Genomic DNA, 57,671 nt, shown 5'->3' on the forward strand with positions numbered 1-57,671 from the left:
CGCTGTATGGAGCGATCTCGGCGCGTATTAATGTGATCTGATAGCTATAATTTTGCGCAAGCTTCCCCGGCGGATGGATCGCCGGGGTTTTTTGCATGTTTAATCGCGGATAGGTATTGGATCGGAAAAAGCGAGTTTTTGTTGCTATATAATCTACTTTTAACGAATCATCGTGGCGGTTACTATGGTTTTATCGATGTATTAACGGAAAAGAGAGAATAAAAGTGAAACATCTACAGCGTTTTTTTAGCAATGAGGCTTCCGGGGGCATCATCTTGATCATCGCCGCCGCGCTGGCGATGCTGTTGGCGAACATGGGTTCGACCAGCGGTCTGTATCATTCTTTTCTGGAAACCCCTGTACAGCTCAAGGTGGGCGCGCTCGAAATTAATAAGAACATGCTGCTGTGGATCAACGATGCGTTGATGGCGGTGTTCTTCCTGTTGATTGGTCTTGAGGTCAAACGTGAGCTCATTGTGGGGTCGCTGGCCAGCCGTCGGCAGGCAATTTTCCCGGTAATCGCCGCTCTGGGTGGGATGGTGGTGCCCGCGCTGGTCTATCTGGCGTTTAACTTCCATGATCCCATTACTCGTGAAGGCTGGGCGATTCCGGCGGCCACCGACATTGCGTTTGCACTGGGCGTGCTGGCGCTGCTCGGCAGCCGTGTCCCGGCCTCTCTGAAAATTTTCCTGATGGCGCTGGCGATTATTGATGATCTCGGTGCCATCGTTATTATCGCACTGTTCTACACCAGTGATTTGTCGATACTGTCTCTCGGCGTAGCGGCAGCGGCGATTGCGGTGCTGGCTTTCCTGAACCTGACCGGAGTCCGTCGGACCGGGATTTATATTCTGGTGGGGGTGATTCTGTGGACCGCGGTGCTGAAATCAGGTGTGCATGCCACGCTTGCCGGAGTGGTTGTCGGTTTCTTCATTCCGCTGAAAGAGCAGAAGGGCAAATCACCGGCGGTTCAGCTCGAGCACGTGCTGCATCCGTGGGTGGCGTATCTGATCCTGCCGCTGTTCGCCTTCGCGAATGCCGGCGTGTCACTGCAAGGCGTCACCCTGGAAGGGCTGACTTCATTGCTGCCGCTGGGCATCATGGCGGGTTTGTTCATCGGTAAACCGCTGGGTATTAGCTTGTTCTGCTGGCTCGCGCTGAAAATGAAATGGGCTACGCTGCCAGCGGGCACCACCTGGAAGCAGATAATGGCGGTCGGGGTGCTGTGCGGGATTGGCTTTACGATGTCGATTTTCATCGCCTCACTGGCCTTCGGTAATGTGGATCCAGCCCTCATCAACTGGGCTAAGCTGGGCATCCTGATTGGCTCGGTGCTGTCGGCGGTGGTCGGCTACACCCTGCTGCGGATGCGCACCTCCAGCGAGCAAGTGCAAACGGTCTAAACCTTCACAGAGAGCCCTGAGTGGCTCTCTTTTGACATTCATCAGGGAGCGAAAAACTATGTCGCATATTAACTACAACCATCTTTACTACTTCTGGCATGTCTATAAAGAAGGCTCAGTGGTGGGCGCTGCAGAAGCGCTGTACCTGACGCCGCAGACCATAACCGGGCAAATTAAAGCACTGGAAGAACGGTTGCAGGGCAAACTGTTTAAGCGCAAGGGCAGGGGGCTGGAACCGAGTGAACTGGGCGAGCTGGTTTTTCGCTATGCCGATAAAATGTTTACCCTGAGCCAGGAGATGCTCGACATCATTAACTATCGCAAAGAGTCGAACCTGCTGTTCGACGTCGGCGTGGCGGATGCATTGTCGAAACGGCTGGTCAGCGGAGTGCTCGATGCGGCGGTGGTAGAAGATGAACAAATCCATCTGCGCTGCTACGAATCGACCCATGAAATGCTGCTGGAACAGCTCAGCCAGCACAAGCTCGACATGATAATCTCTGATTGCCCGATTGATTCTACCCAGCAGGAGGGGCTGTTCTCGGTCAAGATTGGTGAATGCAGCGTCAGCTTCTGGTGCATGAACCCGTTACCGGAAAAACCGTTCCCGGCCTGTCTGGAAGAGCGTCGATTGTTGATCCCTGGACGACGTTCCATGCTCGGGCGCAAACTGCTGAACTGGATTAATACCCAAGGGCTGAAGGTGGAAGTGCTGGGTGAGTTTGATGATGCGGCGCTAATGAAGGCCTTTGGCGCGGCGCATAACGCGATTTTTGTCGCGCCAACGCTCTATGCGCACGACCTGTATGCGGACGATAACATCGTTGAGATTGGGCGAGTGGAGAACGTGATGGAGGAGTATCACGCCATTTTTGCCGAGCGCATGATCCAGCATCCGGCGGTGCAGCGTATCTGTAATCGCGATTATTCCGCGCTGTTCGCCCTGCCGCGTTGATCTGACGCTAAACGCCAGACATAAAAAAACCCGCCGAGGCGGGTTTTTCTCTACAAAGACTCAGCGAGCAGGCGATTAAGCCAGTTTGCTGATCTGCGCAGCCAGGTTGGCTTTATGACGCGCAGCTTTGTTTTTGTGGATCAGACCTTTAGCAGCCTGACGGTCCACGATCGGTTGCATTTCGTTAAATGCTTTCTGTGCAGCAGCTTTGTCGCCTGCTTCTACAGCTGCGTATACTTTCTTGATGAAAGTACGCATCATAGAACGACGGCTAGCGTTGTGCTTGCGTGCCTTTTCAGACTGAACGGCGCGCTTCTTAGCTGATTTGATATTAGCCAAGGTCCAACTCCCAAATATGATCTATATGGACAATTCAAAGGCCGAGGAATATGCCCTCTTAGCCTTCTTTTGTCAATGGATTTGTGCAAATAAGCGCCGTTAGTAGGACAACGCTTGGTTACGTATTGATGGCGCAGGATTCTACCAGCTTGCGCCCTACGAATACAGCCTTTCTACGACAAAAATCACCGTGGAGGTGAGTTTCTGTTGGCATTTCTGTCAAGGTGGATGAAATCGTTGCATCTTTCGTAAGCCAGGTGCAATCGGCGGTTAACGTTACCTGCTGTACAAGGTATACTTTCACGATTTTCACTGTTTTGAGCCAGACATGAAGCTGATACGCGGCATACATAATCCAGGTCAGGCACCACACGGGTGCGTCCTGACTATTGGCAATTTCGACGGCGTGCATCGTGGGCATCAGGCATTGCTACAGCGTCTGTGTGCTGAAGGACGCGAACGTGGCCTGCCTGTGGTGGTAATGATTTTCGAACCGCAGCCGCTTGAGCTTTTCGCGTCGGACAAAGCCCCGGCCCGCCTGACGCGGCTGCGCGATAAAGTACGTTATCTGGCCGAAAGCGGCGTTGATTACCTGCTGTGTGTTCGTTTCGATCGCCGTTTTGCGGCGCTGACGGCACAAGAGTTTATCAGCGAGCTGCTGGTGAAACGCCTTGGCGTGCAGTATCTGGCCGTCGGGGATGATTTCCGCTTCGGCGCTGGTCGCGAAGGGGATTTCTTGTTATTACAGAAGGCCGGTGCCGAGTTTGGTTTTGACGTCACCAGCACCCAGACCTTTTGTGAAGGCGGTCTGCGCATCAGCAGCACCGCGGTGCGCCGGGCGCTGGCCGAGGATGACCTCGAACTGGCGCAAACGCTATTGGGGCATCCGTTCAGTATTTCCGGTCGCGTGGTTCATGGTGATGAACTGGGACGCACCATTGGTTTCCCGACGGCGAATCTGCCGCTGCGTCGTCAGGTTTCCCCGGTTAAAGGGGTGTATGCGGTAGAAGTGGCGGGCCTGGGCGATAAGCTGTTACCCGGCGTTGCCAATATCGGCACCCGTCCCACGGTGGCTGGCGTGCGCCAGCAGCTGGAAGTACATCTGTTAGACGTTGTAATGGACCTCTATGGTCGCCATATCGATGTCATACTGCGTAAAAAAATACGCAACGAGCAGCGATTCGCATCGCTGGACGAATTAAAAGCGCAAATCGCGCGTGATGAATTAACGGCTCGCGAGTTGTTCGGGCTATCAAACCCGGCGTAATGCCAACGTAAAAATACGGAAACGAGAATCTGATGAGTGACTATAAATCAACCCTGAATTTGCCGGAAACAGGGTTCCCGATGCGTGGCGACCTCGCCAAACGCGAACCGGGAATGCTGGCCCGTTGGACCGATGATGACCTTTACGGCGTCATCCGTGCAGCGAAAAAAGGCAAGAAGACGTTCATTCTGCATGATGGCCCTCCTTATGCGAATGGCAGCATTCATATTGGTCACTCCGTCAACAAGATTCTGAAAGACATTATCGTTAAGTCCAAAGGCCTGACGGGCTTTGATTCGCCGTATGTACCGGGTTGGGACTGCCACGGTCTGCCTATCGAACTCAAAGTTGAGCAGGAATTTGGCAAGCCGGGTGAGAAATTCACCGCAGCAGAATTCCGCGCCAAATGCCGCGAGTACGCCGCCACTCAGGTGAATGGGCAACGTGAAGACTTTATCCGCCTGGGCGTACTGGGCGACTGGTCTCGTCCGTACCTGACCATGGACTTCAACACCGAAGCCAACATCATCCGTGCGCTGGGCAAAATCATCGGCAATGGTCACCTGCATAAAGGGGCTAAGCCAGTACACTGGTGTGTGGACTGCCGTTCTGCTCTGGCAGAAGCGGAAGTTGAGTACTACGACAAAACCTCCCCGTCCATTGACGTGGCGTTCCACGCCGTAGACCAGGACGCAGTGAAAGCGAAGTTTGGCGTGACTCAGGTCAATGGCCCTGTCTCTCTGGTTATCTGGACCACCACCCCGTGGACCCTGCCAGCGAACCGCGCTATCTCTCTGTCGCCAGAGTTTGAATATGCGCTGGTGCAGGTTGACGGCCAGGCGCTGATCCTCGCCAAAGATTTGGTGGAAAGCGTCATCCAACGCGCGGGCATCACCGATTACACCGTGCTGGGCACCGTGAAAGGTGACGAGCTGGAGCTGATGCGCTTTAAGCATCCATTCCTCGATTTCGACGTTCCGGCAATCCTTGGCGATCACGTTACCCTGGATGCGGGTACCGGTGCGGTGCATACCGCCGGTGGCCACGGCCCGGACGACTACACTATCAGCCAGAAATACGGTCTGGAAATCGCTAACCCGGTTGGTCCGGACGGCGCGTATCTGCCAGGCACTTACCCTGCGCTAGACGGCGTGAACGTCTTCAAAGCCAACGATGTTATCGTCAATATCCTGCGTGACAGCGGCGCGCTGCTGCACGTTGAGAAACTGGTTCACAGCTATCCGTGCTGCTGGCGTCACAAAACGCCGATCATCTTCCGCGCCACGCCACAATGGTTCATCAGCATGGATCAGAAAGGCCTGCGTGAGCAGTCGCTGAAAGAGATCAAAGGCGTGCAGTGGATCCCGGACTGGGGCCAGGCGCGTATCGAATCGATGGTCGCTAACCGTCCTGACTGGTGTATTTCCCGTCAGCGTACGTGGGGTGTACCGATGTCACTGTTCGTCCATAAAGAAACGCAGGAGCTGCATCCGCGCACGCTTGAGCTGATGGAAGAAGTGGCAAAACGCGTTGAGCAGGACGGCATTCAGGCGTGGTGGGATCTCGATCCGCGCGACATCATGGGTGACGATGCTGACACCTATGAGAAAGTGCCGGATACTCTCGACGTCTGGTTCGATTCCGGTTCGACGCACTCGTCCGTGGTTGACGTGCGCCCTGAATTCAGCGGTCACGCGGCAGATATGTATCTGGAAGGGTCTGACCAGCATCGCGGCTGGTTCATGTCTTCCCTGATGATCTCCACGGCGATGAAAGGCAAAGCGCCTTACCGTCAGGTACTGACTCACGGCTTCACCGTGGATGGTCAGGGCCGCAAAATGTCCAAGTCGATCGGTAACACCGTATCGCCGCAGGACGTCATGAACAAACTGGGCGCTGACATTCTGCGTCTGTGGGTCGCCTCTACCGATTACACCGGCGAAATGGCGGTCTCCGACGAGATCCTCAAACGAGCAGCCGACAGCTACCGTCGTATCCGTAACACCGCGCGCTTCCTGCTGGCGAACCTAAACGGTTTCGATCCGGTAAAAGACATGGTGAAACCGGAAGAAATGGTGACCCTGGATCGCTGGGCGGTGGGCTGTGCGCAAGCCGCACAGGAAGATATCCTGAAAGCCTATGAGTCTTATGATTTCCACGAAGTGGTGCAGCGCCTGATGCGTTTCTGCTCCATCGAAATGGGCTCGTTCTATCTCGATATCATCAAAGATCGTCAGTACACCGCCAAAGCGGACAGCGTGGCGCGTCGCAGCTGTCAGACCGCGCTGTATCACATCGCGGAAGCGCTGGTTCGCTGGATGGCACCAATCATGTCCTTCACCGCGGACGAAATTTGGGGCTACCTGCCAGGCGACCGCGAGAAGTATGTCTTTACCGGCGAGTGGTACACCGGCCTGTTTGGTCTGGATAACACCGAAGCGATGAACGATGCCTTCTGGGATGAGCTGCTGAAAGTGCGTAGCGAAGTGAACAAAGTCATCGAGCAGGCGCGTGCCGATAAGAAAGTGGGTGGTTCTCTGGAAGCGGCGGTCACGCTGTATGCCGAGCCTGAACTGGCGGCCAAACTGACGGCGCTGGGCGATGAATTGCGATTTGTCCTGTTGACCTCCGGGGCCTCTGTTGCGGATTATGCCGCAGCAACCGCCGAGGCACAGCAGAGCGAACTGCTCAAAGGCCTGAAAGTGGCGTTGCAGAAAGCCGAAGGTGATAAGTGCCCGCGCTGCTGGCATTACACCAAAGATGTCGGTCAGGTGGCGGAACACGCAGAAATCTGCGGCCGCTGTGTCAGCAACGTCGCCGGTGTCGGCGAAAAACGTAAGTTTGCCTGATGAGCCAATCAATCTGTAAAAGTGGCCTGCGCTGGCTGTGGCTGGTCGTGGTGGTGCTGATTATCGATCTCGGCAGCAAATTCCTGATCCTCCAGCATTTTGAACTGGGGGAGACGGTATCGCTGTTCCCGTCGCTGAATCTGCACTATGCGCGTAACTATGGCGCAGCGTTCAGCTTCCTCGCCGACAGCGGTGGCTGGCAGCGCTGGTTCTTCGCCGGGATTGCGATCGGCATTTGTGTCATTTTGGCGGTGCTGATGTATCGCTCAAAAGCGACGCAAAAGCTGAATAACATCGCCTATGCGCTGATCATCGGTGGCGCACTGGGTAACCTGTTTGATCGCTTGTGGCACGGTTTCGTGGTCGACATGATCGACTTCTACGTCGGTAACTGGCACTTTGCGACCTTCAATCTCGCCGACTCCGCTATCTGTATCGGTGCGGCGTTGGTGGTGCTGGAAGGCTTCTTGCCGAACGCCGCTGCGAAGAAACAGGCGTAATAAAATCGCCGGGTGGCGCTACGCGTGCCCGGGCCTACTTATCGCGTAGGCTCGGTCAACGCAGCGCCACCGGGCAACATTAGCGAGCAATCCTGCATGTCTAAATCTGTTCAGAGCAATAGCGCGGTGCTGGTTCATTTCACCTTGAAACTTGACGATGGTTCCACCGCTGAATCCACCCGCAATAACGGCAAACCTGCGCTGTTCCGCCTTGGCGATGCATCGCTGTCCGAAGGTCTGGAACAACATCTGCTAGGCTTGAAAGAGGGCGATAAAACCACGTTCTCGCTGGAGCCGGATGCCGCGTTTGGCGTACCGAGCCCGGATCTCATCCAATATTTTTCACGCCGTGAGTTTATGGATGCTGGCGAGCCGGATATTGGCGCGATCATGCTCTTTACCGCAATGGATGGCAGCGAAATGCCGGGGGTTATTCGTGAGGTTAACGGCGATTCCATCACCGTCGATTTCAATCACCCGCTGGCGGGGCGTACCGTTCATTTTGATATTGAAGTGCTGGAGATAGACCCGGCACTGGAGGCATAAAATGCAGATCCTGTTGGCCAACCCGCGCGGTTTCTGCGCCGGTGTAGACCGCGCTATCAGCATTGTTGAAAACGCGCTGCAGATTTTCGGCGCGCCGATTTACGTCCGCCATGAAGTGGTACACAACCGCTACGTGGTCGATAGCCTGCGTCAGCGCGGCGCGATTTTCATTGAGCAAATCAGCGAAGTGCCAGACGGCACGATCCTGATTTTCTCCGCGCATGGTGTTTCGCAGGCCGTGCGTAACGAAGCTAAAAACCGTGACCTGACCGTCTTTGATGCCACCTGTCCGTTGGTGACCAAAGTGCATATGGAAGTGGCCCGCGCCAGCCGTCGAGGTGAAGAGTCGATTCTTATCGGCCACGCGGGACACCCGGAAGTGGAAGGCACAATGGGCCAGTACAGCAACCCGGAAGGGGGGATGTATCTGGTCGAGTCGCCGGAAGACGTCTGGAAGCTGAATGTCAAAAACGAAGCGCGCCTCTCGTTCATGACCCAGACTACGCTCTCGGTGGACGATACGTCGGACGTTATTGATGCTCTGCGTAGTCGTTTCCCGAAAATTGTCGGGCCGCGCAAGGACGACATCTGCTATGCCACTACCAACCGTCAGGAAGCGGTGCGTGATTTAGCACAGCGTGCCGATGTGGTGCTGGTTGTCGGGTCGAAAAACTCCTCCAACTCCAACCGACTGGCGGAACTGGCTCAGCGTATGGGCAAAGCAGCGTTCCTGATTGATGATTCAACCGACATCCAGGAAGAGTGGGTCAAAACGGCGGCCTGCGTCGGCGTCACCGCTGGCGCTTCCGCCCCGGATATTCTGGTGCAGAACGTGATTGTGCGCTTGCAGGAGCTGGGCGGTGGGGAGGCTATCCCACTTGAAGGCCGTGAAGAGAACATCGTCTTCGAAGTGCCGAAAGAGCTGAGACTCGATATCCGCGAAGTGGAATAAGTTTTTTATCCGCAACGTATGTAAAAATGCCAGGCTAATCACCTGGCTTTTTTTATGGAGGAATCATGCCGTTACCCTTTATTCTCGACACCGATCCCGGTATCGATGATGCCGCCGCCCTTGCCGCGGCGCTGTTTGCGCCTGAGCTAGACCTCCAGCTGGTAACCACCGTGGCGGGAAACGTATCGGTGGAGAAAACAACGCGTAACGCCCTGCAATTACTGCATTTCTGGCAGGCTGATATCCCGGTCGCGCAAGGTGCCGCCACCCCGCTGCTGCGTCCGCTGCGTGATGCTGCTTATGTGCATGGTGAATCCGGCATGGAAGGCTATGATTTCGTCGATCATCAGCGTCAGCCCTTAGCGAAACCGGCGTTTATGGCTATTCGCGATAAGCTGATGAGCGCCCCGGAGCCCATGACGCTGGTGGCGATCGGCCCGCTGACTAACATCGCGCTGCTGCTGACGCAGTATCCGGAATGCACGTTCAATATCCGTCGGCTGGTTATCATGGGCGGTTCTGCCGGGCGCGGTAACTTCACGCCTAACGCCGAATTTAACATTGCTATCGATCCGGAAGCCGCCGAGCGCGTGTTCCAGAGCGGGATTGAAATCGTGATGTGCGGTCTGGATGTCACCAATCAGGCGCTGCTCACGCCGGAGTATCTGGCCCAACTCCCGGGACTGAATAATACCGGCAAAATGCTGCATTCGCTGTTCAGCCACTATCGCAGCGGCAGCATGAGCAGCGGCCTGCGGATGCATGACCTGTGTGCGATTGCCTGGCTGGTGCGCCCGGAACTGTTCACCCTGAAATCATGCTTCGTGGCGGTGGAAACGCAGGGCAAATATACGGCGGGCACCACGGTGGTGGACATCGAAAATCGGTTTGAACATCCGGCGAACGCACAGGTGGCGTTGGATCTGGACGTCGACGGTTTCCGCCAGTGGGTAGCCGAGGTGCTGGCGCTGGCACCCTGAGCCGGATTAAATCTTGTCGCTGAGATAGTCAATCATCGCCCGCATCCTGGCGGGCAGATGTTTGTTACCTGACCACAGCAGCCACAGCTGCCCGGAATAGCGGCTGATAAATTCCCATTCTGGCAAGACCTGCACAATCTCGCCGCTCTCCAGTGCCTCTCGGGCGGTAAACAGCGGCAGGCTGCCGATCCCCAGATGCTGTTTGACCGCATCGAGGCGCACCGCCGTGTGGTTGGCGGCATAGCGTCCCTGGGTTTGAACGGTTTCCATTTTCCCCTCGCGACGGAATTTCCAGCGTGCGTCGGCGGGCATTTCGCCCAGGCTGATGCAGCTATGTGCCATCAACTCCTGCGGCGTTTGCGGCGTGCCGTGCTGCTGCAAATAGTCAGGGGTGGCGCAAATGACATGTGTCACTGGCATCAGCGGTTTGCCATGCAGACCAGGTGAGGGCGAGTGGGTAATGCGCAGCGCCAGATCGATCCCGTCATCAATGAAATCCAGCACCCTGTCCTCCAGCCGCAAACAAACATCCACCTGCGGGAAACGTGCCAGAAATTCGATCATCAGCGGATGCACCACAAAGCGCCCGATGGCTTTCGGTACGCTGATCGTCAGCTTTCCCTGGGCAATCGCCTGCTCACGGTTGCCGCCGTCCATCGCCAGACGCGCAGCCTCCAACATTTCTTGCGCATGACGATAGACCGTTTTGCCGCTGTCGCTCAGGCGCAGTTTGCGGGTGGTTCGGTGCAGCAGTTTGCTGCCCATTTCCTGCTCCAGACGGGACACGCTGCGGCTGATGGCGGAGGGCGTCGCCCCGGATTTACGGGCCACGGCGGAAAAACTACCCTGGTCGACGACCTGGACAAACAGGGCCAGATCGGGAAGTACGTTTAGATTCATTTGTGCCTGTCACGCAAAGGTGCATTGAAGGTGGAGGGGATTATCGCCATTGACGATATCAATATACTGTCGAGAACAAGAGGAGAACAAGCATGACAGAACGCCTTTATTACACCAGTGACGCTACCGAAGGGCAGGCGCAAGTCTTACGCTGTGAAACCGAGGCGGACGGAGGCTACGCCGTGGTACTCGACCGCACGCTGTTTCATCCGCAAGGCGGCGGTCAACCGGCTGACCGCGGCTGGATTGCTGGTATTGCGGTAGAAAACGTACTCACGCGTGATGACCAGGTGGTACATCTGCTGGCACAACCGCTCCCGGCTGGTGAAGTGTCGATGCAGGTGGATGCTGTGGCCAGACTGCTGCATACCCGATTACACTCTGCTGGACATTTGATTGGCCTGGCGGGCGAACAGCTTGGCTGGCAGCCCGTCAAAGCTCACCACTGGCCGGGAGAAGGGCGCATCACGTTTGTGGCGGTCGATAACGCCGAGTTGCCAGATGTCAGCGCGTTTCAGACAAAAATCAACGGCTGGATAGATGAGAATCTGCCCCGCAATCTTTTGATGGAACAGGGTATCCGCCAGGTGGGATATGGCACACAGCGGACTTATCCGTGCGGCGGAACGCATGTCGCCAGCTTGTCTGGGTTAGGCAAGGTCGACATTAGCCATCTGAAATTCAAAAAGGGCCAACTGGTGGTCAGTTATTCCCTGGCGTGAAGGGGCGGTAAAGTGAAGCAACGCACAGACGGTTAATCGATTAATCGGCTATGCTGAGTCTGTTGTTCTCCTCGGGCCGGAGAAACAGATGAATCCTTCAATAAAGATGCCGCCGCAGGTGGCATGGGACAGCGGTTCCCTGTCTGGCGCACCGCTGATGCAAAAAACCACTCACCTCGGTGATTTAAACGGCATTTTTGCTGACGATGAGGCATGGCGTGGCGGTGACCCCGCACTCGCCGTCTATCGTGTTGAAATGCTTGATACCCCATCAGGAGACGGCGAGCTGTATACCGGCGTGACCCATCTCAACCCGGGCCGCGTCGGTAACGAGTTCTTCATGACCCGGGGTCATTTCCATGCTCGCCGTGAGCAGGGGGAAGTTTATTTTGGCCTGCGCGGCGAAGGGTTATTGTTGTTGCAGGCTGAGAATGGACAAACCCGACTGGAGCGGGTCCAGCCAGGCTCGATACATATTATTCCCGGCCTGACGGCACACCGGCTGATAAACACCGGGCACGATATCCTGTCGGCACTGGCCGTCTGGCCGAGTATTGCCGGGCATGATTATGCTGCGCTCAGCGGGGGTTTTGCCCTGCGGGTCACCACTGACATCCTGAAGCTGATGGCAAAAGAGGTGCAGAATGGCTGACAATGCGGCACGTTTTGGCCTCGATATGACCATTCAGCGCCAGCCGATGGGCTTTGGCTACGGGGAGGATGTAACCGGGCCGATGCCGGAGATCCGCACTCTCGATCAAATCCGTTCCTCCCTACGCGATCCGCTGTGCGACGGGCCGGAAGAGGTGTATGCGATCGCTATGGACGTCGCCCGGCTTCAGGACAGAGAAGAACTGAAAAAGCGGATGTTGCTGTTTGGCGTTGTCACCTATGCTGCCGGAACGCTGGGAGCGGAACCGGTCCGCAGCCAGGGGCATATTCATCGCATCAGCCAGCACAGCGGCTGGTCACCGCCGGAGCTGTACGAAATCTGGCAGGGCAAAGCGATTATTTATATGCAGGAATACGTGGCCGATGATCCGGGGCGCTGCTTTGCGGTCATTGCCGGACCGGGTGAGAAAGTGCTGGTCCCGCCGGGCTGGGGACATGCCACGATTTCGGCGGATGCCGAGCAGCCGCTGACCTTCGGGGCGTGGTGTGACAGGGAATATGGCTTTGAGTACGACGCTGTGCGGGCGCACAAGGGGCTGGCATGGTATCCGCTAGTGCAGGACCGACAGATTATCTGGCAGCATAATACGCACTATTCACCCGCGCGATTGCAGGTGATCACCCCTCGTCCGTATCGGGAGTTCGGCATTACCGATGCACCTATCTATCAACAGTTCATCGACGACCCCGCGCGTTTCCAGTTCATTTCACGCCCGGACAAAACCGCCACCCTGTGGCTGAATTTTCATCCATAAGTGTTGCCCGGCGGCGCTGTATTTCCGGTCATGTAGCCACGGAAAATGCAGTGCCGCCGGGCGTGTCAGGCAAACAGTCCGCTAGCGACACCGACCGCAGCCAGCACCAGGAGCAGAAGCATGGCTTTCACCGGTGAAACGCCGCGCTTGGCCATCAGATACCAGGTGCCGAGCACCACAATCAGCGGCAGCAACTGTGGGAAAATCCCGTCGAGCATTTGCTGCAGGTGAATGTTGACCCCATCTTTGGTCACGAATTCCAGACCTGAGCCGAGCTTCACATAGCTTGCCGCCACGCCGCCCATCACAAACACCCCGAGCAGCGACAGGGCTTCACGCAGGCGCGTCGATTTGCTGCTGACCAGCATTTCCACCGAGCCGGACCCCATCCGATAGCCCTTCAAAAACAGGAACCATGAGCCGGGTAAGATGATGGCCAGCCAGGCGATGGTATAGAACAGCGGGCCGAGAATATTGCCCCCGGCGGCAAGTGCCATGCCGATACTCAGCAGAATCGGGATCAGCATGCCGGGGATCATCGAATCGCCGATCCCGGCGATCGGCCCCATCAGCCCGACCTTGAGGGTATTAATGGTTTCCCCGTCAATCGGCTCGCCGTTGGCTTTTTTCTCCTCAAGCCCCAGCGCCATGCCGTTGACGATCGCGCCTATCTGCGGCTCGGTATTGTAGAACGAGGCATGACGACGCAGCATTTCCTTCCGCTGCGTTGCGTCGGGATACAGTTTCTTCGCCACCGGCAACATACTCAGGCAGAAGCCGAACGATTCCAGACGTTCGAAGCTCATCGACGACAAATTGTGCATCATCCACGCGCGCCAACAGCGTCGCAGATCGGTCCGGGTCAGTTTACGTTCTTCCATCAGAATTCATCCTCATCATCGACAGTCGGCTTCGCGCCCGCGGTCTGCGGTGCTTCCGGCTTGTAGTTGTAATGGATAAGCGCCAGCAGCGCGCCAACGATAACCAGCGCCACCATGTTCAGTTTCAGGAATACGATGCAGATAAAGCCGACGAGGAAATAAATCAGCATGGTGTAATTTTTAATGATTTGTTTCAGCAGGATGGCGATCCCGACCGCCGGTAAAATACCGCCCAGCACGCTCATCGTGGAAATCACGATGGCGGGCAGGCTGTCCATAAAGCCGCTGATATACTGTGCGCCAAAATAAACGGCGATAAAGGTCGGCACGAAGCGCAGTACAAAATTGGTCGCCTGCGGCCAGATGGCGCTGTTGAGATAAATGCCGCGTTCGTCGCCGCGTTCAAGGGCGGTATCGGCCCGGTGGTTCCAGAAGGAGTTCAGCACCATCATGGTGTTAAAGAGAATGGTTCCCGCAATGCCGATGGTCGCGGCTAATGCGACGGCGACCTCTGGGCCTTTGCCGGAAAGGATCCCCAGCGCAATGGCGGGATAGGCGACAAAGTTGAGATCTGCAGGCATCGAACCGCCCGGGGTGACCATCGCGATATACACCGCCTGTACCGCGACGCCTATCATGATCCCGGTTTTTACATCGCCGAGGATCAGGCCGACCAGCATCCCGGACACTAAGGGGCGGGACAGGAGATACCAGCCGCCGGTCAGGCCGAACAGCCAGGGGCTGCTGAGCGCACCGAGGTAACAGAGCAGGCCAATCAGTGTGGCTTCGAAAATCATTTTCAGCTCCTTATTTCAGTTTTTGGCGTGCGTCCTGCCAGCTGTAGCAACTGGCATCCGGCACCAGACGAAACTCGACCAGATGTCCCTGGGCGGTGAGCCATTCAAAGGCGGCAATTTCTTCCGCTGTCACCGATTGGTTCGGGCCGATGGTGGTACTGCTGGCGCGGGCGCTCATCGGCCCGACGTTGATTTTGCCGTTGCTATTTTTCAGGCTGATCCCCGCCTGCTCAATGCGTTGCAGGGTGACCGGGGATTTGCCAATCACGAAATACCGCTTCTCACTGGCGATAACTTTGGGCAGCTTTTCGATGGCGGTGGCAGTATCAAACAGCCAGACCTTAGTGTCTGAAACCGCGCCTTTCATGACCGACGAGAGCAGCGGATCGGCCGCAACGGCATCGTCGATGGCGATGATGCCATCACAGGGCAGCTCTTTGGCCCAGCGTGTGACGAGCTGCCCATGAATGACGCGGTCATCGATACGAACAAAAGAAAGACTCATAAACACCTCGTTAAAAATCATCAGATTGCGTGAGCGAGACCGGGGCAGCGATGACCAGTGTGGGCTGCGTTAATGCCAGCAGCTGCGCCGCTGCGGCGTGGACATCGGTCAGGGCATGGATATCGTCGGTTTGCAGCAGCATTGGCAAATTCACCCCCGCCAGGACCGCCATCGGCGGCATCGTCGCGGGAGAAAACGCGTGATGGCTGGCGACGTTCCACGGGGTGCCGCTTTGCATGTCGCACAGCACCAGTACGCCATCCGCATTGCGCTGAGCCTTCGCCAGCGTGCTGGCGAAATCGTTTCGGAAGCCATCAATCCCGGCGGTTTCGCTGAGCGTAACGGGGAAGACAAACGGCAGCTCGCCATACACCAGCGTGGCGCTCTCCAGCAAAGCGCTCGCTAGCGGACCATGAGAAGCGACAATCACGTTGATCATTTTTACCCCCTGACCCAGGCTTTGACGGTGGCCAACTGCTGGCCAACGCCTTTGCCCCACGGTGTGATGCGGTATTCCCCCACGCCAGCGGGCACAATAAAGGTCTCGGCGTAGTGGACCACGAAAGGTGCAAAGGCCCCGGTTGGGCTCTCCACGCGGGCTTCGTCCCCGGCGACCAGGTTCAGGACGTTCACGCCGCCCCCGGTATGGTGGGTGACGGGTTTTGTGAACCAGTGCCGACGGGTTTCAATAAATTCTCGTTCGTGCAGTCCGGTGCGCTCCTCGCGCCAGCCGTCGCCTTCACCGATTGGTTCGATGTGGTTGACCAGATGTTCATGTACCCAGGAAGTCTCGCGCTGCCAGTCGATCACCCTGGCCCCGTGTTCGAGGTGTACCGGGCGCGGCAAGCCGTCCATTCCTAGGCGTCCCCAATCCCAAAGCTTGAAGGTGAAAATGTACGGCGTGGCGCTGATTTCCAGCACCATCGTGCCCGAACCGGAACAGTGAACGGTGCCTGCGGGGATCAGGAAATGATCGTGCTTGTGGGCAGGGATCTGATTGACGAAGCGGGCGTCATCAAAGGCGCATTGGCCCAACGCGGCCTGATGCAGATTGTCCAGCATCGCCTGCGGCTCAGTGCCGGTCTGGGTGCCGAGATACACCACCGCGCCCGGCTCGGCCTCCAGAATGTAGTAACTCTCATCCTGGGTGTAGTGCATCCCAAACTGCTGCTGGATGTATTCGGTTAGCGGATGCACCTGGAAACTGAGGTTTTGCCCCCCAATGGTGTCGAGAAAATCGAAGCGAATCGGAAACTCTGCCCCAAAGCGCGCATGCACTTTTTCGCCCAGCAGTTCGCGCGGGTGGAGCAGGACCGCATTTAAAGAAGGGATCTCGATCCGCACGTCGCCAAACCTTAGCAACAGGCTGTTTTCCTCGGGCACGCAGTCAAAACACCAGGCGTAGTTAGGCTTTGAGGGATCGAGATCGAACTGGTTTTTCATCCACTGGCCGCCCCACACGCCGGGATCGAAAAACGGTACTACCCGAAATGGACGCTGGACCGTTTGCGCCAGACCGGCACGCAGCGCATCGCCGCTGACCATTTTTGGATTATCCGCAACGGTGGTATCCAGCAGGAAATCGGCGCGGCGTAATAACGGGGTTTTGTGACGGTCAAACACCCGCCATTCGATAAAAAATGCCCGCTTGTAGCGACGCAGAATATCTTCATCGTGATTGTCCACGCCCCAGTTACCCAGCTCGCCGCTGCGCATCCGCTGTTGAATTTCCCAGCGCGGCAAATCGGCATACACCAGCACGTCACCGTCGTGGACCAGCGCAGCTCCTGGACCATACACAATCACCAGGCCACTGGCATCCTTGACCTGCTGGCGCAACGCGACCAGCGTCTGCGGGTCAAAAAATTCAGCGAGTTGATGGCAAGAAAGCACACCAAATACCCGATCGTCAGTCAGGTTCCGGGCCAGCAGCCTGTGCAGCGCTTCCTCGTTTTTACGTGCCGCTTCGCTGTTAATCAAGCAGCTGTCAGCGAACTGCGTGCGCAATGCCTGCTCAAGTTCATTGAGACGCACGCCGGGGTAGCAGTCGATCACCAGCACGGTTTTTCTGGCGTCAGAGAGGCGGGTATTCAGCACGGGCAAAAGCATTTTCCAGCCCTGCCAGGCCTGTTTGTCGTAACCCTTAATCGGGACTTCAGGGTGTTTATCGTAGTTCGTCGATTTCATTTTTCTCTCCTAACGTTCATGGCCTAAGATTAATCGATTAACCGATCGAGGGAAGGCTGGTTAATGGGATTAACCCGGCAAAAATAAGCGATAGGGGATTTTTATCTGTCAGGTTGTGAAGCGTCTCACAGGGAGTAATGCAAAATTGAGGTTATTCGATTAATCTGTGGCAAACACGAGGAGGAATCATGACCACTGTTACGCTGGCGCAGGTCGCTGCGAAGGCCGGAGTGTCGACCGCCACGGTCTCAATGGTGCTGCGCAATCGGGGGCGGATCTCGCAGGCCACCCGCGAAAGGGTGCTTCTGGCGTTGGATGAATCCGGGTATGTCTATAACCAGACCGCGGCAAATCTGCGCAATCGCAGCAGCAACCAGGTGGGGCTGCTGTTGCACGATATTACCAATCCGTTTTACGGTGAGATGACCGCCGGATTGAGCCATGAAATGGAGCGTCACGAGATGCTGTTGTTTCTGGCAAACAGCGAAGAGTCGGAAGAGCGACAGCAGAAGTTTGTTGATTCGCTGATGCGCAACAGTGCCTGCGGTATGGTGCTGTGCGCGGCCAGGGGCACGCCGCAGGCCTTTTTCGACGGTTTGAAGCGGCGCAATATCCCGGCCATTATGGTGGTGCGCCCGCTGGACGACCCGGATTTTGATTTTGTCGGCACCGACAACTTTCTCGGCTCGCAGATGGCGACAGCGCATTTACTGAAGCTGGGTCATCGGAACATTGCCTTTATTGGCGGCAGCCTCAATTCGGGGACCCGCGCCCAGCGTATCGGCGGGTTTACCAGCAAGCTGCTGGAACATGGTGTTGCACCCAAGCCGGAATGGATTGTCGCCTCGCAGGCCAGCCAAAGCGACGGGGCGCGGGTAGCGGAAGCACTGTTTAAACACTATCCGCAGATCACCGCCGCCGTCTGCTATCAGGATATTGTGGCCCTGGGGGTAATGCAGACGCTGCGCAAGGCAGGCCGAGAGCCGGGGCGTGATTTCGCGCTGGTCGGCTTTGACGATATCACCGAAGCGGCACTGGTCCAGCCTGCTCTGACCACGGTTTCGGTTGCCGCGAAAGAGATAGGGCGTAAGGCCGGAGAGCTGTTATTCAGCCGAATTCAGGGCAACAGTGAACCGCCAAAACGGATAATTCTTCCCCCTGCGCTGGTGGTCAGGGAATCCTGTGGTTTTGCTAATCATGCCTTTTACTGATATTTGCGGAAGTTTCACGTTAAATTCTAATTATGGCCGTTTTTAGTGGCAGCCTTTACTGGCGCTGGTTACTCTGAAAACGATTTACATTGTATTAACGAAGAGAATAGATATGCATGATGGAGACATCCGCGTCGCGATTGCGGGCGCGGGCGGCCGTATGGGACGGCAACTGATTCAGGCGGCAACACAGCTGGCGGGCGTGAAGCTCGGTGCCGCGCTTGAGCGCGAAGGCTCTTCCTTACTCGGCGCAGATGCCGGGGAACTGGCGGGCATTGGCGCGACGGGCGTGAAAGTTCAGAGCTGCCTCGATGCGGTGAAAGATGATTTCGATGTCTTTATCGATTTCACTCGCCCGGAAGGCACGCTGACGCACCTGGCTTTTTGCCGTGAGCACGGCAAAGGCATGGTTATCGGCACCACCGGTTTTGACGACGCGGGCAAGCAGGCCATTCGTGACGCAGCTGACAGCATCGCGATTGTCTTCGCGGCTAACTTTAGCGTCGGGGTGAACGTGATGCTAAAGCTGCTGGAAAAGGCGGCGAAAGTGATGGGCGATTACACCGACATCGAAATCATCGAAGCGCATCATCGGCATAAAGTGGATGCCCCCTCCGGCACCGCGCTGGCGATGGGTGAAGCGATTGCTCATGCCATGGACAAAGATTTGAAAGCGTGCGCGGTGTACAGCCGGGAAGGCTACACCGGCGAGCGCGTACCAGGCACCATCGGTTTTGCCACCGTACGTGCTGGCGACATCGTCGGGGAACATACGGCGATGTTCGCCGATATCGGCGAACGTGTCGAAATTACGCATAAAGCCTCCAGCCGTATGACCTTCGCCAATGGCGCAGTGCGCTCCGCTTTATGGCTTAAAGAGAAGCGTAACGGTCTTTTTGATATGCGTGACGTGCTTGATCTCAACAGTTTGTAACGATTTTACCCCCATCGTGATGTGGTTGTGGCAATCGTAATGTGTTGATTGCAGAGGGCAATAATTTATTGCCCTTTAATTTTACCCCTGTTTTATGTGTTTGATGAGTGTGAGCTTTAAAAACACCTATCTTCTGCTCGATTCCTGTTGAGGAATTGTAAATTTTGACCATCTGGTCCACTTTTTCACTTCCCGGCGGGGGGTTTCACATTTATCCTGCTGCGCAAGCGTTTCCAGAAACCTTGTTTGCTGATCTTTTTGCCTGTTTTACAGCTCCATATCCACCAGTGGCGTAAAATGATATAAAAAATACCGCCTTTACGTTGACTTTCTCTGCGTAAATATCCAGAATGCCGCCGTTTGCACGAATTTCGCGGGCAGCAGATTTGCATTGATTCGTCATATTGAGTGAATTAATATGCAGATAAACTGAGTGAATATTCTCTGGAGGATGTTTTGATTAAGTCAGCGCTTTTGGTTCTGGAAGACGGAACCCAGTTTCACGGTCGGGCCATAGGGGCAACGGGCACGGCGGTTGGGGAAGTCGTTTTCAATACTTCAATGACCGGTTATCAAGAAATCCTCACTGATCCTTCCTATTCTCGCCAAATCGTCACTCTCACTTATCCCCATATCGGTAATGTCGGCACCAATGCCGCTGACGAAGAATCTTCCCAGGTACACGCCCAAGGCCTCATCATTCGCGACCTGCCACTGATTGCCAGCAACTACCGCAACACCGAAGACCTCTCTTCTTACCTGAAACGTCACAACATCGTGGCGATTGCCGATATTGATACCCGCAAGCTGACCCGCCTGCTGCGTGAGAAAGGTGCTCAGAACGGCTGTATCATCGCCGGTGATAACCTGGATGCGGCGCTGGCGCTGGAAAAAGCCAAAGCCTTCCCGGGCCTGAACGGCATGGATTTAGCGAAAGAAGTGACCACCGCAGAGCGCTACAGCTGGACCCAGGGCAGCTGGACGCTGGCAGGTGAGCTGCCAGAAGCGAAGAAAGAAGAAGAGCTGCCGTTCCACGTGGTGGCGTACGACTACGGCGCGAAGCGCAACATCCTGCGCATGCTGGTGGATCGCGGCTGCCGCCTGACGGTGGTTCCGGCGCAAACCTCTGCCGAAGACGTGTTGAAAATGAATCCGGACGGGATTTTCCTTTCAAACGGTCCTGGCGACCCGGCCCCGTGTGACTATGCGATTACCGCGATTGAGAAATTCCTCGAAACCGAGATCCCGGTGTTCGGCATTTGTCTCGGCCATCAGTTACTGGCGCTGGCGAGCGGCGCGAAAACCACCAAGATGAAGTTCGGCCACCACGGCGGCAACCATCCGGTGAAAGATATCGACAACAATACGGTGATGATCACCGCGCAGAACCACGGTTTTGCGGTTGATGAAACCTCAATGCCTGCCAACCTGCGCGTGACCCACAAGTCGCTGTTCGACGGCACCCTACAGGGCATTCATCGCACTGACAAACCGGCGTTCAGTTTCCAGGGACACCCGGAAGCGAGCCCAGGCCCGCACGATGCCGCGCCGCTGTTCGATCACTTCATCGAACTTATCGAGCACTACCGTTCTACCGCCACTCTTAATAGCAAGTAAGTATCAGGAGCTAAGAAAACCATGCCAAAACGTACAGACATAAAAAGCATCCTGATCCTTGGCGCTGGTCCGATTGTTATCGGTCAGGCCTGCGAGTTCGACTACTCCGGTGCCCAGGCGTGTAAGGCGCTACGCGAAGAGGGCTACCGTGTCATTCTGGTGAACTCCAACCCGGCAACCATCATGACCGACCCGGAAATGGCTGATGCGACCTACATTGAGCCGATTCACTGGGAAGTGGTACGCAAGATCATTGAAAAAGAGCGTCCGGATGCGGTGCTGCCGACCATGGGCGGCCAGACGGCGCTGAACTGTGCGCTGGAGCTGGAACGTCAGGGCGTGCTGGCTGAGTTCGGTGTGACCATGATTGGTGCCACTGCTGACGCCATCGATAAAGCCGAAGACCGTCGCCGTTTCGACGTGGCGATGAAGAAAATTGGCCTCGATACCGCGCGTTCCGGTATCGCGCACAATATGGAAGAAGCCCTGGCGGTTGCCGCGGACGTTGGTTATCCGTGCATCATTCGTCCGTCCTTCACCATGGGCGGCACTGGCGGCGGGATCGCTTACAACCGTGAAGAGTTCGAAGAGATTTGCGAACGGGGTCTGGATCTTTCCCCCACGAAAGAGCTGCTGATTGATGAGTCGCTGATCGGCTGGAAAGAGTACGAGATGGAAGTGGTGCGTGATAAAAACGACAACTGCATCATCGTTTGCTCTATCGAAAACTTCGATGCGATGGGCATCCATACCGGTGACTCCATCACCGTTGCTCCAGCGCAGACCCTGACCGACAAAGAATACCAAATCATGCGTAACGCCTCGATGGCGGTGCTGCGTGAAATCGGCGTGGAAACCGGCGGCTCTAACGTCCAGTTCTCCGTTAACCCGAAAAACGGTCGCCTGATTGTTATCGAAATGAACCCACGCGTGTCGCGTTCTTCGGCGCTGGCGTCGAAAGCTACCGGTTTCCCGATTGCCAAAGTGGCGGCGAAACTGGCGGTGGGTTACACCCTCGATGAACTGATGAACGATATCACGGGCGGACGCACTCCGGCCTCATTTGAGCCCTCTATCGACTACGTCGTCACCAAAATCCCTCGCTTCAACTTCGAGAAGTTTGTTGGCGCGAATGACCGCCTGACCACCCAGATGAAATCTGTGGGTGAAGTGATGGCGATTGGTCGCACGCAGCAGGAATCGATGCAGAAAGCGCTGCGCGGCCTGGAAGTGGGGGCCACCGGCTTCGACCCGAAAGTGAGCCTCGACGATCCGGAAGCGCTGACCAAAATTCGCCGTGAACTGAAAGACGCAGGCGCAGAGCGTATCTGGTACATCGCCGATGCTTTCCGCGCAGGTCTGTCCGTCGACGGCGTGTTCAACCTGACCAATATCGATCGCTGGTTCCTGGTGCAGATTGAAGAGCTGGTTCGTCTCGAAGAGCAAGTGGCTGAGGTCGGGATCACGGGTTTGAATGCGGACTTCCTGCGGACTCTGAAACGTAAAGGCTTCGCCGATGCGCGTCTGGCAAAACTGGCTGGCGTGCGCGAGTCCGAAATCCGCAAGCTACGCGAACAGTACAACCTGCATCCGGTCTACAAGCGGGTGGACACCTGCGCGGCGGAGTTCTCCACCGATACCGCTTACATGTATTCCACTTATGAAGACGAGTGTGAAGCCAACCCGTCGGTGGATCGCGATAAAATCATGGTTCTCGGCGGCGGCCCGAACCGTATCGGCCAGGGTATCGAATTCGACTACTGCTGCGTTCACGCCTCGCTGGCGCTGCGTGAAGACGGGTACGAGACCATCATGGTCAACTGTAACCCGGAAACCGTTTCGACCGACTACGACACCTCTGACCGCCTGTACTTCGAGCCGGTGACCTTTGAAGACGTGCTGGAAATCGTGCGCATCGAGAAGCCGAAGGGCGTTATCGTGCAGTACGGCGGTCAGACTCCGCTGAAGCTGGCGCGTGCGCTGGAAGCCGCAGGCGTGCCGATTATCGGCACCAGCCCGGATGCTATCGACCGTGCAGAAGACCGCGAACGTTTCCAGCAGGCGGTTGACCGTCTGAAGCTGAAACAGCCAGCCAACGCCACCGTGACCGCGATTGAAATGGCGGTAGAGAAAGCGAAAGAGATTGGCTACCCGCTGGTGGTACGCCCTTCCTACGTGCTCGGCGGCCGCGCGATGGAAATCGTGTATGACGAAGCCGACCTGCGTCGCTACTTCCAGACCGCGGTCAGCGTCTCTAACGATGCGCCAGTGCTGCTGGACCGTTTCCTCGACGATGCGGTTGAAGTGGACGTGGACGCCATCTGCGACGGCGAAAATGTGCTGATTGGCGGCATCATGGAACACATTGAGCAGGCAGGCGTTCACTCCGGTGACTCCGCGTGTTCTCTGCCAGCCTACACCCTGAGCCAGGAAATCCAGGACGTGATGCGCCAACAGGTGCAGAAGCTGGCCTTCGAGCTGCAGGTGCGCGGTCTGATGAACGTGCAGTTTGCGGTGAAAGACAACGAAGTGTACCTGATTGAAGTCAATCCACGCGCCGCGCGTACCGTGCCATTCGTCTCTAAAGCCACCGGCCTGCCGCTGGCGAAAGTGGCGGCACGCGTGATGGTCGGCCAGACTCTGGCGCAGCAGGGCCACCTGGAAGAAATCATCCCGCCGTACTACTCGGTGAAAGAAGTGGTGCTGCCGTTCAACAAATTCCCGGGCGTTGATCCGCTGTTAGGGCCAGAAATGCGCTCTACCGGGGAAGTGATGGGCGTGGGGCGTACCTTTGCGGAAGCATTCGCCAAAGCGCAACTCGGCAGCAACTCCACCATGAAGAAGCAGGGCCGGGCGCTGCTCTCCGTGCGTGAAGGTGACAAAGAGCGCGTTGTAGACCTGGCGGCAAAACTGCTGAAACAGGGCTTCGAGCTGGATGCGACGCACGGCACCGCGGTGGTGCTGGGCGAAGCGGGCATCAACCCGCGCCTGGTGAATAAAGTGCATGAAGGTCGACCGCATATTCAGGACCGTATCAAGAATGGCGAATACACCTACATCATCAACACCACCGAAGGGCGTCAGGCGATTGAAGACTCCAAGCTGATTCGCCGCAGCGCGCTGCAGTACAAAGTGCATTACGACACCACCCTGAACGGCGGGTTTGCGACAGCCATGGCGCTGAACGCGGATGCTACCGAGAAGGTGATTTCGGTGCAGGAAATGCACGCGCAGATCGCTAAGTAAGCGTTACTCTGCATGCCCGGCTGCACTCGCGCTTGCCGGGCATGCACGCCTCACACAGTAGGCCGGGCGTCAGCCGATAGCCTCATTTTCCCCTCTCAGAGTGTTCTGGTTTTCCAACTGCGCTCAATCAGTTAGCCTAAAATCGTTAGACAGATAATGATTCTTAAACTGAAGAGCACGGGAGAACACCATGCGTCACAATCTACTGATCACCTCTATTTTCGCCGCAGCAACCCTGTTTACCGTAGCGGGTTGTTCCTCAAACCAGGCGCTGAAAACCACCGATGGTAAAACCATCGTCACCGACGGCAAACCAGAGGTAGATAGTGATACCGGTCTGGTGTCCTATAAAAATGCGGAAACCGGCAAGACCGAACAAATCAACCGCGATCAGGTTCAGTCGATGGGCGAACTGGATAATTAATCCCCTTTATTGATTCGCTCTGTTCGATTTTTCCTATTGTTGTTTCTTGCTCGCAGGATGTTGACCCTTATCAATGGTTACTCTTTGTGAGTAGATGAAAATCACTCTCCAAATACTGGAGAGTGATTATGGAAGAACACAATAAATCTGAAGATGAACATCGTTTATCTCTTTCACGGCGAGATGTTTTAAAGTCAGGTTCCTTACTCCTGACCCTACCTTTTGTTTCTCTTAAACTGCGAGCTGCCCCAGACGGTGAGAAGACGTCGTCGCTGCCGACGGGCGAAGGGGAGAAGGTGGTTGCAACCTGCAGCACCTTTGACTGTGGGGGCAAATGCGATATTCGTGCCCATGTGACCGATGGCGTTGTCACCCGAATTTCTACCCGCCCGGATAACGAACTCGATCCCGAAATGCCGATTATGCGCGCCTGCGTACGGGGGCGTGGGTATCGGAAATTCGTATACCATCCTGACCGCCTTAAGTACCCGATGAAGCGCGTGGGTAAGCGTGGGGAAGGCAAGTTTGTACGAATCTCATGGGATGAGGCCACCACGCTGATTGCTGATAATCTTCGGCGTATCACAACCAAATACGGCCCAGAATCGCGGTTTATGCATAACAATACCGCCACCAGTGGCGGGGCGTTTTCCGGCGACGGTATGATGAAGCGCCTGCTAAACCTGACCGGCGGCTACCTCTCTTATTATCATTCTGTGAGTCTCGGCAACACCGTCGCCGCCACGCCTTATACCTACGGTGTGGCAGCCAGCGGTAACTCGCTGGATACCCTGAAAGACACGCCTTTGGTTATTCTTTGGGGGCATAATCCGACCGAAACCATTTTCGGCCATACCAACCATTATTTTCAGCAGATGAAGCAAAACGGAACACGTTTTGTGGTCGTCGATCCGCGCTATTCCGACACCACCTCTTCACTGGCCGATGAATGGATCCCCTTACTGCCGACCACTGATAACGCGATGATGGACGCGATGATGTACGTCATTATCAGCGAAGGGCTGCATGATAAAGCCTTCATCTCCCGTTACACCCTGGGCTTCGATGAAGCGTCGATGCCGGAGGGCGTTCCGGCGAACGAATCGCTGGTGGCGTATCTGATGGGGCAAAAGGATGGCGTGGTGAAAACGCCGGAATGGGCCGAGAGCATCACCCATGTTCCGGCCCAGACCATTCGCCAGCTTGCGCGCGACTATGCAACAACCAAACCTGCCGCGTTGATTCAGGGCTGGGGACCACAGCGACATAACTGTGGAGAGCGTACCGCACGCGGATCCACGCTATTGGCAACGATCACCGGGAATGTTGGCGTGAAGGGCGGCTGGGCTGCGGGCTACGGTGGTTGCGGCAATCGTAAATTCACTACCGGCGTCGAAACGCTTGATAATCCGGTGAAAGAAAATATCTCCATCATGAACTGGGTCCAGGCGGCAGAGGATGCCAGCAAAGTGACGCCGGAGGATGGCCTGAAGGGGGGCGAAAAACTCAAAAGCAATATTCGAATTTTGTTCTCACTGGCGGGCAACTACCTGGCCAATCAAAATCCCGATGTTAATCAAGCAGTCAAGGTTCTCGAAGACGAATCGAAGATTGAGTTTATCGTCGTCAGCGATTTGTATATGACCCCCAGCGCGAAATATGCCGATCTGCTGTTACCCGAAACCAGTTTTATGGAGCGCTGGAATATTGGTGAAACCTGGGGGACCGCGAATTATCTGGTGCTGTCTGAAAAGTTGATCGAGCCCGAGTTTGAACGCCGAAGTGATTATGACTGGCAGCGCGATGTCGCCAGAAAACTCGGCGTAGAAGCAGAGTTTAGTCAGGGACGCGATGAGAAACAGTGGGTTGAACACATTTGGCAACAGACATGCCTGGCGATGCCGGATGAAAAGTTGCCCACCTTTGAAGAGCTGCAAATCACCCGTCGGCATCTTTTCAAAAGCGCGCCGTGGGTTGCGTTTGAAGAGAATATTCGCGATCCGCAGAATCACCCGTTTCCTACCCCGTCAGGAAAAATTGAGATCTTTTCTCAGCGGCTCTATGACATGCATCATCCGGAGATCCCGGCGTTATCCCATTATGTTCCGGCCCATGAGGGGCCAGAAGATCCGTTGACCACGCGCTTCCCTTTACAGTTGATAACCTGGAAAGGCAAAAACCGGGCGAACTCAACGCAGTACGCCAACCCCTGGCTGCAAGAGGTACAAGCGCAAAAACTGTGGATTAACCCCCTTGATGCCGAGCCGCGCGCGATACAGCAGGGCGATGAGCTGCGGATTCATAACGAGAGGGGAGTCAGTCTGGTTGAGGCGGAAGTGACTCAGCGCATTATTCCCGGCGTGGTGGCGATGCAGGCAGGGGCCTGGTGGCAACCGGATAGTCAGGGGGTCGATCATGGCGGTTGCGCCAACGTCTTAAGCTCGTCGCGTATTACCGCCCTGGCGAAAGGGAATTCACATCAAACCATGCTGGTGGAGGTAGCGAAGCATGAGTCAGTTTAAGGAATATGCACCGGTCAGCGACAAGCAGTTGGGCTTTTTTATCGATTCATCACGTTGCTCAGGTTGCAAAGCCTGTCAGGTGGCGTGCAAAGATAAAAATAATCTGGAGGTCGGGCGGCGCTTTCGTCGGGTGTATGAAGTGAAAGGCGGCGGTTTTATGCCTACGGGCCAGGGCGGGGTGCAAAACACGGTGTTTGCTTACACCCTTTCCATTTCATGTAACCACTGCGCTGACCCGGTCTGTACCAAAAACTGTCCTACCACGGCGATGCACAAAAGGGCTGGCGATGGAATAGTGAGAGTCAACACCGACAAGTGTGTGGGCTGCGGATATTGCGCATGGTCTTGTCCTTACGGCGCGCCTCAGATGAATGAACAGACCGGTCAAATGTCCAAGTGTGATTTTTGTATCGACCTTCAGGCGCAGGGGGAACAACCCGTTTGCGTAGCCACCTGTCCGCTTGGCGCGATTCAGTTTGGCCCTATTGATGAACTGCGGAAAAAGTTTGGCGTGCTCTGCGATGTGAATGGATTGCCAGATTCGGCACTGACGCATCCCAACCTGGTGATAAAAGCGCATCAGGGCGCTGAGAAAAAGGAGAAGCGTAATGCATGAGTGGCCGCTGTTAATTTTTACTCTTTTGCTGCAAGGCGCAGTGGGACTGACTCTGTTTCTCTCCCTGGCGTGTGGTGGTGATAAGTTTGCCCCCAGCACGGCGCGGCGAATGCGGCTGCCGCTGTTTAGCGCCTGCGTATTGGCAGGTGTCGGGTTGCTGGCCTCGGTGTTTCACCTGGGCTATCCGTTGAATGCCTTTAATGCCCTGCGCCACCTCAGTAGCTCATGGCTGAGCCGTGAAATCCTTTTCGCTAGCCTGTTTCTGGCCTGTCTTGGCGTGAGCTTTTTGGCACTGCTGTGCAAGCTGAAGGTGGTGAAAGGGCTCTTACCGATTGCGGTGTTGCTGGGCCTGATTGATGTGTTTTGCATGAGCGAAATCTATATGCGCACCTCGGTGGTGACCTGGACGCACTTCAATACGCTCGTCATGTTCTATGGCTCGGTGGCGATTGTCGGGGGCGTGATGTTCAGCGTGGTTAGCGGGGCGCACAAGAGCGGCCTGTTACGTTGGGCCGCAGGAGCGATTGTGGCAGCGGTGCTGGCTCGGCTGCTGACACAAATTCCTTATATGACATGGCTGGCGGATGTCGGACTCAGTGATGCGCTAACTTTCCCACACCAGCCTTTGACGGCATTCCGGGCATTAGCTGACTGCCGTCTGGCTGGCTGGATCCTCTCCGTTATAGGTGCTGTTATCTTTGTCTGCGGGGCTGTCCGTGCGCAGCGAGGATGGCTCTTTATCGGTGGCGTAGTGCTGTTGGTGGCTGAAGTGCTGCTGCGCTTTGTGTTCTTCAGTATCCATTAATGCTGCGTTTTTCTTTGCCTGACTCCCCACCGTCTGCGGTGGGAGAGTCATGTGTGCATCATCAGTTTCGGCGTGCGTCATGCCGGGCGTGTGTGCGGGCATGTCCTGTTGAGGCGCTGGCGATAACGCCACAGAGGGTGTCACTCGCCGCGGATAAATGCCTTGGCTGTGGGAATTGTTTATACGTCTGCCCAACCGGGGCTCTCGAGAATCTGCTTCCCCCTCAGCGCTATTTTCGCGACCATCGCCTGATCTCGCCCTTAAGTGTGACGCCTCCGACTCTTAACGAACTGCTGCTATGGCACGCCCAGTATCATATTCGCGGGGTCGAAATGGCGTTGGATGAACATCCTCGCTGGGGAATGGCTATTGCCGCCTTGAACCTGACGTTGCAGAAGTTAGATGAGCCACGCTGGCAGATTTTCCCTTCCAGTGAAGCGGTCATCAACACGTCTCGTCGTCGTCTTCTTTCCGTTCGCAGCGATCCGAAAACCACCGCGACGGTTCAACCGGCTCCGCTGGCGGCGGCGTTCCCGGGATTCACAACCTTTACCCCGCGTCTGGATCCTGCTCGCTGTATTTTATGCGGGGCGTGTAGCCGGGTGTGTCGACAGCAGGCCCTAATTCAGAAAGAGGACGCTTTTCACATCCACTCCCAGGTATGTAATGGATGCGAAGCCTGTCATGCCGTCTGCCCGACGGATGCTATCAACGTGGTGTGCGCGGTGGTAAAGGCAGGGGAAATATCGTATCCGTTGCAACAGGCTCGATGCCAGTCGTGTCAGCGCGGGTTTTCATCATGGGATGAAGATACGTTGCAGTGTCCAATTTGCCGTCAGCATCATTATGGAATGCGCTAATAAAGATAAGTATGGCCGATGATTACGGAAGTCATTATTTGTTTTTTCGACAATGGGATATGCTTGAAAAGATGTTTCCTCTGTTAAGAGATCCTAATGATTTTGATTATTTATGCGCATCCTTATCCGCAGCGTTCGCATGCGAATAAGCGGATGCTTGAGCAGGCAAGGGAAATCGACGGCGTAGAAATCCGTTCGCTTTATCACCTCTATCCCGATTTCAATATCGACATCGCTGCGGAGCAGGAGGCGCTTTCCCGCGCCGACCTGATTATCTGGCAACATCCTATGCAGTGGTACAGCGTGCCGCCGCTTCTCAAATTGTGGATCGATAAAGTCCTGTCTCATGGCTGGGCCTACGGGCACGGCGGTCGCGCCCTGCACGGCAAAAGCCTCATGTGGGCGGTGACTACCGGCGGTGGGGACGATCACTTTGCCATTGGCAATTTCCCCGGCTTTGAGGTGCTGGCCCAACCGCTCCAGGCCACCGCCCTGTATTGCGGTCTGAAATGGTTGCCGCCTTTCGCCATGCATTGCACTTTTGTTTGTGACGATGAAACCCTTGCCGCGCAGGCGCGGCATTACAAACAACGTCTGCTGGAATGGCAGGAGGTGCATCATGGATAGTCATACCCTCATTCAGGCGCTGATTTACCTCGGGTCAGCGGCGCTGATTGTGCCGATTGCGGTGCGCCTCGGGCTTGGGTCGGTGCTCGGCTATCTGATAGCGGGCTGCATTATCGGGCCGTGGGGGTTACGGCTGGTGACCGATGCCGAGACGATTCTGCACTTTGCTGAAATCGGCGTGGTGCTGATGCTGTTTGTCATCGGGCTTGAACTCGATCCACAGCGGTTATGGAAACTGCGTGCCTCGGTGTTTGGCGGCGGTGCGCTGCAAATGGTGGCCTGTGGGGCATTGATCGGCGGCTTCTGCATGCTGCTGGGTTTGCAATGGCAGGTCGCGGTGCTGATTGGCCTGACGCTGGCGCTATCCTCTACCGCTATCGCCATGCAGGCGATGAATGAACGCAACCTGACGGTGTCGCAGCTCGGGCGCAGCGCCTTTGCGGTGCTGCTGTTCCAGGATATTGCCGCTATTCCGCTGGTGGCAATGATCCCGCTGCTCGCGGCGAGCGGAGCCTCAACCACGCTGGCAGCGTTTGGACTTTCCGCACTTAAAGTCGCGGGCGCGCTGGCGCTGGTTATTCTGCTTGGGCGGTACGTCACGCGTCCGGTGCTGCGTTTCGTGGCTCGCTCCGGCCTGCGAGAAGTGTTCAGCGCCGTGGCCCTATTTTTAGTCTTCGGCTTCGGGCTGATGCTGGAAGAGGTCGGCCTATCGATGGCGATGGGGGCGTTTCTGGCCGGGGTATTGTTGGCAAGCTCTGAGTATCGTCATGCGCTGGAAAGCGATATCGAGCCGTTCAAAGGCCTGCTGCTGGGACTGTTCTTTATCGGGGTCGGCATGTCTATCGACTTTGGCACCCTGGTCACCCATCCGTTACGCATTCTTATCCTGCTGGCGGGCTTCCTGATTATCAAAGCCGTGACGTTGTGGCTGATTGCGCGTCCGCTTGGGGTGCCGAAAGCGCAGCGGCGTTGGTTTGCCGCCCTGTTAGGGCAGGGCAGTGAGTTTGCGTTTGTGGTCTTTGGCACTGCGCGAATGGCCAACGTGCTCGACCCGGAATGGGCGAAGGCGTTAACCCTGGCGGTAGCGCTGTCGATGGCGGCCACGCCGATTCTGCTGGTCTTGCTGTCACGGCTAGAGAAAGCGGGCAGCGGTCAGGAACGTGAAGCTGATGAAATAGACGAAGAGCAGCCGCGGGTGATCATCGCCGGATTTGGCCGTTTCGGTCAGATTGCCGGGCGCTTGCTGCTCTCGAGCGGCGTTAAAATGGTTATCCTCGATCACGATCCGGACCACGTCGATACGCTGCGTAAATTCGATATGAAGGTCTTTTACGGTGATGCGACGCGGGTCGATATGCTGGAGTCAGCCGGGGCGGCCCGAGCGGAAGTGTTGATCAATTCGATTGACGATCCAAAAGCGAACCTGGCGCTAACGGAACTGGCGAAGGAGCATTTCCCGCACCTGAAGATTATCGCTCGCGCCCGCGATATCGATCACTACATTCAACTGCGCCAGGCGGGAATTGATGCGCCGGAGCGTGAAACCTTCGAAGGGGCGTTAAAGTCTGGCCGCATGGCGCTCGAATCATTGGGGCTTGGGGCGTATGAAGCGCGAGAACGTGCGGACATGTTCCGCCGATTCAATGTCCGGATGGTTGAGGAGATGGTGGATATGGCGGATGAGGATGAGGCATCCTTTGCGGCGGTCTTTAAACGGACCAGCGCCATGTTGACCGATATTATCAACGAAGACCGAAGCAATATGTCTCTTATTCAGCGTCATGGCTGGCAGGGCACCGAAGAAGGAAAACACACCGGGGATCCGGCTGACGAACCTGAAACGAAACCCTCGGCATAACGGGTACTTAGCCAGAAGGCGAAAAAATTTCGCCTTCTTTACTCTTGCCCATGTCGACGAAAGATTAAGCTTTCCGTATAGTGGCGGCAATTTTTGCATCCGGGATATTATCAATGATCAGTCTGATTGCGGCGTTAGCGGTGGATCGCGTTATCGGCATGGAAAACGCCATGCCCTGGAACCTGCCAGCCGATCTCGCCTGGTTTAAACGTACAACCTTAAACAAGCCGGTAGTGATGGGGCGTCTGACCTGGGAATCCATTGGTCGTCCGCTGCCGGGGCGTAAAAACATTGTCATCAGTAGCCAGCCAGGCACCGATTCTCGTGTTGAGTGGGTAAAATCGGTCGATGAAGCGATTGCCGCCTGTGGTGATGCGGAAGAAATCATGGTGATCGGCGGGGGACGCGTCTACGAGCAATTCTTGCCGAAAGCGCAGCGCCTGTATCTGACACACATAGATGCGGAAGTGGAAGGGGATACCCATTTCCCGGACTACGATCCGGACCACTGGGAATCCACGTTCAGTGAGTTTCATGATGCTGACGAGCAGAACTCGCACAGCTACTGTTTCGAGATTCTGGAACGTCGTTAAATTTCATCACCCCAATGCATAACGTATGGAAGTCTTACAGAAGTAGATTTTCGTACGTTATTAGCGAGTATTCTGTTTTTTTGACAATAATCATGCCAGAAAAGGTATGACGTCGTGTAAACACTAACAATTGGTCATACCCTGGACTACAGTGGATAAGTAATCCAGTCATATCACTCGAATGTACTTAGGGAGCAAGAAATGAGCGATAATAAAAAAAACATCGAAAATCAATTGATCCATGGTTTCGATTTAAACCTGTTAGAGGTTTTTGAACTGGTCTACGTATATGAAAGTGTACGTGAAGCCTCGTTGCGTCTGGGACGCAGCAGTTCTGCTATCAGCCAGTCCCTGAATAAATTACGCGAAATGTTTTCCGATCCCCTTTTTGTTCGCAGCGGAACCCGATTAATAAAAACAGCGACCGCGGTGAATATTCATTCTGCAATTAACGAAAATTATCTTGGCTTACTCAATAATTTACAGGAGCTGGTCAGTAATAATGTCCGTAATAGCGTGAATGTGTTTTGTTCGCCATACTGTGGGGTCCGGGTTTTGCCGGTTATCATGAACTATGTCACCCAAGAAAATATTGAATGTAATATTATTCATCAGACGCTGGAACTGGATGAAGTGAATCTTGACGATCAGCTCTCATTGCGTCAGGTAGATCTTATTTTTGATATTAACCCGATCTTCCGTACCGATATTGTCAACACCCCTGTGTCACTTGAACCTATTATTTGGGTATGCAGTAAAAATCATCCACGCATCAAGGATACTCTGACCCCAGAGATGATGAGGAACGAAAAATTTGTCAACTTTAATTCCCAGGGGATGTCAGTCAAGCAAGGGCAGGAAGAAATTAAAGACAAGTATGGCCAACGAAATATTATATTCAGTAGCGCATCCGTTTTTGCTACCGTGGCGGTGGTTGAGCAATCTGAGCTAATATCCCCGATGCCCGCATGGCTGTTTAATAAATACGGGTCGAGTTACATGCTGAAGCAATTAAAATCTGAACTGCCGTTACCCGATCTTCATATCTATATGATTAGCAGAAAGAGCACGCTGAGAAATGATGTGGTTAGACGTATATCTGAAGGGGTTGTGGCTGGGTTTCAATCTGGGATGTAAGAGTATAGTGTAATCAGCAGGGCGTGGGGTGATGGTTTACGGTAAAGATGTCTGACAGGCTCCAGAAAATGAACCCGTCAGACGTTATTATAACTTACTCGTAGGTTACGGTGAAATTGGCCACCGCATTTGCGGTGCCCGTGGTAATAACCTCTTCGGTTTGTATATACGCGGCCGTCAGCGGAATATTAAACCTTCCTTGTTGTGTCGTCTGTGCTACCAGGGTTTTTTTATCAAACTCAACAACTTTATCATTCAACTTCAGCTGAATACCTACGCCTTCTACGCTGCCTTTGGCTAAATCAATAATGCCATTTCCGTGTGTTGAAGTGGCGTCAAAACTAATATTGACGGCAGTATATGCAGAACATTGCAAAGGGATCTGGACATTCACAGGTGTCAGGGTAGAATTTACCCCCTTAAAATCTTCCCTTTTGGCGGTACCCATCGTCACCGGAATGGCGCTGTTACCGGTGATATAACATGATGGTTGCTTGACTATCACATTGCCGATATCGATAGTGAAAGCATCCCGTGCTCCCGAGCTGTCCTCCATCCGAATGTTCAATAACTGACCTGAGGTTACCGGACCGGGTGTAATATCACCCGTTTTAATGAAATCGACTCTTACCATTTGAACATAAATCGGCGTGGAGCCATCTCCGTTAATGACTTGACTAGTGCTATATCGGTAAACCAAGGAGTTATTTACGGTGACGCGCAGACCCACTCCTGCTACACCACTTTCCCTGGTAAAACCATCAATAGCGGGGAATATGCCGTTTATAAAATTATTTTGCATATAATCGCCAGTGCAATAATTAGCCAGGGTATATTGCTGGCTACTAGAGTAGCTCGAAATAGTCGCGCCCACGGGAAGCTCAGCCGCTGCGGTCATTTCCTTGTTTATCGTGATTTTCCCGGCTGTGGCAGGAAAACTACAGGTGCCGAGCGCCATGGCGTTATTAATACCGCAGGTCAGAAACAGGACTGCCAGCAATGACCACAGACAGTTCCTGACGGAACCTATTTTTTTGTACATAGTAGAGAAATTTTTCATTTAGCTTCCTCATGCCTTAATGGCATTGCGCCGTAATTTGTTTAATCAGCGCAGATGGGTCACTGGCATTGCTGTCAGTCAGCGTGTAGGCACCTTTGCACTGCTCATTGCTTCCGTTGCCCCATTTCGCCTGGATGTTGCCGCTTTCCGGCAGGCCGGTTAAATAGACTTCACCGTTTTCGCTGACAATGCCGGTGACAGCACTTTCGTTATCTAACAGACTGACCGTGGCACCAAACGGTACCGGTTTACCCATAAACAGCATTTGTATCAGGGCACGTTGGCCGACACGGGTATCAAAATCAGCACGAACGACGGCCCCGCGTGTTGGAATGACCGTCTGACTGCTCATTTCCATATCGACATCATCGCCGAAACTTTCGGTTTTCAGCGTCACGCTATTTTTGCGGTACGGCTGGGCATAAGGCACGACGGCATATCCCCGCCAGTCGGTATGTACGCCGCTGTTGTTTTCTATCTGAACGTCGTCAGCACCCGGTGCCTTCACCAGTGCGATGGTATCGCCCATCGGTTGTGACAATGTGATGCCGTTTTCATGGATTAATACGCCGCCCTGTAAGCCATAGCTCCACTGGCGGGTATCCTGGTCATAGCTGTAGCCGAGGTTTGCTTCACCGGAACCGCCTTTATAGTCCAGGCTGGCGTTACCGGATGCGCCGTTACCCTGATTCTCATAGCCTTGCTGCACGGCATAACTCAGATTATTGTCTTCAAGCAATGTTCCGCTGACGCCAGCCTGCTGGATAGTCGAACCGTGACGCTTGCTGTTCATGTTGTAGGTCGCCCATGAACCGGATGGCCCCATAAATTTGTCGAGTGGGACGGACATATTGAATGCAAAGACCTGATCTGCCTCGGTCATGCCCGGGTTTTTCGAGTAGTTGTAGTTGAAGCCGTAAGAGATGCCATACAGGCTGGTGTTGTACCCCAGCTGCAACAGCTTCTCTTTACCATCGCCCCCCCAGTAATCCTGCTGGCTGCCACTGATATAAACTGAACCGTAGTCACCAATATTCTGGTTAATAGACAGCTGCATTTTGCTACGCTGGTTGTGCGAGCGATCGTAGTCGTCAAAATCACTTTCCGACTCGTGCTGATAATCCTGCACATCGCTAAAGGCGTAATAGCCTTTGGTTGAGTAGCGGTAGCCGGCAATCTGCAAGTTGGTATCGGTTGCCTCGAAGTTCTTGGCATACATCGCCCGATAGGACTGACCTTTTTGGGTGCCCATCGGACCGTCGAACTCGCTGGTTGCTTGCGTTGCGTCAAATGATACGGCACCCAGGGAACCCAGGTCGAAGCCTATACCCACGCTACCCGCACGGTAGTTTTCGGCATACTGAACACCACCGTAGACGGTGGTTCGGGAGGTCAGGCCATAAATATTCGATAACTGAACAAATTTAGGGGTTTCCGTATCGTCGTTCCCGGTACGGTATTGACCCATCGCCAGGTTATATTTAAAGCGACCTTCACGCTGCAAAATAGGCACTGAACTGCTGGCAACGGTGAATTTGGTGGTAGAACCATCAGACTCCGTTACCGTCACTTCCATATCACCGCCGTTACCCGACGGATATAAATCCGTAATCGCAAACGGTCCTGGAGATACGTTTGTTTGATAAATGACATATCCGTTCTGTTTAATGCTCACTTGTGCATTAGACTTGGCAATACCGCGTACCGTCGGTGCAAACTGGTTCATCGAGTCCGGTAACATTTGGTCATCGGAGGCGAGTTGAATACCGGTGAACTGCATGCTGTCAAAGACATCTGCTGGGGTGGAATATTCCCCGATGGTCAGTTGACCACCTTGCAGGAAATGCACGTCTCGTTGTAAATAAGTATTAATAGATTCAAATTTGCTGGAATTTATATCGCTTCCACCGTGTGAACCATCGGTATGTTGCTGACTGTAGGTTGAGTAATTACGTAAACGCCATGCAGCAAGGTTTGCGCCGACCCGCAGGTTGACGAAGTTACTCTGTGACTTGCCACTGTTGTCATTTTCTGTCGTTGAGCCGGAATAGCTGTAGTTAACCATAAAGGCCGCAATGCCGTTATCCCAACGCTTCGGATCGACCGAATTGCGTGGGCGTATATTAACCCCGACTTGTGGCACGGTAATGTCATAACGCTTTCGGTTTAAATCCAGGTTTTCTGTGGCCTGGGGAACATAGGCACTCAGCGGCTTAGACAGTTTCGCATCCTGCGGAGCGGCTTTCAGATCGGGAAAGGTGTCAAGCTTAACGCCATATTCCGCCATCTCTGCCGGAGTAATGACGCCGTAGAGTTTACCCGGCGCATCCGGCAGACTGACGAACTCAACGTTGCGTGTATCGACCTGCTGGTTGTTCAGGTAGATATCAACCTGATAAGTACCGGGCATCTGCCCGCCTTTTTCGGCAAAATAGTCAAGGTTGACGTCTTGAATGTCACCGCCATCGCCGATAGCTTTTAGCATTTCAGGGTTAAAAGTTTCAGCAGAAGACGCAAACCCGGGTAAAGATAACAATATGAAAAATGATAAGGGTTTTAATAAAAAAGAAAAAGCTGTAAGGTCGCTCTTCACCACATAGCTCTCTTTTTTATTACATTTTCCTCTAACGCTGTCTTTTTCCTGAATATTTTTAATATTGTTATTTTCCATAATTAATAGACATCTCGTTTTGGTTTCTTGACTTAATTACATTGATGTTTGAGCTTTCTCTGTCAATCCACCGAAATCATTAATAGCCTGCCAGCTAACGCTGTTTCCTGTAGGCGCTTTTTCAATTTTTATTGAGGATTTTGGTGGGACCATATAACCCTCTTTTAATTCCTTGCCGTTAATTTTTATTTTCGTCATACTGACATAATAAGGCGTTGGATTACTCGTGGTGATTACATTACCTGAGCGCGAGAAGGTGAGTTGCTGATACGCTTTGCCAATTGCATCTTTGTTATTGAGTGCTGTCGGGCGATAAATCAGTTTAATTCGGGTGTTAATAGAGAATTGCAGCGAGTTTTTTTCTTTAGTGGCTGGAGGAATTGCCAGCGTGTTAATCCAGTAAACGGATTCTTTATCCTGAGGTAGGGATGATGAAGTCTGGGTAATACGGACAGCATTATCCTGGCCTGGCTCAATGCGGAACAGTGGTGGGGTAATGATAAAGGGAACTTTCTCACCCGCTTTGTCAGAGCTTACCCAGGAACGAATAAGGTAGATGTTCGAGTCTTCAGTATTCTTAACGGAAAGCGATGCCTCTTTCATATTGCCATTATAAATTACGCGAGTTGCCCCAACGGAGAATCCTGCAAATGAAGGTGCTGATACGGCGATCAGTAATAAAGAGAGGGTGGATCTTTTTAAAAGTTTCATAATTAACCTTGTGAGTTAAAGGAGTAATTCCACTGTAAGGTCGACGTTGTTATATGAAACGGCCGAGTGTTAACTCAGCCATTTATTAAAAACACACTTAATACAGACGGAATTACTCGTAAGACATGGTGAAGGTTACTGGTACATCAACAGTACCGGCAACAGCCGCATCAGCAGAGGTTTTGGTTAAGCCAACCAGGTAGTTCAGGGTGTTCTGGCCGGCAGCAATAGTTTTGTCACCACCAAATTCTTTTGGGGTAATAATAGTATTGGTTTCAGCATCAGAAATAATGATACCGACATAGCGTACGGTTGAGTTACCGACGAATGCGTTCGGAATAATGCCGGAAGTTTTACCATCAAGCTTAATTTTGGCAACCGATACACCTTCTGGGCAGCCTGCCAGGGTGATGCTGAAAGGTTTCTGCAGCGCTGCTGAAGTCGTTCCTGGAGCCATACCATCTAATGAGGTTGCAGCATAACCATCAAAGCTAACAGCCAATGCGGTGGTGTTTGCAGCAACTGAGCAAGAGCTTGCGCTCACATCACCAGTGAAGTTCAGAGAACCATCATCTGCCTGAGCAGCAGAAACACCCAGACCCAACATAACAACTACTGCGGCACTTAATTTTTTCATATTCATGAGCGGTTTAATCCTTTTTACCAAAATTTATTAACACGTTGTTTTGAAAACAGGTTAATAAATCGGGAAATATTAGTTATAAGACAGAACAAAAGTCGTTGTTGCGTTGAATGAACCACCAGTAACTGATTGAGCGGTAGACATTGCCGCCGCTTCCAGATTAATGGTTGCAACACCCGTTTCCGCATTAATCGGAGCCGCTGCAGAAGTTTCGTGCATTGGGATCAGCGCGCCACCTTTGTTATAAATCGCAATACCCAGGCCTGTTGCTTCTGAATCTGCAGACAGTGCCAGAAGTTGGTTGTTAGTGGCATCAGCCGCACCGTTGGCACTAAACATTACGCCAGTCTGAGACGTTGGGCAGCTGGTCAGATTAAGAACGATATCTTTCTTCTCGGAAATTGCACCTACATCTGCAAAGCTAGCTGCTGACAGGCTCCCCATTGGTACTTCTGCAGTGCTGCTTGCGTCAACGGTACAAGAGGCTGCAATAATGGTACCAGTCACATTCAGAGTACCGGTATCACCAGCGTTTGCGCCCATTGCTGCAACCAAGCCGGCTGCCAGCACGCTCATTTTGAAAAATGAATCCATTTTCATTGGTATTCCTTTATTGAAAAATTTTAACAAAACACTCTTTTAACAGTAACAAGAGTCAGTGAGGGATGATAAAGAGAGCATATAAGCCGGCACCCCTTATCGTTGGGATGCATTATTCATATCCGGGTGATAAATCGCCACACTCTTAACTTAATGTACTATTCAGTAAAATTAATAATGCGCGTATCTTGATGAATAATGATGGTTTTATACGTTTTTTTTATTTCTCATAAAAAAGAAAGGATTTAAATTTCATCGCGTTAAGGCAAAATACCAGCGGTTCAACTAATTAATTTTATTGTATGTTATTGTATTGTTTGTATGTATTATGACGCGTGTTATATTTTGACGCTTCTTTATGCCCTGGATATGTATATTCATTTAGAGTTTAGTTAATACAGCAAACATGTGGGGTTATATATTTCGAATGGGCTTTATTCGTCTTCAATTGTGATTGTTGTTATAACCCGCTACTCAGATGTTTCTCAATGATTTGTATAAATAAAATCACTCGCAAGGAGCACAAAAATGAGTATCTCGACTATGATGGATGTTGAGAATACGAATCATCGTATTTCACCCGAAATCAGAAGGCTAGAGCGCATGAAAGAAAACAGACTCACCGATCGTTTTAAAACGGTGAAGAGCTTTGATCTTAATCTTCTCACTACGTTTGAGGCCGTGTTCATTCATCGGAGTGGGACCAAAGCGGCTGATGCTCTGGGCATTACCCCTTCAGCAGTGAGTCAGGCCCTCGGTCGGTTGCGCATTCATTTCAATGATGCTTTGTTTCTCAGAGACGGTAAGGCGCTGGCACCGACTACGGTGGCTATAGGCATCCATGAAGGTCTGGAAGATGCCTATGACAACCTCATTGCCAAGCTGCAGAACATTTCATTTGATGCTGTGCCCACGCGGCTGGTGGTCCATTGTGCGGCTTACGTTTCAATGTTTACCTTAAACGTAATGCGCAGGGTGCTGGATGAGATAGCACCAGAGTGTGAAATCGTTCACACCATGAGCCATAACTCGATTACTGAAATCGAAGAGTCTCTTATCTTCCGTAAAGCAGATATCATTTTTGATATGCATTCGCATGTTAGCCATTCCCGGGTAAGCCAACAGATTTCCAGTGAAACTCCGGTGGTCATTTGTCGTCGACAGCATCCTCGTATCGATGACACGCTGAGACTTGAGCAGATACCTGAAGAGAAGTTTATTTATATTGATTCGGAGAGTGCGGTGCTTTTATCCAATAGGATTAAAGTGAATTCAATGATGCGAGAAAATAGAGTATGTCGATTTATTAGCCCGTCATTGCTGACGAATATCTCAATGGTTGAGTCATCTGATATGCTGGCTATCGTACCTGAACGCTTCTACGAAAAAATGAAAAACTCCTTTGAAGTCAAAGCATTGGATGTTGATTTCGCAATCCCTTCCCAGCCGGTATATTTGATTTACAATAAGTCCGCGCTGAACAACCAATTTTTCGCAACACTAGTGAAAAAAATGACTGATATTTTTCAGGAAGAACTTCGGATTGAGCCGGTACTGTAAGTGGGTTCAATGCTAACAATAAAAAAACGCATTTCCCTCATGTCATTAAATGAATAATATGAGGGAAGGGCGTACTAAGAGGCGATTGCCGCGTCACCCTCATCTAAAGGGTGTTTACGATTAGACTGCTGCACAAAGTATTGCTTATCTTCCCAGCGCAAGCAGGTTAACTCCCCACCCCAACAACAGCCGGTATCCAACCCGTAAATCCCCTCCGGTGTGCCTTTGCCTTCCAGTGATGCCCAGTGGCCAAACACAACGCTGAATTCGTCCGTGACCGGGCCAGGAATCGCAAACCATGGCTTGAGCGGCGCAGGTGCATTTTCCGGAGACTCTTTGGTGTACATGTCGAGCTGACCGTTCGGGAAGCAGTAGCGCATGCGGGTAAACGCATTGGTGATAAAGCGCAAACGCGCCAGGCCTGATAGTTCCGGAGACCAATGATTCGGCAAATCGCCGTACATCGCATCAAGGAAAAACGGATAGGAATCGCTGCACAGCACCGCTTCGACGTCCCGGGCGCAGAGTTCTGCGGTTTCCAGATCCCACTGAGGGGTTATCCCCGCGTGAGCCATCACCAGCTTCTTCTCTTTATCAAGCTGCAACAACGGCTGACGACGCAGCCAGTTCAGCAGTTCATCTGCATCCGGCGCTTCAAGTAGTGGGGTAAGTCGGTCCTTCGGCTTGTTACGACTGATGCCGGCGAACACCGCCAGCAGATGCAGGTCGTGATTACCCAGCACCATCCGCACGCTATCTCCGAGGGACTTCACGTAACGCAGCACTTCAAGCGACGCCGGACCACGCGCGACAAGATCGCCGGTCAGCCACAGCGTGTCCTGCCCTGGCTGAAAATTCACCTGCTCTAATAACGCGATCAGTTCATCGTAGCAGCCGTGAACGTCGCCAATAAGATATGTGCTCATTTTATCAATGGATGAGGGCTGGCACCGCCAGACGGAAAACGGGAATATCGATGCTGAATGGATTGCCGTCAGCGTCGATCATTTCATAGTGACCCTGCATGGTGCCGAGTGGGGTTTCCAGCACGGCACCGCTGGTGTACTGATATTCGTTGCCCGGAGCAATATGCGGCTGTACGCCAACCACACCTTCACCCTGAACCTCGGTTTCACGACCGTGGCCGTTGGTTATCAACCAGTAGCGCCCAAGAAGCTGCACCGATCCTCGCCCCAGATTACGAATGGTGACCGTATAGGAAAAAACATAGCGTTCATCTTCCGGTGAGGACTGAGCCTCAATGTAGACGCTTTGTACCTGAATACAGACGCGGGGCGAATTGATCATGGTTTAGCTCTCCTTCGGGGGCGCATTTTCTGACAGCCAGTTTGCCAGACGGCAGTACTGGGCCACAGAAATATTTTCTGCACGCATCGCCGGGTCAACGCCAAGCTCGGTTAACACGTCGATTGAGAAGATATTGCCGAGGCTGTTACGGATTGTCTTACGACGCTGGTTGAACGCTTCGGTAGTGATTCGGCTTAACACCCGAACCTCTTTCACCGGATGCGGCAGCGTGGTGTAAGGCACCAGTCGAACCACGGCAGAATCCACTTTTGGCGGTGGTGTAAAGGCGGTTGGCGGCACTTCAAGCACAGGGATAATCTGGCAGTAGTACTGCGCCATGACGCTTAAACGACCATACGCTTTACTGTTTGGCCCTGCAACCAGACGATTGACCACTTCTTTCTGCAACATAAAGTGCATATCGGCAATGGCATCAGTATAGCTAAACAGGTGGAACATCAGTGGGGTAGAGATGTTATACGGCAGGTTACCGAAGACGCGTAGCGGCTGACCCATTTCCTGCGACAGTTCGCCGAAGTTCATGGTCATCGCATCCTGCTGGAAAATGGTCAGCTTTGGTCCGAGGAACGGGTGCGTTTGCAAACGTGCAGCCAGGTCGCGGTCAAGCTCGATGACGGTCAGTTTGTCCAGACGTTCGCCCACCGGCTCGGTCAGGGCGGCAAGACCGGGGCCGATTTCAACAATCGCCTGGCCTTTCTGTGGGTTGATAGCCGAAACGATGCTGTCGATCACAAACTGATCGTTGAGGAAGTTTTGCCCGAAGCGTTTACGGGCTAAGTGGCCCTGATGGACTCGATTATTCATTTAGTGTTAACAATCATTTTGATGGCGAGATTAAGCGCCGTAATAAAACTGCCGACGTTCGCTTTCCCCTGGCCCGCAAGTTCAAGCGCGGTGCCATGGTCAACCGAGGTACGGATAAAAGGTAGACCGAGCGTAATGTTCACAGCGCGGCCGAAGCCCTGGTATTTTAGCACGGGCAGGCCCTGATCGTGGTACATTGCCAACACCGCATCTGCATGGTCGAGATATTTAGGCTGGAACAGCGTATCCGCTGGCAGTGGCCCGCTCAGATTCATGCCCTTAGCACGCATTTCCTCCAGTACCGGAATAATGGTGTCAATCTCTTCCATCCCCATATGCCCGCCTTCTCCGGCGTGCGGATTTAGCCCACAGACCAGGATATGCGGTTCGACAAGACCAAATTTGGTGCGCAGGTCGTTATCGAGGATGGTAATAACCTCACGCAGAAGATCAGGGGTGATAGCGTCGCTGATCGCTTTTAACGGCAGATGAGTCGTCGCCAGCGCGACACGCAATTCTTCTGTCGCCAGCATCATCACCACTTTGTCGGTGTGAGAACGCGCTTCGAAAAACTCGGTATGCCCGGTAAATGCGATGCCCGCATCATTAATAATGCTCTTTTGCACCGGCCCGGTTATCAATGCCGCGAACTCACCTTGGGTGCTGCCATCACAGGCACGCGCCAGGGTTTCCACCACATAGGGGCCGTTCAGCACGTTGAGAACACCGGGGATAACGGGGGTTGTAAGTGCAACAGGAAGGAGAGTCAGAGTGCCTGCTTTTTGTGGCTTTGGTACCAGAGAGGCATCGTAGGGCAGGAGCGTTAACGGCAAACCGAGCATTGCTGCCCGGTCTGTCAAAAGCGTTCTATCAGCACAGACTACCAGTTCAACAGGCCAGTCAAGCTGGGCCAGCTGAACCACCAGGTCTGGACCAATCCCGGCAGGTTCGCCGGGAGTGATAACAACACGATGGGGTTGCGTCATTAGTTGCTCAGAATTTTGACGTACGCGGTGGCACGCTGTTCCTGCATCCAGGTCGCTGCTTCTTCAGCAAACTTACGGTTCATCAGCATACGATAAGCCCGGTCTTTCTGTGCGGCATCGGTACGGTCAACGTTACGGGTATCCAGCAGCTGAATCAGGTGCCAACCGAACGAGGAGTGAACCGGGGCGCTAAGTTCCCCTTTGCTCAGCTTCATCAGAGCATCGCGGAATGCCGGATCGTACATGTCTGGCGTACCCCAGCCCAGATCGCCGCCCTGGTTGGCAGAGCCTGGATCCTGAGACAGTTCTTTGGCTGCTTTATCAAAGGTGGTCTTGCCACTCTTAATGTCAGCCGCAACCTGTTCCAGCTTCGCCCGTGCCTGGTCGTCGGTCATAATTGGGGACGGTTTCAGCAGGATATGACGCGAATGTACTTCCGTCACAGAGATGCTCTGGCTCTGGCCACGCAGGTCATTGACTTTAAGAACGTGGAAGCCGACGCCGGAACGAATCGGACCGACGATGTCACCTTTTTTGGCGGTGCTCAGCGCCTGCGCGAAGATAGACGGCAGTTCTTGAATACGACCCCAACCCATCTGGCCGCCTTTCAGCGCCTGCTGGTCAGCAGAGAAAGTGATCGCGAGCTTACCGAAGTCAGCGCCTTTGTTCGCTTGTTCGACGATGGAACGGGCCTGCTTCTCCGCTTCGTTAACCTGATCGGAGGTCGGGTTTTCCGGCAGTGGGATCAGGATGTGGCTCAGGTTCAGCTCGGTGCTGGCATCGTTCTGATTGCCAATCTGTGACGCCAGAGAATCCACTTCCTGCGGCAGAACGGTAATACGACGACGTACTTCGTTATTACGCACCTCAGAGATAATCATCTCTTTGCGGATCTGACTGCGGTAGGTGTTGTAGTTCATGCCATCGTAGGCCAGACGGCTGCGCATCTGATCCATAGACATGTTGTTCTGCTTGGCGATGTTCGCAATAGCGCCATCGAGTTGCTCGTCCGACACTTTGACGCCCATTTTCTGGCCCATCTGCAGGACAATCTGATCCATGATCAGACGTTCCAGAATCTGATGACGCAGGGTAGCGTCATCTGGCAGCTGTTGCCCGGCTTGAGTTGCGTTGCCTTTGACGGACTGCATCAAACTATCGACGTCGCTTTCCAGTACAACGCCGTTATTCACGACGGCTGCTACTTTATCGACAACCTGCGGGGCAGCGAAACTGGTATTCGCAACCATGGCGATACCGAGAAGCAGCGTTTTCCAGTTCTTCATACTCTTTCCATTTCAATTAACCGCAAAGGCGGATTACGTTTTTAAACTGTGGCGTTACAAAGAGCTCTGATACGGCATGATGGTCGAGCGCAACATCTGTTGTGTGCCCAGGCCATAGTTAGAACTGAGGCCGCGCAGTTCAATATTGAAGCCGACGACGTTGTCGTATACACCCTGAGCATTGTTCGCATCCCAACCGTTAAGCTTACGCTCATAGCCGACGCGGATCGCGTAACAGCAGGAGTTATACTGTACCGCTATCATCTGGTCCGCAGGTTTGTTGGCATTGGTATCATAGTAATACGCGCCCACCACAGACCATCTGTCGACTACCGGCCAGCTTGCGGTCATGCCCACCTGCGAAATCCCGTCTTTATACTGCTCTGCCGTGGAGTAAGACGGCAGCGTCGCCTGAATGTACTCCGGGCTAGCGTAACGGTAATTCAACTGCACTAAACGATCTTCATCGCGGCGATATTCAATGGTGCCGTTGCCGGTCGCCACATTGTCCAGACGGGTGTCATACTGAACGCCGCCACGCAGACCCCATTGATCGGTCATGCGCCAATAGGTATCACCGGCCCACACCAGGGAGCCTTTCTGATCGCTTTGTGACCATTCATCACTTTCATCACCGGTACGAGACGGCGTGAAGTAGTAGATTTGACCCACAGAAACGTTAAAACGTTCAACTGCGTTTTGATCATAGACGCGAGACGTAATACCGGTAGTCACTTGGTTGGCCGACGCGATACGGTCCAGACCGCTATAGCTACGATCGCGGAACAGACCGCTGTAGTCCGATTGCAGCAAGGTGGAGTCATACGACATGATGTCGCTTTGATCTTTGTATGGTACGTACAGGTACTGCACACGTGGTTCGAGGGTTTGGGTATAGCCCTGCGACCAATCCATATCCCGTTCGAAGACCATCTTGCCGTCTACTTTGAACTGCGGCAGCACACGACTCACGTTTTCTTTCAGGTTGGTTCCGTACCTGTTGTTGTACCACTCAACGTCTTCCTGCTGATAATGAGTGGCCAGAAGTTTGGCTTCGGTATCCAGGCTTCCCCAACCGTTAGACAGCGGCAAGTCGATGGTCGGTTCAAGGTGAACACGCGTGGCTTCAGGCATGTTGTCGTTGGTGTTTTTGAAATGCACCACCTGGCCATAGATATGCGTATCAAACGGACCTACGTCATTTTGGTAATAATTAACATCGAGCTGCGGCTGTGCGGAATAGGAGTTCGAGTTCTCGGTGTCGAACACCTGGAACTGCTTGCTCGATACGGTGGCGTTGAAGTTCTCAATGGCATAGCCCACGCTGAATTTCTGCGTGGCGTAACCGTCGGTACTGGAACCGTATTTAGAATCAAAGTCGTTGAAGTATTTCGGATCGCTGACTTTGGTGTAGTCGGCGTTAAAGCGCCACACCTGATCCATTACGCCTGCATGACGCCAGTAGAAGAGCCAGCGACGGCTATTATCTTCGTCTGGATTCTCGTCTTCGTAGACTTTATCTTTATTCAGGTAATCAAATTCGAGCAGGCCAGCACCGGCTTTAGTCAGATAGCGGAATTCGTTTTCCCACATGATGCCGCCACGCTTTTCCATATAATGCGGCGTGATGGTGGCATCGAAGTTCGGCGCGATGTTCCAGTAGTACGGCAGATAGATTTCCGTGCCGTTGTTACTACTGTATTTAGCATTCGGAATCAGGAAGCCTGAACGACGCTTGTCGCCCACCGGTAACTGCAGATACGGGCTGTAGAAGACCGGTACCGGGCCGATTTTAAAGCGGGCGTTCCAGATTTCCGCAACCTGCTCTTCACGGTCATGGATAACCTCACTCCCCACCACGCTCCAGGTGTTTGAACCCGGTAAGCAAGAGGTAAAGGTGCCGTTATCGAGAATGGTGTAACGGTTTTCGCCACGCTGTTTCATCACGTCAGCGGTACCACGGCCCTGACGGTCGACCATCTGGTAGTCGCCTTTCCAGACATTGGTGTCTTTAGTATTCAGATTGGACCAGGCTTTAGGACCTTTCAGGATAACCTGGTTATCGTCATAGTGGACATTGCCCAGAGCATCGACGGTGCGAACCGGATCTGCCTGACCCGGTGCCTGCTTCTGGTGCAGCTGCACTTCATCCGCCTGTAATCGGCTATTGGCCTGATTAATATCGACATTGCCGGTAAATACGGCATTATCTGGGTAATTACCCTTGGCGTGATCGGCATTGATGGTGACAGGCAGGCTATTAGTATCCCCCTGAACCAGCGGACGGTTATAGCTTGGTACCCCCAGCATACACTGTGTTGCGAGGTCAGCGGCCGCACTCTGTTGAGAGTACAGGGCGCTGGCGATCAGGGTAGCCAGAAGGGTGGGAATACGTTTTTTCATACGTTTTATTTGTTGTTCCGTCATCTGTGGCTTCGCGGCTTGCAAACGGTCAGAGACTAACGTACTCATCGTTAACGCGCCAGTGTTTATCCTGTCGCTTCGAACCAGTGGCGTTAGGCACCGTGTAGAATGGCGAGTATGATAAAGCAAATTATAGGTTATGTCCTGCACTGACCATAAGGTCATCGTAGGGAAAATCGCCTTTTATCAAGGTGAATGCATCACCTGCGGCATGATGAATATGACTATCCGGGGAGTCTATGCAGTATTGGGGTAAAGTGATTGGTGTGGCAGTCGCGCTGATGATGGGCGGCGGGTTTTGGGGCGCGGTGCTCGGGCTGTTGATAGGTCACATGTTTGATAAGGCGCGTAGCCGCAGACTCAACTTTTTTGCAAACCAGCAGGAGCGTCAGTCCCTGTTCTTCGCCACCACCTTTGAGGTGATGGGGCATCTGACCAAATCCAAAGGGCGTGTCACCGAAGCGGACATTCATGTCGCCAGCATTTTCATGGACCGCATGAATCTGCACGGTGAGTCTCGGACTGCCGCACAGCAGGCTTTCCGCGTCGGTAAAGCGGATAATTACCCGCTGCGTGAGAAGATGCGTCAGTTCCGTGGCGTCTGTTTTGGTCGCTTTGATTTGATTAGGATGTTTCTGGAAATTCAGATCCAGGCGGCGTTTGCCGATGGCTCTTTACATCCTAACGAGCGAGAAGTGTTGTTTGTGATAGCCGACGAGTTAGGAATTTCCCGTGCCCAGTTCGATCAGTTCCTGCGTATGATGCAGGGGGGCGCACAATTTGGCGGCGGTTATCAGCAGCAGTCACAGTCCGGTGGCGGCTGGCAGCAGGCGCAGCGGGGTCCAACCCTGGAAGATGCGTGTAATGTGCTCGGGGTGAAAACCACTGACGATGCCACCACCATCAAGCGCGCGTATCGTAAGCTGATGAGCGAACATCACCCGGATAAGCTGGTGGCAAAAGGTTTACCACCAGAAATGATGGAAATGGCGAAGCAGAAAGCCCAGGAAATTCAACGGGCTTATGAGCTGGTAAAGGAACAGAAGGGATTTAAGTAAATCGGCCTATTTTACTTGCCATTTTGAACCAGGGCAGTGCTCATCACCGTCACGTACTACGTGTACGCTCCTGTGATGGCGCGCTGTCCGTGTCCAAACTGGCTGCGTCAATAACGGCCAGTGACCTTATTCTTATTTAAAAATCTACCGGTGCCTTAAAGGTCATGCTGGTGCCAAACTGCGGATGGGTAATGGTCAGCATCGCCGCGTGCAGCAGCAGGCGAGGTGCCATTGCCAGCGCCTCCGGCGTGGCGTAAAAGCGATCCCCCAGAATCGGATGTCCTAACGCCTGCATGTGGACCCGCAGCTGATGTGAACGCCCGGTTATCGGTTTGAGCAGCACTCGCGCCGTATTGTCATCGGCATAGTCCAGCACTTCATATTCGGTCTGCGCCGATTTTCCGGTCTCGAAACATACCTTCTGCTTAGGACGATTTGGCCAGTCACAGATCAACGGCAAATCGACCAGACCTTCCGCCTTTTCCGGATGTCCCCAGATGCGTGCCAGATACTGCTTCTTCGGTTCACGCTCGCGGAACTGGCGTTTAAGCTCCCGTTCCGCGGGCTTGGTCAGAGCCACTACAATCACGCCACTGGTCGCCATATCGAGACGATGTACCGATTCTGCCTGCGGAAAATCACGCTGAACGCGCGTCATCACGCTGTCTTTGTGGTCGTCCAGGCGGCCCGGCACGGACAACAGGCCGCTTGGCTTGTTGACCACCATGATGTGCTCGTCCTGGTAGAGCACCACCAGCCACGGATCCTGAGGCGGATTGTAGGACTCCAGTACCATAACCTTTTCCTTATTGATGCGTGACGACGATCAGTCGCAGCGCATCGAGACGCCAACCTGCCTGCGCCAGGGCTTCCATCACCTGCTGACGATTGCTTTCAATCGCTTCCAGCTCGTCATCACGAATGTTCGGGTTGACGGCTTTCAGCGCTTCCAGACGTGCCAGCTCGGCGCTCAGTTTGTCGTCGGCTTCGCTACGCGCCGCTTCGATCAACGCCTTCGCCGCTTTTTCAATTTGCGCTTCGCCCTGCTGCAAAATTGCGTGAACGTCTTGCTGTACGGCGTTTACCAGTTTGCTGCCGGTATGACGATTGACCGCGCTCAGCTGACGGTTGAAGGTTTCAAACTCCACCTGTGCCGCGAGGTTATTGCCGTTTTTATCGACCAGCATACGCACCGGCGTTGGCGGTAGGAAACGGTTCAACTGCAGCTGTTTCGGGGCCTGAGCTTCGACCACGTAAATCAGCTCCAGCAGCAGCGTTCCCACCGGCAATGCTTTGTTTTTCAGCAGAGATATAGTGCTGCTGCCAGTATCGCCAGAGAGGATCAAATCCAGACCGTTGCGGATAAGCGGGTGTTCCCAGGTCAGGAACTGGGCATCTTCACGTGACAGGGCGATGTCACGCTCGAAGGTCACGGTACAGCCGTCTTCCGGCAGACCCGGGAAGTCCGGGACCAGCATGTGATCGGATGGCGTGAGGACGATCAGGTTCTCACCGCGATCGTCCTGATTGATCCCGATGATATCGAACAGGTTCATCGTGAAGCTGATCAGCCCGGTGTCATCGTCCTGCTCTTCAATACTTTCGGCCAGCGCCTGCGCTTTCTCGCCACCGTTGGAGTTGATCTCCAGCAGACGGTCACGGCCTTGCTCAAGCTGGGCTTTCAGCGCATCGTGCTGTTCGCGACAGGTTTTGATCAGATCGTCAAAACCGTCGGTGTTTTCTGGGGCTGCCAGATACTCAATCAGCTGGGTATAGACACTGTCGTAAATGGTACGACCGGTCGGGCAGGTGTGTTCGAACGCATCCAGGCCTTCGTGGAACCAGCGAACCAGCACCGATTGCGCCGTTTTTTCCAGATACGGAACGTGAATTTGAATGTCGTGCGCCTGACCGATACGGTCCAGACGACCGATACGCTGCTCCAGCAGATCCGGGTTGAACGGCAGATCGAACATCACCAGGTTGCTGGCGAACTGGAAGTTACGGCCTTCGGAGCCAATTTCAGAACACAGCAGCACCTGCGCGCCGGTGTCTTCTTCGCCGAACCAGGCGGCGGCGCGGTCACGTTCGATGATCGACATCCCTTCATGGAACACGGCGGCACGAATGCCTTCGCGCTCGCGCAGGACCTGCTCCAGCTGCAGCGCAGTAGCGGCTTTGGCACAGATCACCAGCACTTTCTGCGAGCGATGGCTGGTCAGATAGCCCATCAACCACTCAACGCGTGGGTCGAAGTTCCACCAGGTCCCGGTGTCGCCTTCAAACTCCTGATAAATCTGCTCGGGATAGAGCATATCGCGGGCGCGTTCTTCGGAAGATTTGCGTGCGCCCATAATGCCGGAGACTTTGATTGCCGTTTGATACTGGGTCGGCAGTGGCAGCTTGATGGTGTGCAATTCGCGTTTCGGGAAACCTTTCACGCCGTGACGGGTGTTACGGAACAGCACGCGGCTGGTCCCGTGACGGTCCATCAGCATGGCAATCAGTTCCTGGCGTGCGCTTTGTGCGTCGTCGCTGGCGCTGTTGGCGGCCTGCAGCAGCGGTTCAATATCCTGCTCGCCGATCAGATCGCTCAAGGCATTCATCTGTTCATCTTTCAGCTTCTCGCCGCCCAGCAGCAGAGCAACGGCATCGGCCACCGGGCGGAAATTCTGCTGTTCTTCGACGAACTGCTCGAAATCGTGGAAACGATTTGGGTCAAGCAGACGCAGGCGCGCGAAGTGGCTTTCGAGGCCCAGTTGTTCAGGGGTCGCGGTCAGCAGCAGGACACCGGGCACACGTTCTGCCAGCTGTTCAATGGCCTGATATTCGCGGCTCGGCGCGTCTTCGCTCCACACCAGGTGATGGGCTTCATCCACCACCATAATGTCCCACTCGGCGTCACACAGATGTTCCAGGCGCTGCTTGCTGCGGCGCACGAAATCCAGCGAACAAATTACCAGCTGTTCGGTTTCAAACGGGTTATCGGCATCGTGCTGCGCTTCGGCGTAACGCTCATCATCAAACAGCGCAAAACGCAGGTTGAAGCGGCGCAGCATTTCGACCAGCCACTGGTGTTGCAGGGTTTCCGGCACGATAACCAACACGCGCTCGGCGGCACCGGACAGCAGCTGCTGGTGTAAAATCATCCCAGCTTCAATGGTTTTACCCAGGCCCACTTCATCCGCCAGCAGAACACGCGGCGCATGGCGACGGCCCACGTCATGGGCGATGTGCAACTGATGCGGGATCAGGCTGGTGCGCTGGCCACGCAGGCCGCTCCACGGCATACGGTACTCTTCGCTTTGATATTTACGCGCACGATAGCGCAGCGCAAAGCGATCCATACGGTCAATTTGTCCGGCAAACAGACGGTCCTGCGGCTTGCTGAAAATCAGCTTGCTGTCGAGCAGCACTTCACGCAGCACCACGCCTTCTTCTTCGGTATCCAGACGGGTACCGACGTACGCCAGCAGACCGTTTTCTTCTTTTACTTCGTCAACGCGTAGCTGCCAGCCATCGTGGCTGGTAATGGTATCGCCTGGATTGAACATCACACGGGTGATGGGAGAGTCGTTACGGGCGTACAGTCGGTTTTCACCCGTTGCCGGATAGAGGAGAGTGACCATTCGCGCGTCAATCGCGACGACGGTTCCTAATCCCAGTTCGCTTTCTGTATCGCTGATCCAGCGTTGACCAAGTGTAAAAGGCATATATTTTGGGCTCTATATCTACAATTGCAGGCAATAATTGTCCTCCGCTGAAATTACCACGGAGAGTCAAAATTGGGGGCCAGGAATGGAAAGGGCGCTATGGTACTGGAAGCCAGAGTGTTAGTCACCTGTCAAAATAGCCCCAGCTGTCCTGTCAGTAGTGTAGCAAAATCATCCTGCACGAAGGGCAAAATTCCATCGGCAACGGGTTCCAGTTGTTTGGTAAGGTAATGTTCGTAATCGAGCGGAGACTGCTGATAAGCCAGCGGTTCAGGCCCGCTGGTGGTCCAGACGTACTTAATGCTGCCGCGCGATTGATATTGTAAAGGTCGCCCGAGCCGGGCGTTATGTTCATCGGCAAGGCGTGCCGCGCGAACGTGCGGTGGAACGTTACGCTGGTACTCTGCCAGCGGGCGACGCAGCCCCTTGCGGTACACCAGCCTGTCGTCGAGTTCACCGGCCATCAGTTGGTCGATTGTTTCACGAATGAAATCCTTATACGGCTCGTTACGGAAGATGCGCAGATACAGCGCCTGCTGGAACTGCTGCGCCAGCGGCGTCCAGTCGGTTCGTACCGTCTCCAGCCCTTTAAAGACCATACGCTGATCGTCACCGGTCTGGATCATCCCGGCGTAGCGCTTCTTACTCCCGGTTTCGGTGCCGCGGATCGTGGGCATCAGGAAGCGGCAAAAATGAGTTTCAAACTCCAGCTCCATCGCGCTGGTCAGCCCCTGCTTTTGTAGCTCAGCGGTCCACCAGTCGTTCACAAACGTCACCAGATTGCGGCCAATTTGGGCCGCATCTTCTTCGCTGTGTGCCCGTTTCAGCCACACAAAGGTGGAGTCGGTATCGCCGTAAATGACGTCATAGCCCTGCGACTCAACCAGCGCTTTAGTCTGGCGCATGATCGCGTGGCCGCGCATGGTGATCGACGAGGCCAGGCGAGGATCGAAGAAGCGACAGGCGCTGGTGCCGAGCACGCCATAGAAGGCGTTCATGATGATTTTCAGTGCCTGGGAGAGCGGTTTATTGCCCTGAATTTTGGCTTCGTCACGCCCGTGCCAGATTTGCCCGACGATCTCCGGCAGGCAGTTTTGACTGCGCGAGAACCACGCCCCAAGAAAACCTTCGGTGCTGTGTTCGGCGTCTGGCCGGGCCATGCCTTCGACCAGGCCCACCGGGTCTATCAGGAAGGTACGAATGATCGACGGGTACAGGCTTTTGTAATCCAGCACTAAGACCGAATCGTACAGGCCAGGACGGGAATCCATCACATAACCCCCGGGGCTGGCCTGCGGCGGTACTTCGCCCAGGTTCGGCGCGACATAGCCCAGACGGTGCATCCTCGGGATATAGAGATGTCCAAACGCCGCCACCGAACCGCCGTGACGATCGGCGGGCAGGCCGTTCACCGTGGCGCGTTCCAGTAAGAATGGCATTATTTCCGTTTTATGGAAAATGCGCGTAACCAGCTCGCAGTCTTTGAGATTGTACTTCGCCAGGGCGGGTTTATCTTCGGCGAAGCGGCGGTCAATTTCGTCCATCCTGTCCCACGGGTTATCGATGGATTTCCCTTCTCCGAGCAACTCCTGCGACACGGCTTCCAGCGAGAAGGACGGGAAGTTCCAGAAGGCGGATTTCAAGGCTTCGATACCGTCGATAATCAAGCGGCCATTGGCCTGGGCGAAGAACACGCCGTTCTTAAAGCCGTGCTCGCGCCAGTCGAGCTCGACGTTACCACGCCCGAGCAGCAGCGGAATGCGATACCGCTCGGCGTGTTTTTGCAGGACTTTGAGGTCAAACTGCACCACATTCCAGCCGATTAACACATCGGGATCGTGCTCGGCAAACCAGGCGTTAAGCTTTTCGAGTAACTGCGGGCGGCTGGAGACATATTCTAGCTGAAAATCGAGCTGTGACGGGTCACCGTTTTCCGGCCCTAGCATATACACAATGCGCTGGCCGCAGCCTTCAAGGCCGATGCAGTAGAGTTCACCGTGGCGGGTGGTTTCGATATCCAGCGACACCCATTTCAATGGGGGACGATAGTTCGGGCTTGGTTTCAGGCGTGCGTTGATGAGGGCATTGCCATGGCGTTCACCTTCGACCCAAACGGGGGCGGTAATAAAGCGCTCCATCAGATAGCGCTCCGGCGGACGGATGTCCGCTTCATACACCGGAATGCCGTCGGCACGAAGCACTTTTTCCAGCCGCATCAACTGCCGATGAGAGCGACAGTAAAGGCCAAACACCGGCTGGCGATGAAAGTCTTTCAGAGATAAGGGGGCCAGACGCGCATCGTTTTCACCACGCAGCAGACGCTCGGTTTGCAGGCGGTGGGATTCCGGGATAAACGCCACAGAGTCCTGCGGCGCAAGGGTGACCTGCAGCGGACCGTTGTCAGTCGCCAGCCAAAATGATACTTCCGTACCCTGCGGGGTATCCCGCCAGTGACGGGTCAATAAAAAACCTTCTCGCGCCTGGGCCACGCACTCTACTCACAAAGAAAACCAGGCCTGAGTATAGCCTGGTTTGCTTTGTATTGCTGTGGTTTTATACAGGTGTCACTGCCCGTAATACGCCTTCGCGCCGTGTTTACGCAGGTAGTGTTTATCCAGCAGCGTTGGCTGCATCTCGGGCAGCTGCGGGGCAAGCTGGCGGCAGAAGATCCCCATATAGGCCACTTCTTCGAGCACGATGGCGTTATGCACGGCATCTTCGGCGTTTTTGCCCCAGGCGAAAGGTCCATGAGAATGCACCAGCACGCCGGGCATTTGCGCGGCGTTGATGCCCTGTTTTTCGAAGGTTTCGACGATCACGTTGCCGGTTTCCCATTCGTACTGTCCGGTGATCTCGTCGTCGGTCATTTTACGGGTGCAGGGTATTGCGCCGTAGAAATAATCCGCATGGGTGGTGCCGGTGGCTGGAATCGACTGCCCGGCCTGCGCCCAGATAGTGGCATGCCGTGAGTGGGTGTGAACGATGCCGCCAAGGGTCGGGAATGCCTGATACAGCAGGCGATGGGTCGGGGTGTCGGAAGAGGGCTTTTTATTGCCTTCCACCACTTCACCGGTCGCGAGGCTGACCACCACCATATCGTCGGCGGTCATCAGGTCATAATCAACGCCGGAGGGTTTGATGACCAATACGCCTTGCTCCCGGTCCACCGCGCTGACGTTGCCCCAGGTCAGGGTCACCAGATGGTGCTTTGGCAGTGCAAGATTGGCTTCCAGTACCTGACGTTTGAGATCTTCTAACATAGTTGTCTCCATGCCTGATGGCGGCATAAATGCCTTATCAGGCCTACATGCGATCGTAGCGATCGTAGGCCTGATAAGCGAAGCGCCATCAGGCAATTCAGCTTAGCGTTTTGAACCGTAATAGACTTCGTTCCAGCGCAGCGCGTCTTTGAACGCAGGCAGGCGGGTGTCGGTATCAATCACCGTCAGCTCAATGTCATGCAGCTCGGCAAACTGGCGCATATCGTCCAGGGTCAACGCATGGCTGAACACGGTGTGGTGCGCCCCCCCGGCGATGATCCAGGCTTCGGACGCGGTTTGCAGATCCGGGTGCGCCTTCCACAGCGCGTTGGCGACCGGCAGTTTCGGCAGGTTGTGCGGGGTCTGGACGGTTTCAATGGTGTTGACCAGCAGACGGAAGCGATCGCCAAGATCGACCAGGCTTGCCACTACCGCCGGACCGGTTTGGGTATCGAAGATCAGACGCGCCGGATCGGCTTTGCCGCCGATGCCGAGGTACTGCACGTCGAGAACCGGTTTTTCCGCGGTGGCGATGGTCGGGCACACTTCCAGCATGTGCGAGCCGAGCACCAAATCGTTGCCGTTGTCGAAGTGATAGGTGTAGTCCTCCATAAAGGAGGTGCCGCCCTCAAGCCCGGTGGACATCACTTTCATGATCCGTAGCAGCGCGGCGGTTTTCCAGTCGCCTTCACCTGCAAAGCCATAGCCCTGCTGCATCAGACGTTGCACCGCCAGGCCCGGCAGCTGTTTCAGGCCGTGCAAATCCTCAAAAGTGGTGGTGAACGCATGGAAACCACCCTGTTCAAGGAAGCGTTTCATCCCCAGCTCGATACGCGCAGCATCAAGCACGTTCTGGCGCTTATCGCCGTGAACCTGCGCCGCCGCCGTCAGACGGTAACTGCTCTCGTACTCATCGACCAGCGCGCTGACGTCCCCGTCGCTGATTTCATTCACCACCTGCACTAAATCGCCAACCGCCCAGGTATTGACCGAGAAACCGAACTTAATCTGCGCCGCCACTTTATCGCCGTCGGTAACGGCGACTTCACGCATGTTGTCGCCGAAACGCACCACTTTCAGATGGCGGGTATCCTGTTTAGACACCGCCTGACGCATCCATGCCCCGATGCGCTGGTGGGCCTGTTTGTCCTGCCAATGGCCAGTCACCACGCTGTGCTGCTGACGCATACGCGCCCCGATGAAGCCGAACTCGCGACCACCGTGCGCGGTCTGGTTCAGGTTCATAAAGTCCATGTCGATACTGTCCCAAGGCAGGGAAGCATTGAACTGGGTATGAAATTGCAGCAGCGGTTTGTTGAGGATGGTCAGGCCGTTAATCCACATTTTGGCCGGAGAGAAGGTGTGCAGCCAGACGACCAGCCCGGCACATTTATCGTCATAGTTTGCGTCGCGGCAAATAGAGGTAATTTCATCCGGCGTGGTGCCGAGCGGTTTAAGCACCAGCTTGCAGGGCAGTTTGGCTTCGGCATTCAGCGCATTGACCACGTGTTCTGCATGTTGCGTCACCTGGCGCAGCGTCTCGGCACCGTACAGATGCTGACTGCCAATCACAAACCACACTTCATAATTGTTAAAAATCGTCATCTTCATTTCCTTAATGAGTCAGTGCTGCCTGAACCACCGGCTTGTTTTCGGTCGGGGCCGCAGAAGGGAGATAGTGTTGCTCGGCGCTTTTCGCCCATTGCTGGTAGCGCTGATAAAGCTGTTCAAAGCGTTGTGCCTGAGTAGGGCGTGGCTCGAGGGTGTGTTCCACGCGGCTCGCCATCTTGTGCTGCGCGGCCGGAATATCGGGGTAAACGCCCGCGGCGACGGCGGCAAAAATAGCGGCACCCAGGGCGCAGCACTGATCGGAAGCGACGATTTGCAGCGGACGGTTAAGTACGTC

General features: G+C 54.2%; 51 protein-coding genes and 2 pseudogenes (2 of these 53 only partly in view). 29 read left to right on the top strand and 24 right to left on the bottom strand.

The window, feature by feature from the left end; translation table 11 throughout:
- The 3 genes from SIK69_RS01080 to nhaR all read left to right on the top strand — a co-directional run.
- Positions 1-31: the 3' portion of a glycoside hydrolase family 18 protein gene (locus SIK69_RS01080; RefSeq protein WP_319785206.1), read on the top strand. The gene continues 2,054 nt to the left of window position 1, outside the view; only the last 31 of its 2,085 coding nucleotides appear in the window; its start codon lies off the left edge, out of view; its stop codon occupies positions 29-31.
- Between the two features lie 193 nt (positions 32-224).
- A complete protein-coding gene (nhaA, locus tag SIK69_RS01085) occupies positions 225-1,403 on the top strand; it encodes a Na+/H+ antiporter NhaA (protein ID WP_319785207.1) in 1,179 nt (392 codons plus the stop codon).
- Between the two features lie 58 nt (positions 1,404-1,461).
- Entirely contained in the window at positions 1,462-2,358 is an 897-nt protein-coding gene (gene nhaR, locus SIK69_RS01090; RefSeq protein ID WP_258987425.1) for a transcriptional activator NhaR, read from the top strand.
- A 75-nt stretch (positions 2,359-2,433) separates the two neighbouring features.
- On the opposite strand, the gene rpsT is transcribed toward nhaR, so the two are convergent.
- On the bottom strand, positions 2,434-2,697 hold the full coding sequence (rpsT, locus tag SIK69_RS01095; RefSeq protein WP_110510708.1) for a 30S ribosomal protein S20: 264 nt from the start codon (positions 2,695-2,697) through the stop codon (positions 2,434-2,436).
- A gap of 124 nt (positions 2,698-2,821) precedes the next feature.
- Here rpsT and SIK69_RS22900 point away from each other — a divergent pair.
- From SIK69_RS22900 to rihC, 7 genes and pseudogenes are all read left to right on the top strand, one after another.
- Positions 2,822-3,018 (top strand): annotated as a pseudogene (locus SIK69_RS22900) (DUF2575 domain-containing protein).
- Positions 3,019-3,025: 7 nt separating this feature from the next.
- Positions 3,026-3,964: a bifunctional riboflavin kinase/FAD synthetase gene (ribF, locus tag SIK69_RS01100; protein ID WP_319628251.1), complete on the top strand. Its 939-nt coding sequence runs from the start codon at positions 3,026-3,028 to the stop codon at positions 3,962-3,964.
- Positions 3,965-3,996: 32 nt separating this feature from the next.
- Entirely contained in the window at positions 3,997-6,813 is a 2,817-nt protein-coding gene (gene ileS / locus SIK69_RS01105; RefSeq protein ID WP_319785208.1) for an isoleucine--tRNA ligase, read from the top strand.
- Positions 6,813-7,313, top strand: a complete 501-nt coding sequence (lspA, locus tag SIK69_RS01110; RefSeq protein WP_319628249.1) for a signal peptidase II — start codon at positions 6,813-6,815, stop codon at positions 7,311-7,313. Before ileS ends, lspA begins: the two co-directional genes overlap by 1 nt.
- A gap of 96 nt (positions 7,314-7,409) precedes the next feature.
- On the top strand, positions 7,410-7,859 hold the full coding sequence (gene fkpB / locus SIK69_RS01115; RefSeq protein WP_319628248.1) for an FKBP-type peptidyl-prolyl cis-trans isomerase: 450 nt from the start codon (positions 7,410-7,412) through the stop codon (positions 7,857-7,859).
- 1 nt (position 7,860) lies between these two features.
- Positions 7,861-8,811, top strand: coding sequence for a 4-hydroxy-3-methylbut-2-enyl diphosphate reductase (gene ispH, locus SIK69_RS01120; protein ID WP_319628247.1), 951 nt, complete (start codon positions 7,861-7,863; stop codon positions 8,809-8,811).
- Positions 8,812-8,876: 65 nt separating this feature from the next.
- The gene (rihC, locus tag SIK69_RS01125; RefSeq protein WP_319785209.1) at positions 8,877-9,791 is read left to right on the top strand and encodes a ribonucleoside hydrolase RihC; all 915 of its coding nucleotides are present in this window, start codon (positions 8,877-8,879) and stop codon (positions 9,789-9,791) included.
- A 6-nt stretch (positions 9,792-9,797) separates the two neighbouring features.
- Here the strand turns inward: rihC and SIK69_RS01130 are convergent, their stop codons facing one another.
- Positions 9,798-10,691 (bottom strand): LysR family transcriptional regulator, encoded by an 894-nt coding sequence (locus SIK69_RS01130; protein WP_319628245.1) that lies wholly within the window; start codon positions 10,689-10,691, stop codon positions 9,798-9,800.
- A 92-nt stretch (positions 10,692-10,783) separates the two neighbouring features.
- Here SIK69_RS01130 and SIK69_RS01135 point away from each other — a divergent pair, with 92 nt between their 5' ends.
- From SIK69_RS01135 to SIK69_RS01145, 3 genes are all read left to right on the top strand, one after another.
- The gene (locus tag SIK69_RS01135; RefSeq protein ID WP_319628244.1) at positions 10,784-11,413 is read left to right on the top strand and encodes an alanyl-tRNA editing protein; all 630 of its coding nucleotides are present in this window, start codon (positions 10,784-10,786) and stop codon (positions 11,411-11,413) included.
- Between the two features lie 88 nt (positions 11,414-11,501).
- Entirely contained in the window at positions 11,502-12,065 is a 564-nt protein-coding gene (locus tag SIK69_RS01140) for a glucose-6-phosphate isomerase family protein (RefSeq protein WP_319628243.1), read from the top strand.
- Positions 12,058-12,840 (top strand): glucose-6-phosphate isomerase family protein, encoded by a 783-nt coding sequence (locus tag SIK69_RS01145; RefSeq protein ID WP_319628242.1) that lies wholly within the window; start codon positions 12,058-12,060, stop codon positions 12,838-12,840. The genes SIK69_RS01140 and SIK69_RS01145 overlap by 8 nt, the downstream gene beginning before the upstream one ends.
- Positions 12,841-12,905: 65 nt before the next feature.
- Here the strand turns inward: SIK69_RS01145 and SIK69_RS01150 are convergent, their stop codons facing one another.
- Genes SIK69_RS01150 through SIK69_RS01170 form a run of 5 tightly spaced genes read right to left on the bottom strand, consistent with a single transcriptional unit; the run spans position 12,906 to position 17,210 of the window.
- Positions 12,906-13,721 carry a PTS system mannose/fructose/sorbose family transporter subunit IID gene (locus tag SIK69_RS01150; RefSeq protein ID WP_319628241.1) on the bottom strand — a complete coding sequence of 272 codons (816 nt, stop codon included), beginning with the start codon at positions 13,719-13,721 and terminating at the stop codon, positions 12,906-12,908.
- Entirely contained in the window at positions 13,721-14,518 is a 798-nt protein-coding gene (locus SIK69_RS01155) for a PTS mannose/fructose/sorbose/N-acetylgalactosamine transporter subunit IIC (protein WP_319628240.1), read from the bottom strand. Before SIK69_RS01155 ends, SIK69_RS01150 begins: the two co-directional genes overlap by 1 nt.
- 10 nt (positions 14,519-14,528) lie before the next feature.
- On the bottom strand, positions 14,529-15,023 hold the full coding sequence (locus SIK69_RS01160) for a PTS sugar transporter subunit IIB (protein WP_319628239.1): 495 nt from the start codon (positions 15,021-15,023) through the stop codon (positions 14,529-14,531).
- Between the two features lie 10 nt (positions 15,024-15,033).
- Positions 15,034-15,462 (bottom strand): PTS sugar transporter subunit IIA, encoded by a 429-nt coding sequence (locus tag SIK69_RS01165; protein ID WP_319785210.1) that lies wholly within the window; start codon positions 15,460-15,462, stop codon positions 15,034-15,036.
- Between the two features lie 2 nt (positions 15,463-15,464).
- The gene (locus SIK69_RS01170; protein ID WP_319785211.1) at positions 15,465-17,210 is read right to left on the bottom strand and encodes a class I mannose-6-phosphate isomerase; all 1,746 of its coding nucleotides are present in this window, start codon (positions 17,208-17,210) and stop codon (positions 15,465-15,467) included.
- Between the two features lie 188 nt (positions 17,211-17,398).
- Here SIK69_RS01170 and SIK69_RS01175 point away from each other — a divergent pair, with 188 nt between their 5' ends.
- The 14 genes and pseudogenes from SIK69_RS01175 to SIK69_RS01235 all read left to right on the top strand — a co-directional run bounded on the left by SIK69_RS01175 (position 17,399) and on the right by SIK69_RS01235 (position 33,660).
- Complete coding sequence (locus SIK69_RS01175) at positions 17,399-18,421, top strand: LacI family DNA-binding transcriptional regulator (protein ID WP_319628236.1); 1,023 nt, start codon at positions 17,399-17,401, stop codon at positions 18,419-18,421.
- A gap of 112 nt (positions 18,422-18,533) precedes the next feature.
- Positions 18,534-19,355: a 4-hydroxy-tetrahydrodipicolinate reductase gene (gene dapB / locus SIK69_RS01180; RefSeq protein ID WP_319628235.1), complete on the top strand. Its 822-nt coding sequence runs from the start codon at positions 18,534-18,536 to the stop codon at positions 19,353-19,355.
- Positions 19,356-19,811: 456 nt separating this feature from the next.
- The gene (gene carA / locus SIK69_RS01185) at positions 19,812-20,972 is read left to right on the top strand and encodes a glutamine-hydrolyzing carbamoyl-phosphate synthase small subunit (RefSeq protein ID WP_319785212.1); all 1,161 of its coding nucleotides are present in this window, start codon (positions 19,812-19,814) and stop codon (positions 20,970-20,972) included.
- Positions 20,973-20,993: 21 nt separating this feature from the next.
- Positions 20,994-24,218 (top strand): carbamoyl-phosphate synthase large subunit, encoded by a 3,225-nt coding sequence (gene carB / locus SIK69_RS01190; RefSeq protein WP_319628233.1) that lies wholly within the window; start codon positions 20,994-20,996, stop codon positions 24,216-24,218.
- 190 nt (positions 24,219-24,408) lie between these two features.
- Positions 24,409-24,642 (top strand): YgdI/YgdR family lipoprotein, encoded by a 234-nt coding sequence (locus tag SIK69_RS01195; protein WP_319628232.1) that lies wholly within the window; start codon positions 24,409-24,411, stop codon positions 24,640-24,642.
- Positions 24,643-24,770: 128 nt separating this feature from the next.
- Positions 24,771-27,164: a DMSO/selenate family reductase complex A subunit gene (locus SIK69_RS01200; RefSeq protein WP_319785213.1), complete on the top strand. Its 2,394-nt coding sequence runs from the start codon at positions 24,771-24,773 to the stop codon at positions 27,162-27,164.
- The gene (locus SIK69_RS01205) at positions 27,151-27,780 is read left to right on the top strand and encodes a DMSO/selenate family reductase complex B subunit (RefSeq protein ID WP_319628230.1); all 630 of its coding nucleotides are present in this window, start codon (positions 27,151-27,153) and stop codon (positions 27,778-27,780) included. Before SIK69_RS01200 ends, SIK69_RS01205 begins: the two co-directional genes overlap by 14 nt.
- Positions 27,773-28,585, top strand: coding sequence for a dimethyl sulfoxide reductase anchor subunit family protein (locus SIK69_RS01210; RefSeq protein ID WP_319628229.1), 813 nt, complete (start codon positions 27,773-27,775; stop codon positions 28,583-28,585). Before SIK69_RS01205 ends, SIK69_RS01210 begins: the two co-directional genes overlap by 8 nt.
- Positions 28,585-28,794 (top strand): annotated as a pseudogene (locus SIK69_RS22905) (4Fe-4S dicluster domain-containing protein); the annotation flags it as partial. The gene SIK69_RS01210 and the pseudogene SIK69_RS22905, both read left to right, overlap by 1 nt.
- A 57-nt stretch (positions 28,795-28,851) precedes the next feature.
- The gene (locus SIK69_RS01215; RefSeq protein ID WP_319628228.1) at positions 28,852-29,445 is read left to right on the top strand and encodes a 4Fe-4S binding protein; all 594 of its coding nucleotides are present in this window, start codon (positions 28,852-28,854) and stop codon (positions 29,443-29,445) included.
- Positions 29,446-29,541: 96 nt separating this feature from the next.
- On the top strand, positions 29,542-30,072 hold the full coding sequence (kefF, locus tag SIK69_RS01220; RefSeq protein WP_319628227.1) for a glutathione-regulated potassium-efflux system oxidoreductase KefF: 531 nt from the start codon (positions 29,542-29,544) through the stop codon (positions 30,070-30,072).
- Entirely contained in the window at positions 30,065-31,930 is a 1,866-nt protein-coding gene (gene kefC / locus SIK69_RS01225) for a glutathione-regulated potassium-efflux system protein KefC (protein ID WP_319785214.1), read from the top strand. Before kefF ends, kefC begins: the two co-directional genes overlap by 8 nt.
- A 113-nt stretch (positions 31,931-32,043) precedes the next feature.
- The gene (gene folA / locus SIK69_RS01230) at positions 32,044-32,523 is read left to right on the top strand and encodes a type 3 dihydrofolate reductase (RefSeq protein ID WP_319628225.1); all 480 of its coding nucleotides are present in this window, start codon (positions 32,044-32,046) and stop codon (positions 32,521-32,523) included.
- A gap of 201 nt (positions 32,524-32,724) precedes the next feature.
- Positions 32,725-33,660: a LysR substrate-binding domain-containing protein gene (locus SIK69_RS01235; RefSeq protein WP_319785215.1), complete on the top strand. Its 936-nt coding sequence runs from the start codon at positions 32,725-32,727 to the stop codon at positions 33,658-33,660.
- A 94-nt stretch (positions 33,661-33,754) separates the two neighbouring features.
- On the opposite strand, the gene SIK69_RS01240 is transcribed toward SIK69_RS01235, so the two are convergent.
- From SIK69_RS01240 to SIK69_RS01260, 5 genes are all read right to left on the bottom strand, one after another.
- On the bottom strand, positions 33,755-34,720 hold the full coding sequence (locus SIK69_RS01240; RefSeq protein ID WP_319785216.1) for a fimbrial protein: 966 nt from the start codon (positions 34,718-34,720) through the stop codon (positions 33,755-33,757).
- Positions 34,721-34,736: 16 nt separating this feature from the next.
- Complete coding sequence (locus SIK69_RS01245) at positions 34,737-37,316, bottom strand: fimbria/pilus outer membrane usher protein (RefSeq protein WP_375341500.1); 2,580 nt, start codon at positions 37,314-37,316, stop codon at positions 34,737-34,739.
- Positions 37,317-37,427: 111 nt separating this feature from the next.
- A complete protein-coding gene (locus tag SIK69_RS01250) occupies positions 37,428-38,102 on the bottom strand; it encodes a fimbrial biogenesis chaperone (RefSeq protein ID WP_319785219.1) in 675 nt (224 codons plus the stop codon).
- Between the two features lie 112 nt (positions 38,103-38,214).
- Positions 38,215-38,745 (bottom strand): fimbrial protein, encoded by a 531-nt coding sequence (locus SIK69_RS01255; protein ID WP_319785220.1) that lies wholly within the window; start codon positions 38,743-38,745, stop codon positions 38,215-38,217.
- 72 nt (positions 38,746-38,817) lie between these two features.
- Complete coding sequence (locus SIK69_RS01260; protein ID WP_319785221.1) at positions 38,818-39,345, bottom strand: fimbrial protein; 528 nt, start codon at positions 39,343-39,345, stop codon at positions 38,818-38,820.
- A 528-nt stretch (positions 39,346-39,873) separates the two neighbouring features.
- On the opposite strand from SIK69_RS01260, the gene SIK69_RS01265 reads away from it, so the two are divergent.
- Positions 39,874-40,905, top strand: coding sequence for a LysR family transcriptional regulator (locus SIK69_RS01265; RefSeq protein WP_319785222.1), 1,032 nt, complete (start codon positions 39,874-39,876; stop codon positions 40,903-40,905).
- Between the two features lie 74 nt (positions 40,906-40,979).
- On the opposite strand, the gene apaH is transcribed toward SIK69_RS01265, so the two are convergent.
- The 6 genes from apaH to lptD are packed head-to-tail and all read right to left on the bottom strand — an operon-like array spanning position 40,980 to position 47,713.
- The gene (apaH, locus tag SIK69_RS01270) at positions 40,980-41,831 is read right to left on the bottom strand and encodes a bis(5'-nucleosyl)-tetraphosphatase (symmetrical) ApaH (RefSeq protein ID WP_319785223.1); all 852 of its coding nucleotides are present in this window, start codon (positions 41,829-41,831) and stop codon (positions 40,980-40,982) included.
- A 4-nt stretch (positions 41,832-41,835) separates the two neighbouring features.
- Entirely contained in the window at positions 41,836-42,213 is a 378-nt protein-coding gene (apaG, locus tag SIK69_RS01275) for a Co2+/Mg2+ efflux facilitator ApaG/CorD (protein WP_319785224.1), read from the bottom strand.
- Positions 42,214-42,216: 3 nt separating this feature from the next.
- On the bottom strand, positions 42,217-43,038 hold the full coding sequence (gene rsmA, locus SIK69_RS01280; RefSeq protein ID WP_319628215.1) for a 16S rRNA (adenine(1518)-N(6)/adenine(1519)-N(6))-dimethyltransferase RsmA: 822 nt from the start codon (positions 43,036-43,038) through the stop codon (positions 42,217-42,219).
- Positions 43,035-44,024, bottom strand: coding sequence for a 4-hydroxythreonine-4-phosphate dehydrogenase PdxA (pdxA, locus tag SIK69_RS01285; RefSeq protein ID WP_319628214.1), 990 nt, complete (start codon positions 44,022-44,024; stop codon positions 43,035-43,037). The genes rsmA and pdxA overlap by 4 nt, the downstream gene beginning before the upstream one ends.
- Entirely contained in the window at positions 44,024-45,310 is a 1,287-nt protein-coding gene (gene surA / locus SIK69_RS01290) for a peptidylprolyl isomerase SurA (protein WP_319628213.1), read from the bottom strand. The genes pdxA and surA overlap by 1 nt, the downstream gene beginning before the upstream one ends.
- A gap of 54 nt (positions 45,311-45,364) precedes the next feature.
- Positions 45,365-47,713, bottom strand: a complete 2,349-nt coding sequence (gene lptD / locus SIK69_RS01295) for an LPS assembly protein LptD (RefSeq protein WP_319628455.1) — start codon at positions 47,711-47,713, stop codon at positions 45,365-45,367.
- A gap of 260 nt (positions 47,714-47,973) precedes the next feature.
- Between lptD and djlA the strand changes: the two genes are divergently transcribed.
- Positions 47,974-48,792, top strand: coding sequence for a co-chaperone DjlA (djlA, locus tag SIK69_RS01300; protein WP_319628212.1), 819 nt, complete (start codon positions 47,974-47,976; stop codon positions 48,790-48,792).
- A 136-nt stretch (positions 48,793-48,928) separates the two neighbouring features.
- On the opposite strand, the gene rluA is transcribed toward djlA, so the two are convergent.
- From rluA to araB, 6 genes are all read right to left on the bottom strand, one after another.
- Entirely contained in the window at positions 48,929-49,588 is a 660-nt protein-coding gene (rluA, locus tag SIK69_RS01305; RefSeq protein ID WP_319628211.1) for a bifunctional tRNA pseudouridine(32) synthase/23S rRNA pseudouridine(746) synthase RluA, read from the bottom strand.
- Between the two features lie 10 nt (positions 49,589-49,598).
- The gene (gene rapA, locus SIK69_RS01310) at positions 49,599-52,505 is read right to left on the bottom strand and encodes an RNA polymerase-associated protein RapA (RefSeq protein ID WP_319628210.1); all 2,907 of its coding nucleotides are present in this window, start codon (positions 52,503-52,505) and stop codon (positions 49,599-49,601) included.
- 131 nt (positions 52,506-52,636) lie between these two features.
- A complete protein-coding gene (gene polB, locus SIK69_RS01315) occupies positions 52,637-54,994 on the bottom strand; it encodes a DNA polymerase II (RefSeq protein WP_319785225.1) in 2,358 nt (785 codons plus the stop codon).
- Positions 54,995-55,069: 75 nt separating this feature from the next.
- Positions 55,070-55,765 (bottom strand): L-ribulose-5-phosphate 4-epimerase, encoded by a 696-nt coding sequence (gene araD, locus SIK69_RS01320; protein WP_319628208.1) that lies wholly within the window; start codon positions 55,763-55,765, stop codon positions 55,070-55,072.
- Positions 55,766-55,867: 102 nt separating this feature from the next.
- Positions 55,868-57,370 carry an L-arabinose isomerase gene (gene araA / locus SIK69_RS01325; protein WP_319785226.1) on the bottom strand — a complete coding sequence of 501 codons (1,503 nt, stop codon included), beginning with the start codon at positions 57,368-57,370 and terminating at the stop codon, positions 55,868-55,870.
- 10 nt (positions 57,371-57,380) lie between these two features.
- Positions 57,381-57,671: the 3' portion of a ribulokinase gene (gene araB, locus SIK69_RS01330; protein WP_319785227.1), read on the bottom strand. It continues 1,416 nt past the right edge of the window; 291 of the gene's 1,707 nt are visible here — the last part of the coding sequence; its start codon lies off the right edge, out of view — the gene reads right to left on this strand; its stop codon occupies positions 57,381-57,383.

It is taken from the genome of Scandinavium lactucae, assembly GCF_033843265.1.
Classification (GTDB): domain Bacteria; phylum Pseudomonadota; class Gammaproteobacteria; order Enterobacterales; family Enterobacteriaceae; genus Scandinavium; species Scandinavium lactucae.

What these genes read in the sequence shown, in the direction of transcription:
- nhaR (WP_258987425.1), top strand. Translation starts at nt 1,462, where the DNA reads ATGTCGCATATTAACTACAACCATCTTTACTACTTCTGGCATGTCTAT.
- ribF (WP_319628251.1), top strand. Translation starts at nt 3,026, where the DNA reads ATGAAGCTGATACGCGGCATACATAATCCAGGTCAGGCACCACACGGG.
- ileS (WP_319785208.1), top strand. Translation starts at nt 3,997, where the DNA reads ATGAGTGACTATAAATCAACCCTGAATTTGCCGGAAACAGGGTTCCCG.
- lspA (WP_319628249.1), top strand. Translation starts at nt 6,813, where the DNA reads ATGAGCCAATCAATCTGTAAAAGTGGCCTGCGCTGGCTGTGGCTGGTC.
- fkpB (WP_319628248.1), top strand. Translation starts at nt 7,410, where the DNA reads ATGTCTAAATCTGTTCAGAGCAATAGCGCGGTGCTGGTTCATTTCACC.
- ispH (WP_319628247.1), top strand. Translation starts at nt 7,861, where the DNA reads ATGCAGATCCTGTTGGCCAACCCGCGCGGTTTCTGCGCCGGTGTAGAC.
- rihC (WP_319785209.1), top strand. Translation starts at nt 8,877, where the DNA reads ATGCCGTTACCCTTTATTCTCGACACCGATCCCGGTATCGATGATGCC.
- SIK69_RS01130 (WP_319628245.1), bottom strand. Translation starts at nt 10,691, where the DNA reads ATGAATCTAAACGTACTTCCCGATCTGGCCCTGTTTGTCCAGGTCGTC.
- SIK69_RS01135 (WP_319628244.1), top strand. Translation starts at nt 10,784, where the DNA reads ATGACAGAACGCCTTTATTACACCAGTGACGCTACCGAAGGGCAGGCG.
- SIK69_RS01140 (WP_319628243.1), top strand. Translation starts at nt 11,502, where the DNA reads ATGAATCCTTCAATAAAGATGCCGCCGCAGGTGGCATGGGACAGCGGT.
- SIK69_RS01145 (WP_319628242.1), top strand. Translation starts at nt 12,058, where the DNA reads ATGGCTGACAATGCGGCACGTTTTGGCCTCGATATGACCATTCAGCGC.
- SIK69_RS01150 (WP_319628241.1), bottom strand. Translation starts at nt 13,721, where the DNA reads ATGGAAGAACGTAAACTGACCCGGACCGATCTGCGACGCTGTTGGCGC.
- SIK69_RS01155 (WP_319628240.1), bottom strand. Translation starts at nt 14,518, where the DNA reads ATGATTTTCGAAGCCACACTGATTGGCCTGCTCTGTTACCTCGGTGCG.
- SIK69_RS01160 (WP_319628239.1), bottom strand. Translation starts at nt 15,023, where the DNA reads ATGAGTCTTTCTTTTGTTCGTATCGATGACCGCGTCATTCATGGGCAG.
- SIK69_RS01165 (WP_319785210.1), bottom strand. Translation starts at nt 15,462, where the DNA reads ATGATCAACGTGATTGTCGCTTCTCATGGTCCGCTAGCGAGCGCTTTG.
- SIK69_RS01170 (WP_319785211.1), bottom strand. Translation starts at nt 17,210, where the DNA reads ATGAAATCGACGAACTACGATAAACACCCTGAAGTCCCGATTAAGGGT.
- SIK69_RS01175 (WP_319628236.1), top strand. Translation starts at nt 17,399, where the DNA reads ATGACCACTGTTACGCTGGCGCAGGTCGCTGCGAAGGCCGGAGTGTCG.
- dapB (WP_319628235.1), top strand. Translation starts at nt 18,534, where the DNA reads ATGCATGATGGAGACATCCGCGTCGCGATTGCGGGCGCGGGCGGCCGT.
- carB (WP_319628233.1), top strand. Translation starts at nt 20,994, where the DNA reads ATGCCAAAACGTACAGACATAAAAAGCATCCTGATCCTTGGCGCTGGT.
- SIK69_RS01195 (WP_319628232.1), top strand. Translation starts at nt 24,409, where the DNA reads ATGCGTCACAATCTACTGATCACCTCTATTTTCGCCGCAGCAACCCTG.
- SIK69_RS01200 (WP_319785213.1), top strand. Translation starts at nt 24,771, where the DNA reads ATGGAAGAACACAATAAATCTGAAGATGAACATCGTTTATCTCTTTCA.
- SIK69_RS01205 (WP_319628230.1), top strand. Translation starts at nt 27,151, where the DNA reads ATGAGTCAGTTTAAGGAATATGCACCGGTCAGCGACAAGCAGTTGGGC.
- SIK69_RS01210 (WP_319628229.1), top strand. Translation starts at nt 27,773, where the DNA reads ATGCATGAGTGGCCGCTGTTAATTTTTACTCTTTTGCTGCAAGGCGCA.
- kefF (WP_319628227.1), top strand. Translation starts at nt 29,542, where the DNA reads ATGATTTTGATTATTTATGCGCATCCTTATCCGCAGCGTTCGCATGCG.
- kefC (WP_319785214.1), top strand. Translation starts at nt 30,065, where the DNA reads ATGGATAGTCATACCCTCATTCAGGCGCTGATTTACCTCGGGTCAGCG.
- folA (WP_319628225.1), top strand. Translation starts at nt 32,044, where the DNA reads ATGATCAGTCTGATTGCGGCGTTAGCGGTGGATCGCGTTATCGGCATG.
- SIK69_RS01235 (WP_319785215.1), top strand. Translation starts at nt 32,725, where the DNA reads ATGAGCGATAATAAAAAAAACATCGAAAATCAATTGATCCATGGTTTC.
- SIK69_RS01240 (WP_319785216.1), bottom strand. Translation starts at nt 34,720, where the DNA reads ATGAAAAATTTCTCTACTATGTACAAAAAAATAGGTTCCGTCAGGAAC.
- SIK69_RS01250 (WP_319785219.1), bottom strand. Translation starts at nt 38,102, where the DNA reads ATGAAACTTTTAAAAAGATCCACCCTCTCTTTATTACTGATCGCCGTA.
- SIK69_RS01255 (WP_319785220.1), bottom strand. Translation starts at nt 38,745, where the DNA reads ATGAATATGAAAAAATTAAGTGCCGCAGTAGTTGTTATGTTGGGTCTG.
- SIK69_RS01260 (WP_319785221.1), bottom strand. Translation starts at nt 39,345, where the DNA reads ATGAAAATGGATTCATTTTTCAAAATGAGCGTGCTGGCAGCCGGCTTG.
- SIK69_RS01265 (WP_319785222.1), top strand. Translation starts at nt 39,874, where the DNA reads ATGAGTATCTCGACTATGATGGATGTTGAGAATACGAATCATCGTATT.
- apaH (WP_319785223.1), bottom strand. Translation starts at nt 41,831, where the DNA reads ATGAGCACATATCTTATTGGCGACGTTCACGGCTGCTACGATGAACTG.
- apaG (WP_319785224.1), bottom strand. Translation starts at nt 42,213, where the DNA reads ATGATCAATTCGCCCCGCGTCTGTATTCAGGTACAAAGCGTCTACATT.
- rsmA (WP_319628215.1), bottom strand. Translation starts at nt 43,038, where the DNA reads ATGAATAATCGAGTCCATCAGGGCCACTTAGCCCGTAAACGCTTCGGG.
- pdxA (WP_319628214.1), bottom strand. Translation starts at nt 44,024, where the DNA reads ATGACGCAACCCCATCGTGTTGTTATCACTCCCGGCGAACCTGCCGGG.
- surA (WP_319628213.1), bottom strand. Translation starts at nt 45,310, where the DNA reads ATGAAGAACTGGAAAACGCTGCTTCTCGGTATCGCCATGGTTGCGAAT.
- lptD (WP_319628455.1), bottom strand. Translation starts at nt 47,713, where the DNA reads ATGAAAAAACGTATTCCCACCCTTCTGGCTACCCTGATCGCCAGCGCC.
- djlA (WP_319628212.1), top strand. Translation starts at nt 47,974, where the DNA reads ATGCAGTATTGGGGTAAAGTGATTGGTGTGGCAGTCGCGCTGATGATG.
- rluA (WP_319628211.1), bottom strand. Translation starts at nt 49,588, where the DNA reads ATGGTACTGGAGTCCTACAATCCGCCTCAGGATCCGTGGCTGGTGGTG.
- rapA (WP_319628210.1), bottom strand. Translation starts at nt 52,505, where the DNA reads ATGCCTTTTACACTTGGTCAACGCTGGATCAGCGATACAGAAAGCGAA.
- araD (WP_319628208.1), bottom strand. Translation starts at nt 55,765, where the DNA reads ATGTTAGAAGATCTCAAACGTCAGGTACTGGAAGCCAATCTTGCACTG.
- araA (WP_319785226.1), bottom strand. Translation starts at nt 57,370, where the DNA reads ATGACGATTTTTAACAATTATGAAGTGTGGTTTGTGATTGGCAGTCAG.